47 protein-coding genes, 3 tRNA genes and 1 pseudogene (2 of these 51 only partly in view) are annotated in these 57671 nt (G+C 59.9%); 28 read left to right on the forward strand and 23 right to left on the reverse strand.

Going from position 1 to position 57671, the window contains the following annotated elements:
• The 14 genes from folC to H663_RS21555 form a co-directional block, all read left to right on the forward strand.
• Window positions 1–1049, forward strand: the 3' portion of a protein-coding gene (gene folC / locus H663_RS21485) for a bifunctional tetrahydrofolate synthase/dihydrofolate synthase (protein ID WP_053174815.1). Its footprint begins 241 nt before the window's first position; only the last 1049 of its 1290 coding nucleotides appear in the window; the start codon falls outside the window, past its left edge; the stop codon is at window positions 1047–1049.
• 10 nt (window positions 1050–1059) lie between these two features.
• Window positions 1060–1884, forward strand: a complete 825-nt coding sequence (locus H663_RS21490) for an SPOR domain-containing protein (protein WP_053174817.1) — start codon at window positions 1060–1062, stop codon at window positions 1882–1884.
• 8 nt (window positions 1885–1892) lie between these two features.
• On the forward strand, window positions 1893–2381 hold the full coding sequence (locus H663_RS21495) for a CvpA family protein (RefSeq protein WP_053176826.1): 489 nt from the start codon (window positions 1893–1895) through the stop codon (window positions 2379–2381).
• A gap of 38 nt (window positions 2382–2419) precedes the next feature.
• Window positions 2420–3934, forward strand: a complete 1515-nt coding sequence (gene purF / locus H663_RS21500) for an amidophosphoribosyltransferase (RefSeq protein ID WP_053174820.1) — start codon at window positions 2420–2422, stop codon at window positions 3932–3934.
• Window positions 3935–3942: 8 nt separating this feature from the next.
• Window positions 3943–5154, forward strand: coding sequence for an O-succinylhomoserine sulfhydrylase (locus H663_RS21505; protein ID WP_053174822.1), 1212 nt, complete (start codon window positions 3943–3945; stop codon window positions 5152–5154).
• A 45-nt stretch (window positions 5155–5199) separates the two neighbouring features.
• Complete coding sequence (gltX, locus tag H663_RS21510) at window positions 5200–6585, forward strand: glutamate--tRNA ligase (protein WP_053174825.1); 1386 nt, start codon at window positions 5200–5202, stop codon at window positions 6583–6585.
• 76 nt (window positions 6586–6661) lie between these two features.
• Window positions 6662–6737, forward strand: a tRNA-Ala gene (locus tag H663_RS21515).
• A 38-nt stretch (window positions 6738–6775) separates the two neighbouring features.
• Window positions 6776–6851 (forward strand) — tRNA-Glu (locus H663_RS21520).
• A gap of 49 nt (window positions 6852–6900) precedes the next feature.
• A tRNA-Asp gene (locus tag H663_RS21525) sits at window positions 6901–6977 on the forward strand.
• Between the two features lie 255 nt (window positions 6978–7232).
• The gene (locus H663_RS42015; protein ID WP_205872660.1) at window positions 7233–7382 is read left to right on the forward strand and encodes a hypothetical protein; all 150 of its coding nucleotides are present in this window, start codon (window positions 7233–7235) and stop codon (window positions 7380–7382) included.
• Between the two features lie 42 nt (window positions 7383–7424).
• The gene (locus H663_RS42020) at window positions 7425–7721 is read left to right on the forward strand and encodes a tyrosine-type recombinase/integrase (RefSeq protein ID WP_053174831.1); all 297 of its coding nucleotides are present in this window, start codon (window positions 7425–7427) and stop codon (window positions 7719–7721) included.
• 229 nt (window positions 7722–7950) lie between these two features.
• Complete coding sequence (locus H663_RS21535) at window positions 7951–8358, forward strand: PaaI family thioesterase (RefSeq protein WP_053174834.1); 408 nt, start codon at window positions 7951–7953, stop codon at window positions 8356–8358.
• A gap of 518 nt (window positions 8359–8876) precedes the next feature.
• Window positions 8877–9383: a transposase gene (locus H663_RS41215; protein WP_133239937.1), complete on the forward strand. Its 507-nt coding sequence runs from the start codon at window positions 8877–8879 to the stop codon at window positions 9381–9383.
• On the forward strand, window positions 9380–10456 hold the full coding sequence (locus H663_RS21555) for an IS3 family transposase (RefSeq protein WP_116695774.1): 1077 nt from the start codon (window positions 9380–9382) through the stop codon (window positions 10454–10456). The genes H663_RS41215 and H663_RS21555 overlap by 4 nt, the downstream gene beginning before the upstream one ends.
• 445 nt (window positions 10457–10901) lie before the next feature.
• On the opposite strand, the gene aptA is transcribed toward H663_RS21555, so the two are convergent.
• Together aptA and H663_RS21565 are read right to left on the reverse strand one after the other, a co-directional pair.
• Window positions 10902–12236: an omega-aminotransferase AptA gene (gene aptA, locus H663_RS21560; RefSeq protein WP_053172660.1), complete on the reverse strand. Its 1335-nt coding sequence runs from the start codon at window positions 12234–12236 to the stop codon at window positions 10902–10904.
• 325 nt (window positions 12237–12561) lie between these two features.
• On the reverse strand, window positions 12562–13533 hold the full coding sequence (locus H663_RS21565) for an S-layer family protein (protein WP_133239938.1): 972 nt from the start codon (window positions 13531–13533) through the stop codon (window positions 12562–12564).
• Window positions 13534–14316: 783 nt separating this feature from the next.
• Between H663_RS21565 and purU the strand changes: the two genes are divergently transcribed.
• The 3 genes from purU to H663_RS21580 all read left to right on the forward strand — a co-directional run bounded on the left by purU (window position 14317) and on the right by H663_RS21580 (window position 17966).
• Complete coding sequence (gene purU / locus H663_RS21570; protein ID WP_053172664.1) at window positions 14317–15165, forward strand: formyltetrahydrofolate deformylase; 849 nt, start codon at window positions 14317–14319, stop codon at window positions 15163–15165.
• A gap of 48 nt (window positions 15166–15213) precedes the next feature.
• Window positions 15214–16089 carry a LysR substrate-binding domain-containing protein gene (locus H663_RS21575; RefSeq protein ID WP_053172665.1) on the forward strand — a complete coding sequence of 292 codons (876 nt, stop codon included), beginning with the start codon at window positions 15214–15216 and terminating at the stop codon, window positions 16087–16089.
• Between the two features lie 368 nt (window positions 16090–16457).
• Window positions 16458–17966, forward strand: a complete 1509-nt coding sequence (locus H663_RS21580) for an FAD-linked oxidase C-terminal domain-containing protein (protein WP_053172666.1) — start codon at window positions 16458–16460, stop codon at window positions 17964–17966.
• Between the two features lie 201 nt (window positions 17967–18167).
• On the opposite strand, the gene H663_RS21585 is transcribed toward H663_RS21580, so the two are convergent.
• Entirely contained in the window at window positions 18168–18668 is a 501-nt protein-coding gene (locus H663_RS21585; protein WP_053172667.1) for an REP-associated tyrosine transposase, read from the reverse strand.
• Between the two features lie 241 nt (window positions 18669–18909).
• Between H663_RS21585 and H663_RS21590 the strand changes: the two genes are divergently transcribed.
• The 8 genes from H663_RS21590 (at window position 18910) to H663_RS21625 (ending at window position 36363) form a co-directional block, all read left to right on the forward strand.
• Window positions 18910–19482, forward strand: a complete 573-nt coding sequence (locus tag H663_RS21590; RefSeq protein ID WP_083451223.1) for a MarR family winged helix-turn-helix transcriptional regulator — start codon at window positions 18910–18912, stop codon at window positions 19480–19482.
• Between the two features lie 19 nt (window positions 19483–19501).
• Window positions 19502–21196 (forward strand): FAD-dependent monooxygenase, encoded by a 1695-nt coding sequence (locus tag H663_RS21595; protein ID WP_053173581.1) that lies wholly within the window; start codon window positions 19502–19504, stop codon window positions 21194–21196.
• Between the two features lie 354 nt (window positions 21197–21550).
• Window positions 21551–21739 carry a hypothetical protein gene (locus tag H663_RS21600; RefSeq protein WP_053172668.1) on the forward strand — a complete coding sequence of 63 codons (189 nt, stop codon included), beginning with the start codon at window positions 21551–21553 and terminating at the stop codon, window positions 21737–21739.
• 29 nt (window positions 21740–21768) lie between these two features.
• Entirely contained in the window at window positions 21769–22305 is a 537-nt protein-coding gene (locus H663_RS21605) for a VOC family protein (RefSeq protein WP_053172670.1), read from the forward strand.
• A 66-nt stretch (window positions 22306–22371) separates the two neighbouring features.
• Entirely contained in the window at window positions 22372–23697 is a 1326-nt protein-coding gene (fahA, locus tag H663_RS21610) for a fumarylacetoacetase (protein WP_053172672.1), read from the forward strand.
• Between the two features lie 458 nt (window positions 23698–24155).
• Window positions 24156–24635: a hypothetical protein gene (locus tag H663_RS21615; RefSeq protein ID WP_133239940.1), complete on the forward strand. Its 480-nt coding sequence runs from the start codon at window positions 24156–24158 to the stop codon at window positions 24633–24635.
• A gap of 280 nt (window positions 24636–24915) precedes the next feature.
• Complete coding sequence (locus H663_RS21620; RefSeq protein ID WP_053172675.1) at window positions 24916–25914, forward strand: OmpA family protein; 999 nt, start codon at window positions 24916–24918, stop codon at window positions 25912–25914.
• 120 nt (window positions 25915–26034) lie between these two features.
• Window positions 26035–36363: an Ig-like domain-containing protein gene (locus tag H663_RS21625; protein ID WP_053172677.1), complete on the forward strand. Its 10329-nt coding sequence runs from the start codon at window positions 26035–26037 to the stop codon at window positions 36361–36363.
• A gap of 296 nt (window positions 36364–36659) precedes the next feature.
• On the opposite strand, the gene H663_RS21630 is transcribed toward H663_RS21625, so the two are convergent.
• Both H663_RS21630 and H663_RS21635 read right to left on the reverse strand, forming a co-directional pair.
• Window positions 36660–37640 carry an IS110 family RNA-guided transposase gene (locus tag H663_RS21630; protein ID WP_116695777.1) on the reverse strand — a complete coding sequence of 327 codons (981 nt, stop codon included), beginning with the start codon at window positions 37638–37640 and terminating at the stop codon, window positions 36660–36662.
• 992 nt (window positions 37641–38632) lie between these two features.
• Window positions 38633–40453, reverse strand: a pseudogene (locus H663_RS21635) (carboxyl transferase domain-containing protein); the annotation flags it as partial.
• A 73-nt stretch (window positions 40454–40526) separates the two neighbouring features.
• Between H663_RS21635 and H663_RS21640 the strand changes: the two are divergent.
• Window positions 40527–41534: an asparaginase gene (locus H663_RS21640; protein WP_053172681.1), complete on the forward strand. Its 1008-nt coding sequence runs from the start codon at window positions 40527–40529 to the stop codon at window positions 41532–41534.
• 527 nt (window positions 41535–42061) lie between these two features.
• Here H663_RS21640 and H663_RS21650 read toward each other — a convergent pair.
• Window positions 42062–42967, reverse strand: a complete 906-nt coding sequence (locus H663_RS21650) for an NAD(P)-dependent oxidoreductase (protein WP_053172684.1) — start codon at window positions 42965–42967, stop codon at window positions 42062–42064.
• A 144-nt stretch (window positions 42968–43111) separates the two neighbouring features.
• Here H663_RS21650 and H663_RS21655 point away from each other — a divergent pair, with 144 nt between their 5' ends.
• Window positions 43112–43795: a YggS family pyridoxal phosphate-dependent enzyme gene (locus tag H663_RS21655; protein ID WP_053172686.1), complete on the forward strand. Its 684-nt coding sequence runs from the start codon at window positions 43112–43114 to the stop codon at window positions 43793–43795.
• 375 nt (window positions 43796–44170) lie between these two features.
• On the opposite strand, the gene H663_RS21660 is transcribed toward H663_RS21655, so the two are convergent.
• The 3 genes from H663_RS21660 to H663_RS21670 all read right to left on the reverse strand — a co-directional run bounded on the left by H663_RS21660 (window position 44171) and on the right by H663_RS21670 (window position 46294).
• Entirely contained in the window at window positions 44171–44797 is a 627-nt protein-coding gene (locus tag H663_RS21660) for a BON domain-containing protein (protein WP_053172688.1), read from the reverse strand.
• On the reverse strand, window positions 44798–45382 hold the full coding sequence (locus tag H663_RS21665) for an SIS domain-containing protein (RefSeq protein WP_053172690.1): 585 nt from the start codon (window positions 45380–45382) through the stop codon (window positions 44798–44800). It lies immediately after the preceding gene.
• Window positions 45383–45904: 522 nt separating this feature from the next.
• Window positions 45905–46294 carry a YraN family protein gene (locus H663_RS21670; RefSeq protein ID WP_053172692.1) on the reverse strand — a complete coding sequence of 130 codons (390 nt, stop codon included), beginning with the start codon at window positions 46292–46294 and terminating at the stop codon, window positions 45905–45907.
• A 14-nt stretch (window positions 46295–46308) separates the two neighbouring features.
• Here H663_RS21670 and rsmI point away from each other — a divergent pair, with 14 nt between their 5' ends.
• Entirely contained in the window at window positions 46309–47208 is a 900-nt protein-coding gene (rsmI, locus tag H663_RS21675) for a 16S rRNA (cytidine(1402)-2'-O)-methyltransferase (RefSeq protein WP_053172694.1), read from the forward strand.
• Window positions 47209–47212: 4 nt separating this feature from the next.
• On the opposite strand, the gene H663_RS21680 is transcribed toward rsmI, so the two are convergent.
• From H663_RS21680 to hpaR, 14 genes are all read right to left on the reverse strand, one after another.
• Window positions 47213–48136, reverse strand: coding sequence for a DMT family transporter (locus H663_RS21680; RefSeq protein ID WP_053172696.1), 924 nt, complete (start codon window positions 48134–48136; stop codon window positions 47213–47215).
• A gap of 64 nt (window positions 48137–48200) precedes the next feature.
• Window positions 48201–48362 carry a hypothetical protein gene (locus tag H663_RS41500; protein WP_165803839.1) on the reverse strand — a complete coding sequence of 54 codons (162 nt, stop codon included), beginning with the start codon at window positions 48360–48362 and terminating at the stop codon, window positions 48201–48203.
• A gap of 123 nt (window positions 48363–48485) precedes the next feature.
• Window positions 48486–49481, reverse strand: coding sequence for a 2-dehydropantoate 2-reductase (locus tag H663_RS21690; protein WP_053172699.1), 996 nt, complete (start codon window positions 49479–49481; stop codon window positions 48486–48488).
• Between the two features lie 17 nt (window positions 49482–49498).
• On the reverse strand, window positions 49499–50287 hold the full coding sequence (locus H663_RS21695) for a class II aldolase/adducin family protein (RefSeq protein WP_053172701.1): 789 nt from the start codon (window positions 50285–50287) through the stop codon (window positions 49499–49501).
• Window positions 50288–50389: 102 nt separating this feature from the next.
• Entirely contained in the window at window positions 50390–51205 is an 816-nt protein-coding gene (locus H663_RS21700; protein WP_053172703.1) for an aldolase/citrate lyase family protein, read from the reverse strand.
• An 11-nt stretch (window positions 51206–51216) separates the two neighbouring features.
• The gene (gene hpaH, locus H663_RS21705; RefSeq protein WP_053172705.1) at window positions 51217–52032 is read right to left on the reverse strand and encodes a 2-oxo-hept-4-ene-1,7-dioate hydratase; all 816 of its coding nucleotides are present in this window, start codon (window positions 52030–52032) and stop codon (window positions 51217–51219) included.
• Window positions 52033–52185: 153 nt separating this feature from the next.
• Window positions 52186–52638, reverse strand: coding sequence for a 5-carboxymethyl-2-hydroxymuconate Delta-isomerase (locus H663_RS21710; RefSeq protein ID WP_053173583.1), 453 nt, complete (start codon window positions 52636–52638; stop codon window positions 52186–52188).
• Window positions 52639–52732: 94 nt separating this feature from the next.
• Entirely contained in the window at window positions 52733–53659 is a 927-nt protein-coding gene (gene hpaD, locus H663_RS21715; RefSeq protein WP_053172708.1) for a 3,4-dihydroxyphenylacetate 2,3-dioxygenase, read from the reverse strand.
• Window positions 53660–53696: 37 nt separating this feature from the next.
• Window positions 53697–54092 carry a type II toxin-antitoxin system VapC family toxin gene (locus H663_RS21720; protein WP_053172709.1) on the reverse strand — a complete coding sequence of 132 codons (396 nt, stop codon included), beginning with the start codon at window positions 54090–54092 and terminating at the stop codon, window positions 53697–53699.
• On the reverse strand, window positions 54089–54364 hold the full coding sequence (locus tag H663_RS21725) for a ribbon-helix-helix domain-containing protein (protein WP_053172711.1): 276 nt from the start codon (window positions 54362–54364) through the stop codon (window positions 54089–54091). The genes H663_RS21720 and H663_RS21725 overlap by 4 nt, the downstream gene beginning before the upstream one ends.
• Window positions 54365–54433: 69 nt before the next feature.
• Entirely contained in the window at window positions 54434–55903 is a 1470-nt protein-coding gene (gene hpaE, locus H663_RS21730; protein ID WP_053172713.1) for a 5-carboxymethyl-2-hydroxymuconate semialdehyde dehydrogenase, read from the reverse strand.
• A 109-nt stretch (window positions 55904–56012) separates the two neighbouring features.
• Complete coding sequence (locus tag H663_RS21735) at window positions 56013–56777, reverse strand: fumarylacetoacetate hydrolase family protein (protein WP_053172715.1); 765 nt, start codon at window positions 56775–56777, stop codon at window positions 56013–56015.
• Window positions 56774–57427: a fumarylacetoacetate hydrolase family protein gene (locus H663_RS21740; protein WP_053172717.1), complete on the reverse strand. Its 654-nt coding sequence runs from the start codon at window positions 57425–57427 to the stop codon at window positions 56774–56776. Before H663_RS21740 ends, H663_RS21735 begins: the two co-directional genes overlap by 4 nt.
• Window positions 57428–57437: 10 nt before the next feature.
• Window positions 57438–57671, reverse strand: partial view of a homoprotocatechuate degradation operon regulator HpaR gene (gene hpaR / locus H663_RS21745; protein ID WP_053172719.1) — the final stretch only. The gene runs 252 nt beyond the window's last position; 234 of the gene's 486 nt are visible here — the last part of the coding sequence; its start codon lies beyond the right edge, outside the window — the gene reads right to left on this strand; its stop codon occupies window positions 57438–57440.

Genomic DNA, 57671 nt, shown 5'->3' on the forward strand with positions numbered 1-57671 from the left:
AGCGATGCCGTTTGCACGGCGAGTCCGCGTCTGCCCAGGCGCTGGCTGAGGCATTTGCGGCGGTCGATGCAGTGCGTGGCGATGTCAGCCTGACTTATTTCGAGTTCAGCACCCTGGCCATCTTGCATCTCATGGCCCGCTCCCATCTGGATGTGGCCATTTTGGAAGTGGGTCTGGGTGGGCGCCTGGATGCGGTCAACATCATCGACGCCAATTGCGCGGTGATCACCAGCATCGACATTGACCACACCGCCATTTTGGGCAAAGACCGCGAAAGCATTGGTTTTGAGAAGGCGGGCATCATGCGCGCCGGGCACCCTGTGGTGGTCAGCGATCCGGTGCCGCCGCAAAGCGTGCTGGACCATGCTGCGGCCATTGGTGCTGACCTGTGGCGTTTTGGGCAGGATTTCAATTTCTCGGGGGACAAGTTGCAATGGGCCTGGGCAGGACGTGGGCGTCGTTACAGCGGCATGGCTTATCCGGCCTTGCGCGGGGCGAACCAGTTGGTCAATGCCTCAGGCGTGCTGGCGGCTCTGGACGCGCTGCGTCCGCGCATTCCCGTCACCGCTCAGGCTGTGCGCAACGGTCTGGCCATGGTCGAGTTGCCTGGGCGCTTTCAGATCGTGCCTGGTGAGCCGGTGCTGGTCCTGGATGTGGCGCACAACCCCCATTCGGTGGCGGCGCTGGCCGTCAATCTGGACGCCATGGGTTTTTATCCCACGACCCATGCGGTGGTGGGGGCCATGGCTGACAAGGACTTGCAGTCGATGTTGCAGCGGGTCAACCCCATGATTGACCGTTGGTATTTCACCGACTTGCCCTTGCCCAGGGCGGCCAAGGCGGTCGATTTGCAGCGGATCTGGGGGGCGCAAAACCAGCGTGCGGATGCCTCGTCCAGCGTTCATCCGGACCCCATGACGGCGCTGCAGGCAGCCATGGAGGCGGCCAACCCGGCTGATAGAATCATCGTCTTTGGCTCCTTTTACACCGTGGGCGGTGTTTTGCAAGAGGGAATTCCCCGCCTTCAAGCCAAACACCTCAGCCCCTGAGCACACAGCCATGGCCTTTTTCAAGTTCCGTTTGCCCGGTCAAGCCGCTTCGGTCGAGGCGGTTCCCTCCGGGCCTAGCCAAAACATCGACATCGTTCGCAGGCGGGCACGGCATCGCCTGATGGGTGCTGTGGTGCTGGTGTTGGTGGCGGTGGTGGGCTTTCCCTTGTTGTTTGATACCCAGCCCCGGCCGGTGGCAGTGGACACGCCCATCGTGATTCCTGATCGCCAGACGGCCTCGCCTTTGACCAGCCCTCAAGCGGTGCCCTCTGCTCAAGCCCCGGCCAAACCTCTGTTGCCCGCATCTGATTCTGTGCCTGCTCATGCCAGCTTGGATGCGCGTGAGGAAGTCGTCTTGCCGGTGCCTGAGCCTGCTGCCGTGATGGCGCAAGCGGGCAAGCCTGCAGCCCCTAAAGCACAGACCACGGTGCCCGCCACCGAAGCACCTGCCGACAAACCCAAAGACACAGCCCCAAAACCTGAGGTCAAACCGACTTCCCCCGCAAAACCCGACAAACCTGCCCCGGCAACTGTGGTCAAGCCTCCGGATGACGGCAGCAAGGCGCAAGCCTTGCTGGAGGGTAAACCCGTCAAACCAGCGGTTGAGCGCGTGGTCATTCAAGTCGGGGCCTTCACCGATGCTGACAAAGTACAAGATGCGCGCCGCAAACTGGAGCAGTCCGGCTTCAAGACTTACACCCAGGTGGTCGATGGCAAAGAGGGCAAAAAAACCACCCGCGTGCGCGTGGGGCCCTTTGACAACCGTGATGATGCAGAGAAGGCGGCTGCCCGCATTCGCAAACTTGACTTTGCGCCTTCGATTCTGAAGATTTGACGATGGAGATGGTGCTCACCGACTGGATGCTGCTGGGCGTGCTGGCCCTGTCCATGGTGCTCGGGTTTTGGCGCGGATTCGTGTTTGAGGTTTTGTCCCTGGCAGGCTGGGTGGCGGCTTTTGTGGGTGCGCAGTGGCTGGCCGTTGATGTGATTGACTGGTTGCCTTTTGTCAAAGGCGCGTCCGCTGCGGTGCAATACGCTGTGGCCTTTGTGGTGGTTTTTGTGCTCATTTTGCTGGCTGTGGGCGTGCTGACCTGGCTGATCAAAAAACTGGTGGAAAGCGTGGGTTTGCGCCCTGTGGACCGCGTCTTGGGGGCCGGTTTTGGTTTGGCCCGAGGGGTGGTGTTGTTGCTGGCGTTGACCGTGGTGGTGCAATTGACCGGGCTGTCGGGGGGGGATTGGTGGCAATCTGCCCGGGGTCCGGCCTTTCTGGACATCACGCTTGAGGGTTTGAAGCCTTTGTTGCCCGCAGCCTTTGTGAAATATTTGCCCTGAGTGTTTCGGGGTGGTTCGATTTTTGAACGGAAGTAAGTATGTGTGGAATTGTTGGCGTTGTGAGCAGCGCACCGGTCAATCAGCTGATTTATGACGCTTTGCTGCTCTTGCAGCATCGCGGTCAGGATGCGGCAGGCATCGTCACCCAGCTGGACCGCAAATTTTTCATGCACAAGGCCAAAGGCATGGTGCGTGATGTGTTTCGCACGCGCAACATGCGGGCGCTGCCTGGCAACTGCGGTCTGGGTCAGGTGCGCTACCCCACCGCGGGCAATGCCTTCAGCGAAGAAGAGGCCCAGCCTTTTTATGTGAATGCCCCGTTTGGCTTGGTGTTGGTGCACAACGGCAACTTGACCAATGCACATGCGCTCAAGGCCGAGTTGTTTTCCAATGACCATCGCCACATCAACACCGAGAGCGATTCCGAGGTGCTGCTCAACGTGTTGGCTCACGAACTGGAAAAGACCACCCGCGGCTTGCCCCTGAAGCCCGGCGATGTGTTTGAAGCGGTGCGCGGTGTGAACCGCCGCGTCAAAGGCTCTTATGCCGTGATCGCCCTGATCGCGGGCCATGGCCTGCTGGCTTTCAGAGACCCGCACGGCATCCGCCCACTGTGCCTGGGTCGTGGTGCCGACGGCAGCATCATGCTGGCCAGCGAGTCGGTGGCGCTGGACGGCACCACGCACCAATTTGAGCGCGATGTGGCCCCGGGCGAAGCGATTTTTGTGGACCTGCAAGGCCAGTTGCACAGCCAAGCCTGCTCGGACAAGGCGCAGTTGAGCCCCTGTATTTTTGAATACGTGTACCTGGCCCGCCCTGACTCGACCATGGACGGCATTTCGGTGTACCAAGCCCGTTTGAATTTGGGTGAGACGCTGGCCAAGCGTGTGATCTCCACTGTGCCGCCCAATGACATTGATGTGGTGATCCCGATCCCCGAGTCGAGTCGCCCCAGTGCCATGCAACTGGCACACCTGCTGGGCATCCCTTACCGTGAAGGCTTTGTGAAAAACCGTTACGTGGGCCGCACCTTCATCATGCCGGGCCAGTCTGTGCGCAAGAAGTCTGTACGCCAAAAGCTCAACACCATCGTCAGCGAGTTCAAGGGTCGCAATGTGTTGTTGGTGGATGACTCCATCGTGCGCGGCACCACCAGCCGCGAAATCGTGCAAATGGCGCGTGACGCCGGTGCACGCAAGGTCTACATGGCCAGCGCTGCGCCACCCGTGCGTTACCCCAATGTGTACGGCATCGACATGCCCACCAAGGAAGAGCTGGTGGCGCATGGCCGCAGCATCGAAGAAATCCGTCAAATCATTGGCTGCGACGCCCTGATTTATCAGGACGTGGACGCCATGAAGTCGGCCGTGGCCCAGGCCCGTGTCTCGGGTGCCGGTGCTTTGTCGGCATTTGACGCCTCATGTTTTGACGGTGTCTATGTGACCGGCGACATCTCGGCGGACGACATCAGCCGTCTGAACGAGTCGCGCCCTCAGACCGAAGAGGGCGCCGAAGACAATTCGCGTTTGGCTTTGCCCAACGCCAGCGAGTGAGGACCCGCATGACCGCAAAAACACGATTGGACGATCTGCACATCGAGACCCTGGCTGTGCGAGCCGCAGTGGAGCGCAGCCAATACGGCGAAAACTCCGAAGCCCTGTACCTGACCAGCGGCTACGTGCAACCCACGGCCGCTGCCGCCGCTGCCCGCTTTGCGGGCGATGAAGAGGGCTACACCTACGGCCGCTACGGCAACCCCACCGTGAGCAGCATGGAAATGCGCCTGGCCGCACTAGAAGGCACTGAAGCCGCCATGGGCACGGCATCCGGTATGGCTGCCATCCTGATGATGTGCATGGGCCTCTTGAAGGCGGGCGACCATGTGGTGTGCTCGCGCTCCATGTTCGGCTCGACCATCAAACTCATTGGTTCAGACCTTGCCAAGTTCGGGGTGGAGTCCAGTTTTGTCTCGCAAACCGACTTGAACGAATGGCAAGCGGCGGTCCGCCCAAATACCCGATTGCTGTTTGCCGAGACGCCCACCAACCCGCTGACCGAAGTGTGCGATATCCAGGCCCTGGCCGACATTGCCCACAATGCAGGCGCTTTGTTTGCCGTGGACAACTGCTTTGCCACGCCCGCCTTGCAACGCCCTGTGGCCATGGGGGCCGACATCATCATGCACTCGGGCACCAAATACCTGGACGGGCAGGGCAGGGTGATGGCAGGGGCGCTGTGCGCATCCCAGGAAATGATCACCGAGAAGTTTTTGCCTGTGCTCAAAAGCGGCGGCATGACGCTCGCGCCTTTCAATGCGTGGGTGGTACTCAAGGGGATGGAGACCCTTGACTTGCGCATGCGTGCCCAAACGGCCCGTGCGCAAATTTTGGCCGAATGGCTGGAAAAGCACCCCGCCGTGGCGCGTGTGCACTACCCTGGCTTGGCCAGCCACCCTCAGCACGACTTGGCCATGCGCCAGATGTCGGGCCTGGGCGGCGCGGTCTTGTCCTTTGATGTGAAAGCCGAGGGCCCCGAGCAATCGCGCCAACGTGCTTTCCATGTGATGGACCAAATGCAAATGCTGTCTCTGGCCACCAACCTGGGTGACACCAAAACCATGGTGGCGCACCCGGCCAGCACCTCGCACGGCCGACTGACGGAGGCGCAGCGCCAAGCCGCTGGCATTGGGCAAGGCCTGATCCGAGTAGCCGTGGGTCTGGAGTACCCGCAAGACGTCCAGGCCGATCTGACCCGTGGCCTCGACACTTTTTGATATCCCAATAAGGGGCCGTTGGCGGCCCCTTCCTGAGCTGAAACCATGACCAAAATCCGCACCCGCATCGCCCCGTCTCCCACGGGGTTTCTGCATTTGGGCACCGCCCGCACCGCTTTGTATTCCTGGGCCTACGCTCGCCACTACGGCGGCGAGTTCGTGCTGCGCATCGAAGACACCGACGTGGCCCGCTCCACGCAAGACTCGGTCGACCAGATCCTGCAATCCATGCACTGGCTGGGCCTGAACTACGACGAAGGCCCGATCTACCAAATGCAGCGCTTGGAGCGCTACCAGGCTGTGATTGATCAGATGCTGGCCGCAGGCACGGCTTACAGCTGCTATTGCACGCCCGAAAACCTGGAGGCCATGAAAGCCGCCCAGGAAGCGCGTGGCGAAAAGCGTTTGTACGACCGCACTTGGCGTCCGGCACCGGGCAAGGTGCTGCCGCCTGTGCCTGCTGGCGTGAAGCCGGTGATTCGTTTTGCCAATCCGGTCGACGGCGTGGTGAGCTGGGACGATCTGGTCAAAGGCCCGATCAGCATCAGCAACACCGAAATCGACGACCTGATCATCCAAAGAGCCGATGGTGTGCCCACCTACAACTTCGCGGTGGTGGTGGACGATTGGGACATGGCCATCAGCCATGTGTTCCGAGGTGACGAGCACATCAACAACACGCCTTGGCAAATCAATATGTACCGAGCCCTGGGCGCTGCTCTGCCGCAGTTCGGTCACCTGCCCGTCATCTTGGGTGACGATGGCCAGAAACTGTCCAAGCGCCGAGGCGCCGTAGCCGTGTCCAACTACGACGAAGCGGGCTACCTGCCCGAAGCCATGAACAACTACCTGGCCCGTCTGGGTTGGAGCCATGGCGATGACGAACTGTTCAGCCTCGATCAAATGGTGCAGTGGTTCGATGGCACCCATCTGTCCAAGAGCCCTGCGCAATGGGATGCGGCCAAGCTGGCCTGGGTCAACGCCCAGCACCTCAAGGCCATGGATGACGCCGTGCTGGCCTCCAGGGTTCAACCCTTCCTGGTCAAGCTCGGTGTGACGGCCGACGAGCGCCTGACGGCCATCTGTGGCTTGTTCAAAGACCGCTGCGAGACGCTGGTGGTGCTGGCCAAATGGGTCAGCGCTTTCTACATCGAGGTGGTGCCCAATGCCGAAGAAAAAGCGCAACATGTGACTGATGCGGTCAAGCCTGCGCTGGCGCTGCTGGCCGACAAATTGGCCGTGTGTGATTGGGACAAGGCATCCATCTCTGCTGCAATCAAAGAAGTGCTGGCGGCTACCGGACTCAAAATGCCGCACTTGGCCATGCCTGTGCGCGTGTTGGTCATGGGCACCGCCCAGACCCCATCGCTTGATGCGGTACTTCTTTTAAATAAAAGAGAAAAAATTCTGGCCTGTTTGCAAAACGCTTAAAAACCTGTCTATAATTCAAGTCTCGACACCAACGAGGCATAACGGTAAAGCAGAAATGCAAAACGTTGTACCAAAGGGGGGTATAGCTCAGCTGGGAGAGCGCTTGCATGGCATGCAAGAGGTCAGCGGTTCGATCCCGCTTACCTCCACCAAAGTGTCGAAAAGATTCGAAAGAATCAGTCCAGGTTATGACCCTATCGTCTAGAGGCCTAGGACATCACCCTTTCACGGTGAGTACCGGGGTTCGAATCCCCGTAGGGTCGCCAAGTTTGTAGCACTTGGCTTTAACGCAAGTTAGAGCAAAGCTATCTACCAGGAGTGGTAGTTCAGTTGGTTAGAATACCGGCCTGTCACGCCGGGGGTCGCGGGTTCGAGTCCCGTCCACTCCGCCATTTTCCATAATGGTTCCCTTGAAAATGCCCACTAACATAGTGGGCATTTTTTATTCCAAATTGGAATACGTTGATACATGACGCTCAAGCTTTGCTTCAGGCGGATCACAGTAACCCCCTTGCCCCTTGTCCGAAATGCGCCTGAACCAGCGCACCCAAGCTGCAGCTTCACTCGCTTGAGCATCTTCGTTGGACGAAGCCGCTACGCGGAGCGGGCTTGCCGCAACAGCTCTGACCCACTTTTTCAGCGACCTGATGGCCTCCCATTCCTCGAGCGCCGTCAAACTCGATCTTTACGGCTTCAAGTTCTTTAACTTGTACTTGCTGGGCAAACGCTGGAGCAGCCCGAACTTCATCAAATCCCCCAAGGTTCAGCATTTGCTTGACATCGTCACCGTGGAATAAGCGCAAACGCAGTTTGCCGCCACTCGGGTGTTGAGTTGCCGAGTGTTTTTCTTCACGCTCTACAGCATGGGATTGCGTCTGAGCGAAGGCTTGGCGTTGAAGGTCGCCGACATTGATGCGGTCCGCAAGCGCGAACATGTTCGAGACTCCAAAGGTAACCGTGATCGGCGGGTTCCCTTGCCCGCAGCCACGCTTTCGGTGCAGCGCCGCTTTTGGACCACGCACCGAAACCCCGAGCTGATGTTTCCCAATCGCCTGGGTGGATTGAAGGGCGAGCATGCGGCACGTACACCGCTCGACTGGGGCGGCTTGCAAAAGACACTGCAGAGCGGTGGATGACGATTGGCTTTTTCAAAGCGTCACTTATTTCTGAGCAGGGGTCTTGCAGATCGAGCCCCTCCGATATTGCAAATCGAAAGACTTGCGTGCTGATCTCTCGCATGCGATGGGCAGTATCTGCTATGTGTGTTGGCCTTCATTAGAAAACTGTAAGCTTTATTCTTGGCAGGCTTAAAACCCAAAGAGATTACACAGACGGCATCAAAACCCATGACCAAGGAGTCAGGTGATGGACGATATCCAAGCATTCGCTCGGCAGGTCTTTGCAAGTCAACCCTTCAGTCAATTCATCGGTGCTGAACTGACGCAGTCGAGTGAAGACAGCGCCGAGCTGACGCTCTCCATTCGGGACCACCACAAGCAGCAGCATGGTTTTGTTCATGGTGGTGTGATCAGCTATCTTGCAGACAATGCCATCACCTTCGCTGGTGGTTTGGCTCTAGGTGGAAATGCGCTGACTTCGGAATTCAAAATCAACTATGTCCGTCCTGCCGTTGGCTTGTATTTGGTTGCACGGGCGCAAGCGCGCAGCGTAGGCAAGCGGATGGCCATTTGCCAGTGCGAGATTTATGCAGTCGATGATGACTCGGAAAAACTGTGCGCCCTCGCACAGGGAACTGTTGTTCTGGCTGTTTGAGTCCTTTACTCATCACCAAGGAGATAGCAAACTGGGCTAGTCATAAGCCCTCTTCTATCTCATTAAGGAGATCATCATTCTTCATCGTACCCGTCAAACAGATGGCCGAAGAGGGGCAATAGTTGGCTGGTGGTTTGAAGTCAGCAAACAGGTCGGACTTAAGTGACTCGCAAATAGTGGAATTGATGCTTACGTCAACTTCAAAAGTAAACCATCTTTTGGCGGGCTGGTAGGGCATTTAGCTCGCTCTCTACTTCGTGTCTTTGACCTGAATTTGGTCTAAGTTTGAACTTGTATGGCCAAAGTATCACCCCTACGATTCACCACAACCCTGAGTCATACGACAGGTGTTCACATAAAAAAAGGAGACGAACAGTGGGACATTGGGACAAATTGTCAACCGACGAGACCGCGTTGCTCCAGGCCATTTTTTGGTCAAATGGCAGTTCCCCCCTGTGTCAGACTAGTTGTCGTCTCTCTTCTTTTTCCAAGCGGACTCTCCGCTGAGGCGATAAATAATGAAACATGCTCCGTATCCCACTGAATTTATTGAACAATCATTGCGTAAGGCTCGCGAGCGCGGCGATCAAACTCTGGTCAGCGTTGCAGTTGAACTGAATGTTCCTCTGACAACCTTGAAGGGTTGGCGCCGAGATGCCGCCAAAGCTGCAAGGGGGGGGCCCCATGTAGCCCACCCTTTGCACGGCGAACTTTCTGCCCAAGCTTGGGCCCCCCGCGAACGCCTTCAAGCGCTTAACGAAAGCCATCTGCTCGTGGGTGATGATCTGCATGCTTGGTGCCGCCACAAGGGGCTGTACGCACACCAGCTGCAGACTTGGCGTGATGCCTTTTGTGCAATGAGCGAGCCCAGCGCCAAGCAAAATCTGGGTGCCATGCGAGAGCTGCAGGGCAAACACGATCAGCTGGAGCGGCAATTGCGTCGCAAGGACAAAGCTTTAGCGGAGGCTGCAGCACTGCTGATATTGCAAAAAAAATTCCAGGCGCTGTGGGCGGACGAGGCATGATGAACTCCACCCTACAGCGCCAAATCCTTTTGCCATTGATCGAGCAGGCTATCGCTGATGGTGCCCGCGCTCAACAGGCCTGCGCCCAAATTGGCATGAGCGTTCGCACCTTGCAGCGCTGGGTACACCCTAGTGGGCACGAAGGAGACCGGCGTGTCAGCAAGCTACGTGCGCACAGCGTGCCGCCAAACCAGCTCAGTCAAGCTGAGCGAGAGGCCGCGATGAGCGTGCTTAACAGCGAGGAGTTCAAAGATTTGCCACCCAGCCAAATCGTGCCTCGCTTGGCCGACCAGGGCAAGTACGTGTGCAGTGAATCGACGATGTACCGACTGCTCCATTGCGCCCAGCAGATGGGCCATCGCCGCCTGGAGCGTGTGCCGCGCAAGGTGAGCAAGCCGCGCGCATTGGTCGCTACCGAGCCCGATCAAGTCTATTGTTGGGACATTACCTATTTGCCCACTCAGGTGCGAGGAATGCATTTCTACCTCTACCTTTTTGTGGATATCTTCAGCCGAAAAATTGTCGGCTGGCAGGTATTTGATTGTGAGAGCGCACAGCTGGCCGCCGATTTGCTTCGTGATATCTGCGAGCGCCAATGCATTCCCGAAGGGCAGCTCACGGTGCATTCAGACAATGGCTCGCCGATGAAGGGTGAGACCATGCTGGCGACAATGTGGCGCTTGGGTATCACGCCTTCGCGCAGTCGGCCCTCAGTCAGCAATGACAACCCCTACTCGGAATCGCTGTTCCGAACTCTCAAGTTCCGCCCGCAGCTACCTCTGGGGCCCTTTACCGACATCTTGCATGCGCGCCGCTGGGTGACAGATTTGGTCCATTGGTACAACACCGAGCACAGGCACAGCGCCATTCGTTTTGTAACCCCAACTCAGCGCCACGCAGGGCTTGACGGGCCAATGCTTGCAAAGCGCGAGGATGTTTACGCTGCTGCACGACAGGCCAATCCGAACCGATGGTCCGCAACTGCACGCAATTGGCACCCGGTCAACGAAGTCCACCTCAATCCCCATACCCCTAAACCCACGGAGAACAAAAACTTACGAAAACCAGCCTGAACCACCAAAATAAATGCGACAACTAGCTTGAAAACGGCCGCAACTGTGTGATCGAACGACAAAGCCCACATCGGCCACATGTGCAGGACAAGCCAACGTCGGACTCTGCGAGTACCGACCTACGAAAACTTACAGTGAGCCGCTCCCTGTAGGTCGGCGGTCGAAGACCTCGACAACTGTGTGATCGAACGACAAAGCCTGCATCGATCGCATGCGTCTGGCTGCCAACGTCGGACTCTGCGAGTACCGATGAAGACCTGCAGTGATCCGCCCCCGTAGGTCGGCGGTCGAAGACCCCGACAACTGTGTGATGGACCGGCAAGGCCCACATCGGCCGCATGTGCAGGACAAGCCAACGTCGGACTCTGCGAGTACCGACCTACGGGGCAGTGGCTGGAATTGCAGGGCAGCGTTAGCGCGGTCCCTGCGAGCTGCTGAATCCTACTCAGGCATGCCGACGAATGCTGTCGGCCACCGTCTGCACGATCTGGTCGATGTGCGCGTCTTCCACGATGTAGGGCGGGCAAATGACGATGTTCTCGCCAGCAGGGCGCACCCAAACACCTTTGTGGAAACAATCCATGAAGATGTCATAGGCCCGTTTGCCAGGCGTGCCCGGGATGCTGGCCAGCTCCACCGCCCCGGCCAAGCCCAGCGTGCGGATGCTGATGACATTGGGCAGCCCCTTGAAGGCGCTGTGCATGGCGTCGCCCAGCACCCGGCCCTGTTGCCCCGCACGGGCAAACAGGTTTTCTTCCTTCATCAAATCGAGCGTGGCAATCGCGGCTGCGCAAGCCACCGGATGGCCGGAATAGGTGTAGCCGTGGAAGAACTCGATGGCATGCTGCGGCGAATTGGCATTCATCATCGCGTCGTAGATGAAGTCACGGCAGATCACGCCGCCCAGCGGGATCACGCCGTTCGTCACCGCCTTGGCAAAGTTCAACATGTCGGGCACCACGCCATAGTAGTCGGACGCAAAGTTCACGCCCAGACGGCCAAAGCCGGTGATGACCTCGTCAAAAATCAGCAAGATTCCATGCTTGTCGCAAATCTCGCGCAGGCGCTTCACATAGCCTTGGGGCGGGATGTACCAACCCGCACTGCCCGCGATTGGCTCGACGATCACGGCGGCGATGTTGCTGGGGTCATGCAGCACCAGGATGCGGTTTTCCAACTCCAGCAGCGGGTCTTCGGCCCACACCGGTTCCTCGTGGTGGATGTAGGCGTGGTTCACCGGGTCGTGGATGAAACGCATGTGGTCAACCCGGGGCAGCAGTTGCGCACCGAATGCCTTGCGGTTGGCCGGCAGGCCGCCCACGCTCATGCCGCCAAAGTTGACGCCGTGGTAACCCTTTTCGCGGCCAATGAACACCGTGCGGTGGCCTTCGCCCCGGGCGCGGTGGTAGGCCAGGGCCACTTTCAAAGCGGTGTCGGCCGCTTCTGACCCCGAGTTGCAAAACAGCACCTTGTTCAAGTCACCCGGTGCCATGTCGGCAATCATCTGCGCCGCCTTGAAAGCCTTGTCGTTACTGGCCTGAAAGGCCGTGGCGTAGTCCAGCGTGTCCAGCTGATTTTTGATGGCTTCGTTGATCGGGCGGCGGTTGTGGCCCGCGCCCACACACCACAGGCTCGAGATGCCGTCGATCACTTTCTTGCCATCGTGCGTGGTGAAGTGCATGCCCTCTGCGCCCACGAACACGCGGGGGTCCTGGCGGAAAGTGCGGTTGGGGGTAAAGGGCAACCACTGGTTGTCCATGTTCAGGTCGGTGTGGGCCATGGCAAAACTCCTTCAAATCAGTTCAGCCAAGCAGTTTAAATGGCGCACCGTCAGTGAGCAGCGCTTAAGCGACATGATTGATTCGAGCCTGTGAAGTGTTCAATGCTCAAAGATGTTGTAGGTCGGCGGTCGAAGACCCCGACTTGGGCCTGTGCCCAAACCCATCATGTCGGACTCTGTAAGTACCGACCTACGAGATGAAAATCTCACACCGTACATCTGTGGCTTCAGCACCGACATGCGCCATGCGCCGAAGCCCGCAAAGTCTGGGCTAAAGCCACCGACCTACAAGCACTTTGACCAATGAATACTTCTGGGAGCCGGTTCAATAGCCATTGATCAGCCTGATGCTCGCCTGTGCGGCCAAGCTGGCAAAGGCTGCATTGGTCAATGCGCTGGTCGTTGCACCCGTGGTGCCCAGCAAGTTGGCGCCCATGCCTCCTGTGGCCCATGCCACAGCCACGCTGAGCAAAGCCGCCCCCGCAGGCGTCAAGCCCTCTTGCTTGTAGTCCCACTTGTCATGCGCCAGCTTCACCGGCTGCCAGTTCACGTCGCTGCGCGCTGCCAGCTCGTTCAAGTAAGCCATGCCCGGCTGGGCGCTAAGCGTGGCGATCTGACTCCTGAAGTCGCCTTCTGGAATCTGCACGGTGATGCCGCCGGGGGCTTTGAAGGGCGTGTTCACGGTGCCGGTGAAGCTGGGCAGGGTCAGCGTTTCGGTGTGGCTGCCTTGGTTGATCTGCTTTTGCCAGACGACGTAGTTGGACTCTTTGGTGCGCTGGTGGAAGACGCTGGTTTTGACGCCTTCCAAAATGATGCGGGCGTCGGCGCGGGCTTTTTCTCCGACACCGGCTTGGATGTCGCGGCTGTAGTAGTTGGCAATGGTGCCTTGATACAGCTGGTCACCACCAGACCAGCTGGTCAGGTTGCCGTTTCTGGCATACAAGTTGGTCACCATGGGCGTGCTGATGCGCGTGGTGTTGTGCTCGGTGGATTTGTTTAAGCGGATGCCGATCCAGCTGCTTTTCTTGAACGTGGTGTCATTGTGGTCGGTTTCGTTCTTGACGGCGTAGTACAGGGCCTGGTCACCGGCTTCGATCTTGAGGTTGTTGCTGGCATTGAGCCTGCTGGCGTAGGTCTCAACGTTATTGCCCGCTTTGATCTCGATGTTGCGGGCATTGACGCTCACGGGGTTGACGTTGCGCCAGGCACGGTCGTGGTAAGTGGTCCAAGTGGTTGTTTTGCCCCACCAGGTCCTATTCCAGCCAGTGGATGTGGCCGCGTGCACCCTGTCGGACATCACCGCCTCCAGACGCACATGGCCCAAGGCTTGCAGTGAGGCGGTGGCCTTGAGGACAGGTTTGGGAGAATGCCACGCGATGGGGTGATTGGTACCCCAATATGCCTGTCAATAGGACAAAGCCTACTTCTGCTCAAGCACCGCAGTTGAACTTAAATCCGAACAGTTCATAAGGTTGAGGACCGTTGAATGAAGTGCCCTGCAAAACGTCCGTTCGCGTGTAGCCTTGACCATCCAGAATAAACAATTTTGTACCTGAACAAGCCAGCGTGCGCACCGGCGTCGTGGCCAATGTGCAACCTGTCGATGGCACACGCGCAATGTCATTATAGAAAAGGCACGACAGAGTGATCGCTTCGCCTGGGGCGGCGGGACATCCGCTCAAGCATTGACACTGCGAACAATCCCCTGCTTTGCAGAGGTTGGCTGCGACTTCGGATTTACACACATGGCTTGTTGATCCCACGCTGATGTTTGCGGTGTAAGAGTCACTGCTTCCACCCCCGCCACAGGCTGTCATCAAGAAAAAAGTACCGAGGGTGATTAAAAGTTGGGCTATGCGTTTCATGACAAAAAAATGATCTAAAAGTATACATATTATTAACAAAAATAATTTCAGAAACACGCTTTAGCGAGTCACACCATCAACTTTTCTTCCGCCTGCCGTCTGGCGCTTGAAACCACTGCATGCTCTGGTCCCTACAATAAGTACAAGCTGCAGAGCCAACCATTGCTACGGAATGACCTGTCACCTGCTCAAGCCTTGTAAGTACCTTTCCATCCATGACCACCACCTACATCCTGACCCTCTCCTGCCCAGACCGCACCGGCATCGTGCATGCCGTGTCGGGTTTTTTGCTGGAGCGCGGGGGCAATATCGAAGAAGCGGCCCAGTACAACGACCATGACACGGGACTGTTTTTCATGCGGGTGCAATTCGCCTGTGTTCAGGCAGACGGCGCGGCGCTGAATGCGCAGTGGGGTGAGTTTGCCCAAACCTTCGCCATGAAGTGGGACCTGCACGCCACCGCCCAGCCCATGCGCACCGTGATCATGGTCAGCAAGGAAGGTCACTGCCTGAACGACCTGCTGTTCCGCTGGAAGAGTGGCCTGTTGCCATTGGACATTCGCGCCATCGTGAGCAACCACCGCGAGTTCTACCAACTGGCGGCCAGCTACAACGTGCCCTTTCACCACATCCCGGTGACCGCCGCCACCAAACAACAGGCTGAAGCCAAGCAGTACGAGATCATCCAGGCAGAGGGCGCCGAGTTGGTCGTGCTGGCGCGCTACATGCAAATCCTCTCGGACGACCTGTGCCGCAAACTGGCCGGTCGTGCCATCAACATTCACCACTCGTTTTTGCCCAGCTTCAAGGGGGCCAAGCCTTACTACCAGGCGCACGAGCGGGGCGTGAAATTGATCGGGGCGACTGCCCACTACGTGACAGCCGATCTGGACGAAGGCCCGATCATCGAACAAGATGTGGCCCGCGTGGACCACAGCAAAACGGTGGAAGACCTCACGGCCCAAGGACGTGACACCGAAAGCCAGGTGCTGGCACGCGCCGTCAAATGGCACAGCGAACACCGCGTGCTGCTGAACGGCCATAAAACCGTGATTTTCAAATAAACAATCTTGCGCGACAGATCTTCAGCGCTGTCCCCAACGGATCACGTCATGAGCAACGCATCGCGCATCCCCCCCATCCAGTGCCTGCTGACCTTTGAGGCGCTTGCACGTTTGCGCAGCGTGACGCAGGCGGCTGAAGAGCTGTGCGTGACGCCCAGCGCGGTGAGCCACCGGGTCAAGCAGTTGGAACAAATCATCGGCACCAAGTTGTTTGGCCGTGCCGATTTTTCACTCACCACCGAAGGCAACGAATACCTGGCCCATGTGCGCGAGGGCCTGGTGTCGCTGCAGCGCTTTCCCAGCGCCAGCAACACGCCCGGCCGGCGCAAACTGCGGCTGGCGGTCACGCCCACCTTTGCGCGCTCGGTGCTGATGCCGCGGCTCAAACACTTTTTAGATGCTTATCCCGAGATCGACATCACGCTGCAAGTGAGCATTCCCCTGCTCGACGTGGTGGCCGAAGACGCCGATTTGACGGTGCGTTTTGGCACTGGACGCTATTCAGATGTAGAGCATGTGTGTCTGGCCAAGGACGACGTGACGCCCCTGGCCTCGCCTGCCTGGCTGCGGGAAAACGGTCCGTTCAGCAGCGCAGAAGATCTGCAAGGTCAGCCCCTTTTGCGCAGCCCCTTGGAGCCTTGGCGTACCTGGTTCGCGGCACATGACCTCGACTGGCCGGAGCCCGTCGACGGCTCGTCTTTCAACGACATCGGCCTGATGTGCGACGCCGCCGCCCAAGGCCTGGGCGTGGGCCTGATCCGCACCAAACTGGGTGCCCCTTGGCTTGAAAGCGGGCAACTCGTGCGGCTGTTTGACCGCAGCGTGCCCAGTCCGCACGCCCACTACCTGTGCTGGCGCACCGGCACCATGGAACGCTGGGAATGCGCCACCTTCGCCGATTGGCTCAAAAGCGTGCTGGCTTGAGCGCCCCAACCTTGCTGGCTCCGGCGCAGGCCCCATGTCGGGGTCTTCGACCGCCGACCTACAAATCACCGCCATCTCTCGGCACTCGCAGAGTCCGACGTTATGGGTTTCGGCACACGCCCGCGTCGGGATCTTTGACCGCCGACCTACAAGTCACCGCCGTCTCGTAGGTCGGTACTCGCAGAGTCCGACATGATGGGTTTCGGCAGAGGCCCCTGTCGGGGTCTTCGACCGCCGACTTGCAGAGCCATCCCCTTGTTCACGAAGTTTTCGGCAGGGCTAAATTCACAAGCCCATCAAAGATTCTTCATCCCTGCAGTTCAGCCTTGCGCTTACAGTTAAGCCTTACTTTCAATGTTTTGAATGTCATGAGTGCCAATACCCCCGCCGAAACCCGCGAACTGACCGCCACCGAACGTGCCGAGCGCCAACGCGCTGTGGTGCAGGCCTTGGGCCGGGTGCTGCCAACCGACGCCATCCTTTTCACCCCCGAAGACACCACGCCCTACGAGTGCGACGGCCTGACCGCTTACCGCGAGCGGCCTTTGGTCGTCTGCCTGCCTGAGACCGAATCGCAGGTGCAGGCCGTGCTCAAAGCCTGCCACGCCTTGGCGGTGCCGGTGGTGGCACGCGGCGCGGGCACGGGCCTGTCGGGCGGTGCCATGCCGCACCGCATGGGCGTGACGCTGTCGATGGCCCGGTTCAACCAGATCAAAACCGTCGACCCTGTGAGCCGCACCGCCGTGGTGCAGTGCGGCGTGCGCAACCTGGCCATCAGCGAGGCGGCCGCGCCCTACGGCCTGTATTACGCGCCCGACCCGTCGAGCCAAATCGCCTGCACCATTGGCGGCAACGTTGCCGAAAACTCGGGCGGGGTGCACTGCCTCAAATACGGCCTCACGGTGCACAACGTGCTCAAAGTGCGTGGCTTCACCATCGAGGGTGACCCCATTGAATTTGGCAGCGACGCGCTCGACACATCGGGCTACGACCTGCTGGCCGTGCTGGTGGGCAGCGAAGGCATGCTGGCCGTGACGACTGAAGTCACCGTCAAGCTGGTGCCCAAGCCACAACTGGCCCGCTGCATCATGGCCAGCTTTGACGACGTGCGCAAAGCGGGCGATGCCGTGGCAGCCGTGATTGCGGCGGGCATCATCCCGGCGGGGCTCGAGATGATGGACGGCCCCATGACGATTGCGGTGGAAGACTTTGTGCACGCAGGCTACGACCTGAGCGCAGCGGCCATTTTGCTGTGCGAGAGCGACGGCACGCCCGAAGAGGTCGAAGAAGAAATCGGCCGCATGAGCGATGTGCTACGCGGCTGCGGCGCGACCGCCATCACTGTGAGCCGCGACGAAGCCCAGCGCATGAAATTCTGGAGCGGCCGTAAAAACGCATTCCCCGCATCAGGCCGCATCAGCCCCGACTACATGTGCATGGACTCGACCATACCGCGCAAGCGCCTGGCCGACATCCTGCAAGCCATTTCAGACATGGAAACCAAGTACGCGCTGCGCTGCCTGAACGTGTTCCATGCAGGCGACGGCAACCTGCACCCGCTGATCCTGTTCGACGCGAACGACGCCGACCAGCTGCGCCGCTGCGAGCTGTTTGGCGCTGACATCCTGGAAACCAGCGTGGCCATGGGCGGCACCGTCACGGGCGAGCACGGCGTGGGCATCGAGAAAGTGAACAGCATGTGCGTGCAGTTCAGTCCGGAAGAAAACGAGCAGATGTTCGCCGTCAAACGCGCCTTTGACCCGCAAGGCCTGCTCAACCCCGGCAAGGTCATCCCGACCCTGAACCGCTGCGCCGAATACGGCCGCATGCTGGTGCGGGCGGGTGCTATCAAGCACCCGGAGCTGGAACGGTTTTAACTGCTCGGTTGTGCAGGTCGGCGGCTGTAGCCCCGGCTTACTGCCTTGGCAAATCCCGCACGTCAACGCCGCCGATGGCCTCGTCGGACTCTGCGAGTGCCGACCTGCGGGGCGTGGGGCTCACGTAGGTCGGTGGCTTCAGCCCCGACAAAGTGGACCACACACGTTTGTCGGGGCTGAAGCCGCTGAACTACCCAATCGTCACTCTCTGACACCAGACAACACCCCCGGTGCGGTGCCCCAATCAGCGGGATAAACCCCGTTTTTCACATACCGATGAAAGGTGCTGTGCGGCCAGTCGACCGCCTGTTGCACCAGGCCGTGTTTGACGGGGTTGAAGTGGATGTAATGCGCGTGCTGCTCCACATCGTGGTCATCGCGCAAGGCGTGTTCCCAAAACCTGGATTGCCACAAAGTCGCAACGCCCGTGCGTCCACGCAGACGGTGCACCACGCCTTGTTTGATAAGCATCCAGCGGGTGGAAAAATCAGCGTCTTCTGATGGCAAGCGCCAGATGGCATGCAGGTGGTCCGGCATAACAACCATCGCCAAAGTTTCAAAGGGCCTTTGTGTGCGGACATGCCGCATCACGTCACCTAATACTTTGATGCACAAGGGTTCATGGAGCCAAGGCCGACGATCGTGGGTCACCACGGTGAAAAAGTACGCCCCACCCGGCATGTCTGATCGACGGTATTGCATGGCTGCCCCCTCCCTGATTTTTTGGAGTCATTGAGCCACGGATTCAGCGTGTAAACAAGTTTATTTTCGATCAAGTCTCGGGTTTTGTAGGTCGGTGTCTTCAGCCCCGACACGGTGGACCACAAGCACTTGTCGGGGCTGAAGCCACCGACCTACAAAGGGAAATTTGGTTGCATGCACAACCATCGGTGTTTCTACTTAGTTGCGAACGCAACCAGTTTCACCTAAAATTCGGGCACATATATCACCGCCCCCACGCATGTCCACACCTCTCGATCGCACGCTGACCTACCGTCTGCACCAACTGCACAAGCTGACCGATGCGGACAGCCAGGCGGTCTATCCTGAGCGCACCGGTTTGTCGATGAGCGACGGGCGCTGCCTGACAACCATTGGCACCTTCGAGCCTTTATCGGTCAAGGAACTGGCCGAAAAAGCCAACCTGAACAAAGGCCAGGCCAGCCGAGGAGCGCAAGCGCTGGTGGACCAAGGCCTGGTGCTCAAAGAAGATCACCCGGGTGATGGCCGGGGCGTGGTGCTGACCCTGACACCTGCCGGAAGCCAGGTGTTCAAGAGCGCCATGGACATGGTGCACCAGCGCAACGAACAAATTTTTGGCTGCCTGAGCACCAAAGAACAAGCCACCTTGAGCGCCATGTTGGACCGGCTGATTGCCCACGCCCGCCCGGGCGTTGCGACGGACTCCCGTCCGGGCGTTGCGACGGACTCACGTCCGGGCGTCTTGACGGACTCCCGTCCGGGCGTTGCGAATGACAACAGCCCAGGCTCTGCTTCGAACGCCCGCCCCCGCTGACCGCTACACCACAAAAAACATGCACACCCCCAGCACCGAAGCCCGCCCTTCGCTCTATTACAACTACCAGGTCTTCAAGCCCTGGTTGCCCTCGGCACACCCCGCACAAGACCGCCAAAAGGTCGTGATCGTCGGCGCAGGCCCCGCCGGCATGGTCACTGCGCTGGAGCTGGCCCGTCACGGCGTGCCCAGCGTGGTGTTGTCAGCCGAGTTGCAGCTCTCGCAAGGCAGCCGGGCGATTTGCTTCACCCGCCGCTCGATGGAAATCCTGCAGCAAGTCGGCGTGGCCGACCGCATGACGGCGGGCGGCCTGCCTTGGCGCTTTGGCAACTCTTATTACCGGGGCCAGCGCGTGTTCCGCATGGAAGCGCCGCACGACCCCGATGACCGGTTTTTCCCGATCATCAATGTGCAGCAGCAGTTCATGGAGGAGTACCTGCACGATGCTTGCCAAGCGAATCCGCTGATCGACTTCCGTTGGGGCAACAAGCTGGAAAAAATTGACCAGATGGACGGCTTTGCCGTGCTGGAAGTCGACACCCCCGAAGGCCCCTACACACTGGAGAGCGACTGGGTGGTGGCCGCCGACGGGGGCCGCTCAGGTCTGCGCAGCGCCATGAACCTGCAGATGGAAGGCGCGTCTTACGAAGGCTTTTTCGTGATCGCCGACATCCAAATCGACCTGCCTTACCCCACCGAGCGCCTGGCCTTTTTTGACCCCGAGTGGAACCCCGGCAACACCATCTTGATGCACCGCGAACCCCATGGCATCTGGCGCGTGGACTACCAGCTGCCCCCGGGCGAAACGCCCGAAGAAGCACTGCGCCCCGAATCGCTCAAGGCCCGCATCGACGCGCAACTGGCGATGATCGGCCACGCAGGGCTCAATTGGGAGATGGACTGGTCTTCGGTCTATTCGGCGCGCACGCTCACCTTGCCTGACTTTGTGCACGGCAGCGTGATCTTCACGGGCGATGCGGCGCACCTGCTGCCCATCTTTGGTGTGCGCGGAGCCAACACCGCTTTCCAGGATGCGCAGTCGCTGGGCTGGCATCTGGCCTTTGTCGTCAAGGGCCTGGCAAGCACAAAGCTGCTGGCCAACCACAGCGCCGAGCGCGTGGGCGCAGCCCGCGAGATCATCACCGAAGCGGGCAAAAGCACCCGCTTCATGGCCCCACCCAGCCCCGGTTTCAGGTTGCTGCGCGACGCGGTCTTGTCGCTCTCGCTCACGCAAGCGTTCGTGAGACCGCTTTACCACTGGCGCACCTCGCGGCCCCACGAGTACACCCACTCCCAGCTCAACAGCATGGGTGACGACAACGGCCTGTTCAAGAGCGGCCCGGCGCACGGCGCACCGCCGCAAAACGTGCGTTTGGCTGCGAACGACTTTCTGCTCGACCACCTGGGCGGCGGCTTCGACCTGCTGTATTTCACCGATACCGCATTGCCCGAGGCACTGCAACAAGTGATCAGCGCAGCGCGTGCAACAGGCATACCCCTCACGGTGACCGCCGTGGGTGCGGCCCAAGCTGTGGCCGGGGCCGACCAGTACTTGCCCGACGCCGATGGCCACCTGCGCCAGCGCTACGGTGTGCCTGCCAACGGCGGCGCGTATTTGCTGCGCCCCGACCAGCACGTTTGTGCGCGCTGGATCACCCTCGACGCCACACGCCTGCAAGCCGCACTGACCACCGCCTTGCCGCGAGGTCAATAAGGACAAACAATGTTCACACTGGATGAAGCAAAGAAATTCATGAGGTCTGAGCCTGTAGGAGCTTGCCCTGCAAGCGATGACTCGCGGTCCGCGCGCGTCCATCGCCAGCAGGGCTGGCTCCTACAATGAATATGCATTCACACCCATCGCAGACCTCAGCAGAATAAAACCCCAACGATGCTGAAGCATTTTGCTGCACGGGGATGCATTGGAGCTGATGTTGCAGGTGCTTGCCCTGCTAGCGAAAAGCCAGCGGCCCACAAGCGCACATCGCCAGCAGGGCTGGCTCCTACAAAGAATTTCCCTTCATGCCCATGACAGCCTTCAGCAGGCCTGAACAATAAGGACAAACACATGACTAACTCAGCACTCACCATCGGCGGCCTCGAAACCGTCTACGACGCACTGGCCACGGCCATTGACCAAGCGGGCGCTGACAAGGCGCAGTTGTTCCTCGTCAAACTCGCGCTGCTCAACGCCAACGCCCTGGCCGACGAAACCCTGTTCCAGCAGCAGATCACTGCTGCCCTGCAAGACCTCTGATCCACCATCCCATTCACCAGGAGAAACCCATGCTCGTTCAATCCGTTCACCACGTCGCCTACCGCTGCAAAGACGCAAAAGAAACCGTCGAGTGGTACCAAAAGCACCTCGACATGAAATTCGTTTTGGCCATCGCCGAAAACGAAGTGCCTTCTACCAAAGCGCCCGACCCCTACATGCACGTCTTTCTGGATGCGGGCCACGGCAATGTGCTGGCATTCTTTGAGCTGCCCAGCCAACCGCCGATGGACCGCGACCAAAACACCCCCGCCTGGGTGCAGCACTTGGCGCTGAAAGTCGATTCCATGGAAACACTGCTGGCGGCCAAAGACAAGCTGGTAGCTGGGGGTGTCGATGTGCTCGGCCCGGTTGACCACACCATCTTCAAGAGCATCTATTTCTTTGACCCGAGCGGCCACCGCCTGGAGCTGGCCGCCGACTGCGGCACGCCCGAGATGATGAAAAAGCTCGACGAGGTGAAGTGGGACATGCTCGAAGAGTGGAGCCAAACCAAGCGCGCGCCCCAACACGCCGCCTGGATGCATGATGGCAGCATGGCCTCTTGAAGACTTTCACGCGCCCGATTCCGATCACGCCTGAACACACACGACTTGCGCAACTCAACAACTGCCATGACCTTCCTGAACGAAACCCACGACCCCAAACACCAGAGCTGGGTGGCCTCGGCCAACGCTGCAGGTACCGACTTCCCGATCCAGAACCTGCCATTTGCGGTGTTCCGCCGCAAGGGCTCTGGGGAAACATTCCGGGGCGGCGTGGCCATTGGCGACCAGATCCTGGACCTGGCGGCTCTCGCCCAATCAGGCGTGCTGACAGGCGAAGCTGCTGCTGCCGCGCAAGCGGGCGCACAAGACAAGCTCAACGCGCTCATGGCACTGGGCACATCGGCATGGAGCGCCCTGCGCCTGGCCCTGTCACGCGCCCTGCGTGAAGGATCAGCTGACCAGGCCACCCTGCAAAGCTGCCTCGTGCCCCAAGCCGAAGCCGAATACGACGTGCCCGCCCGCATTGGCGACTACACCGACTTCTACACCTCGGTCTACCACGCGACCAACATCGGCAAGCAATTCCGCCCCGACAACCCGCTGCTGCCCAACTACAAATGGGTGCCTATTGGATACCACGGCCGCGCGTCCAGCATCGGCGTGTCGGGCCAGCAGTTCCGCCGCCCGGTGGGCCAGACCATGCCACCCGGTGCCACCGAACCGGCGTTCGGCCCCTGCAAGCGACTGGACATTGAACTGGAGTTGGGCATCTTCATCGGCAGCGGCAACGCGCTGGGCGATGCAGTGGACATAAACGAAGCCGAAGACCATGTGTTCGGCATCTGTCTGCTCAACGACTGGTCGGCGCGTGACATTCAAGGCTGGGAATACCAGCCACTCGGCCCCTTCCTGGCCAAGAACTTTGCCTCCACCGTGTCGCCCTGGGTCGTCACACTCGAAGCACTGGCCCCTTACCGCGTGGCCTTCACCCGGCCCGAGGGCGACCCGCAGCCCATGGCCTACCTGGACTCCCCCGCCAACCGAGCAGAAGGCGCGTTCGACATCCAGCTGCAGGTGGGCCTGCAAACGCCCAAGATGCGTGCAGACGGCCAGGCCGACGCCAACATCTGCCGCACCAGCTACCGCCACGCCTACTGGACGGTGGCGCAAATGCTCACGCACCACACAGTGAACGGCTGCAACCTCCAGCCAGGCGACCTGCTGGGCAGCGGCACCCTCTCTGGCCCCACGCTTGACCAAGCAGGTGCCCTGATTGAGCTGACCACGGGCGGCAAGAACCCGATCGCCCTGCCCAATGGCGAGCAGCGCACCTGGCTGGAAGACGGCGACAGCGTGGTGCTGCGCGGCTGGTGCGAAAAAGCGGGCGCTGCACGGATTGGCTTTGGCGAGTGTGTGGGCACGGTGCTGCCAGCGCGGGCGCTCAAGGGCTGAACGGGGAAGCCTTTCAAGCTTCGCTTGACCTATCGATCGGGCACGCCAAAGTCTGAAACGTCGGGGCTGAAGCCGCCGACCTACAACAGCCTTTGCATTGATCTCGCAGGTCGGTACTCGCAGACTCCGACATGATGGGTTACGGCACAGGCCCCATGTCGGGGTCTTTGACCGCCGACCTACAACATCTTTGAACACTTCGCAGGTCGGTACTCGCAGAGTCCGACATGCTGGCTTTGTGCACAAGCCCCTGTCGGGGTCTTCGACCGCCGACCTGCAACATCTTTTGCATTGATCTCGTAGGTCGGTACTCGAAGAGTCCGACATGATGGGTTGCGGCACATACCCATGTCGGGGTCTTTGACCGCCGCCCTGCAACATCTTTTGCATTGATCTCGTAGGTCGGTACTCGCAGAGTCCCACATGATGGATTGCGGCACAGGCCCCTGTCAGGGTCTTTGACCGCCGCCCTGCAACAGCTTTGCGCATTGAAAACGTCAAAGGGCAGAACCAATAAGCTGATCGGGCCCCTCATCCGCAATCAGCCGCTCAATGGCTGCACCCCTGGCCTGGATCAACGCTTTTCCATCGCCACGGATGTGTCCGCAAAAGTCCGGGCATATCGCCACCCAGCCACCGACCTCCAAGAGGTCCAGCACACCGTACACGGCCAGATCAACGAGCCCATTGCTGCCAAGACCTGCATCTCATGGATGCTCTTTTTTGTGCTGCCGCATGACTTGCTTGTGCCTCTCTTATTCCTGCGCCCGTGCCAGTTAGCTCACGGCTTTTCACCTGATGGTGGCTGTCCATCCAGAGCACTTTGTCTTGACCTGACGGAATCTGTTTCGCCTTTGCAGTTGCCATCCGCACGGCTGTTGATTGCCATGAAAAGAAGAAATTTTTACTCCAAATTGCATCACTTCCTCCAATTTTAGTAATTTCATTTCTTTTTAATCGCATTTGATCACATCTTGTAATTAAAAGTAACTTTAGATTTAAAAATAGCAATGCAAGAATAGAATTACGACAATAATGACTTAAAAATTACTAATTCGACATTGTTGAGTTAGAAAATTATTTTTAGGCACAAAAACATTTAAATCACCGAGATATCGCTCGAATTTTCCAGAGAAATGACGAATGAACAATAAAGATTTATTAAAAACACCAAAAAAATCGACAATATTTTCGGTGCTGCATCTTGCTTTAGCCCCTTTGTTCGTCATTCATGGTGTGCTGATGGTGTCTTGGGCGCATGCGCAAATGTCACCTGCGACCAGCATCAGCCGAGCCGACAGCAAAACCCATCCCTTGGAATTGGGGAACCCGTTTGAAATGCCTGGCCCTGTGGACAAGCAGAAAACCCGTTTGATTTTTTACAGGTCAGCGACTTCCCATTTCAAAGGCGGCAGCACCGTTTACTTCAACGGCATGTACCACGCGACACTGTCACGCAACGCCTACACCAGCTTGTGCGTCAGCCCTGGCGTTGGGACGATTGGGATCAAAGCCGTCATGGTGGGCGCACCGAGCAAAACCAGCCTGGACAGCAACACTGCAGTCGAGATGCAAGGTGGGTACAACCAATACATCCGAGTCATCGAGGACCAAAACATCCAGGTGATTGAGACAGTCAAAGAGCAAGAGGCCCTGGCAGAGCTGATCACAAGTCGAGCGCAAATCCATACCCTCTCTCGCGTCGTGCCCGTGCAAATGTGCAACAGCACGGCAGATCAAGCAGCGGTCACCAATGAAGTTGCACCAACACCCAAGTCAACACCAACACCAGCCCCAGTTGCCCCAAAGGCTCTTGCCAACGTTTCGGTGCAAAACATCACATTGGGTACTGACGCTTTGTTTGCGTTTGCAGGTGCTGACCGCAAAGCGCTGGGGGCACAGGGGCACATCGCGTTGGACAACTTGATTGCCAACGTCAAGGCCAACTACAGCAGCATTGAACGCATTCATGTGCTCGGCTATGCAGACCCGATTGGGGAAGCACAAGTCAATGATCGCTTGGCCAGTGTGAGGGCACAAACCGTGCGCGAATACCTCAAAGAAAACGGGCTTCAATCGACCCTCATCACGTCGGAGGGCCGCGGCTCCAACGCCCTGGTTGTTGCCACTTGCGGGCGTCTGGCGCAAGCCGAAGACATTGCCTGTAACGCCCCCAACCGGCGTGTCAAGGTCGTGATCAGTGGGGTCATGCGCTAAAGCCTTGACGCCTGCACAGACCTGAAAACCACACGTTCATCCATCAGTGACAAGGCATGCGCGGGCGAATAACGCCAGCGCACGGGTCAAGTCATGAAGCCCCCTCAAAGAGATCCCCAAATGACTCACAAATTCAAAGTTCTGATCAAAACCGCAAGAGCAGACGGCAACCCAGTACTGGAAGTTGAACAAGGTGCAGCCAGCAAGGGTCAAGTGCTTCGCATCAAAGCCATAGCGGGTGACAAATACCAGCTGCAAGAAGAGGGCAAAGGACAGGGATTGGCACCTGAAAGCATCCAGGTCAAGCGGGTTGGCAAGCACCTGCACATCCTGTTCACAGGCAGTCTCGAAGCAGACTTGATCATTGAGGACTATTACGAAGTCAATTCCGAGGGATATAACGGCATCATTGGCCAGGCAGAAAATGGCAATTTCTACGAATACCTGACGCAAGACCCGAACGAAGAAGGTCTCATCGGGCGCTTGGAGGATGGCAGCGAGGCCGTCGAGCAAGCCTTGGGCGGCATGGAAGTCAGTGGCACGGGGGCTTTTATGGGTGTGGCGCTGACTGCATTCAACCCTTTGCTGGCAGGCTTTGGTCTGGTCACGACAGGCGCGGTTATCGCTGATGCTGCAAACGGCACCACCGCAAAAACCAACATGGCCCCGTCAGCGCCCATCGCACGGCTTGACCCCAGCAGCGACAGCGGCACCCAGGGTGACAAAACCACCAAGGACACCACGCCCACCCTGAGCGGCAGCGGCACGCCTGGCGATGTCATCACCATCAAGGATGCCAAAGGCAATGTCATCGGCACCGCCGTCGTGGCTGCCAACGGCAGCTGGGCCATCACGCCCACCACACCGCTGCCCGAAGGCCTGAACAACCTGGCTGTGACTGCCACCGACCCCACAGGCAACACCAGCGCACCCACCGCACTGCCCATCACCATCGACACCACGCCCCCAGCAACCACCGGCGCAAGTGCCCTGTCTGCCGTGCTCGACCGCAGCAGCGACAGCGGCACCCTGGGTGACACAACCACCAACGACACCACGCCTACTTTGAGCGGCACAGGCACGCCCGGCGACACCGTCACCATCAAAGACGCTGCAGGCAGCCTGATCGGTACCGCCACTGTGCTGGCCAACGGCACCTGGTCCATCACGCCCACCACAGCACTGACCGCTGGCATCAAGCCACTGGTCGTCACCGCCACCGACCCGGCAGGCAACACCACCGCCAGCACACCGCTGGTGCTCGTCATCTCGGTCGACACCGCTGGCCCTGCCGCCCCCCTGGCCAACTTGGCCCCCGAAAGCGACAGCGGCACCAAGGGTGACAAAACCACCAACGACAACACCCCCACCATCGACGGCACCGGCACGCCCGGTGACACCATCACCCTCAAGGCACCCGACGGCACCGTGCTCGGCACCGCCGTGGTCACCGCCAACGGCACCTGGTCCGTCACGCCCACCACACCGCTGCCCAACGGCCTGAACAACCTGGCCGTCACCGCCACCGACCCCACAGGCAACACCAGCACACCCACCACACTGCCTATCACCATCGACACCACACCACCCGCAGCGCCAGCGGCCGTGCTCGACCCGACCAGTGACAGCGGCAAAAAGCTCGACAGCACCACCAGCGACAACACGCCCACACTCAGTGGCACTGGCACGCCCGGTGACACCATCACCATCAAAGACCCCCAAAACAACGTCATCGGCACTGCCGTGGTCGCTGCCAATGGCACTTGGTCCGTCACGCCCACCACCGCTCTGCCCGAAGGCCTGAACAACCTGGCAGTCACTGCCACCGACCCCACAGGCAACACCAGCGCAGCCACAGCGCTGCCCATCACCATCGACACCACACCGCCCGCAGCACCGGCTGCCGTGCTCGACCCCACCAGTGACAGCGGCAAAAAGCTCGACAGCACCACCAACAACAACACGCCCACCCTCAGTGGTAACGGTGCCACGCCCGGTGACACCATCACCATCAAAGACCCCCAAGGCGGACTCATCGGAACCGCCGTGGTCGCCGCCAACGGCAGCTGGGCCATCACGCCCACCACCGCTCTGCCCGAAGGCCTGAACAACCTGGCCGTCACCGCCACCGACCCGGCTGGCAACACCAGCGCCCCCACTGCGCTGCCCATCACCATCGACACCACACCACCCGCAGCGCCAGCGGCCGTGCTCGACCCCACCAGCGACAGCGGCAAAAAGCTCGACAGCACCACCAACGACAACACGCCCACACTCAGCGGCACTGGCACGCCTGGCGATCTCATCACCATCAAAGACCCTCAAGGCGGACTCATCGGCACCGCCGTGGTCGCACCCGACGGCACCTGGGCTATCACACCCACCACCGCCTTGCCCGAAGGCCTGAACAACCTGGCCGTCACCGCCACCGACCCGGCTGGCAACACCAGCGCCCCCACTGCGCTGCCCATCACCATCGACACCACAGGCCCTGCGTCCGTGGTCTTGCCTGAAGACCCGCTCAACCCACCCGCCGGCAAGACCAGCCTGAGCGTGGATGCCGTCACCGCAGACAACATCCTCAACAGCACCGAGGCCAGTGGCAGCGTCACCATCACCGGCACGGCCCGTGGCGAGTTCACCGCAGGTGATCTGGTCACCCTCGTCATCAAAGGCGTGAGCTTCACCGGCACCGTCAACGCCAGTGGCACCTACAGCATTGACGTCTCAGGTTCAGACCTGAGCGGCGACACCGACACCACCATCGCCGCCACCTTGGTCGCGCACGACAAGTCCGGCAACCCCGGCACGATCACTGCCACAAAGGCTTACACGATCGAAGGCGCTGTCTCCCCCACCGTCACCACCACCGTGAGCATCACGGCGATCAGCAACGACTCAGGCATTGCGGGTGACTTCATCACCAACGACAACAACGGCCTGACCGTCAGCGGCTCACTGAGCACCGCACTGACCGCTGGTCAAAAGCTGTGGTACTCGGGCGACAACGGCGTGACCTGGACAGACATCACCTCCAGCGTCAGCAACACCGCCATCAGCTACGCAGACTCAGCGCTCACCAGTACGAACACCGTGCAAATGCGGGTGCAAGGCGCAAGCAGCACTTACGGCGCTGCTGCCTCGAAGCTCGTGACCATCGACACCACACCACCGGATGCACCGGCTGCCGTGCTCGACCCCACCAGCGACAGCGGCAAAAAGCTCGACAGCACCACCAATGACAACACGCCCACACTCAGTGGCACTGGTACGCCCGGTGACACCATCACCATTAAAGACCCTCAAGGCGGACTCATCGGCACCGCCGTGGTCGCACCCGACGGCACCTGGGCTATCACACCCACCACCGCCTTGCCCGAAGGCCTGAACAACCTGGCCGTCACCGCCACCGACCCGGCTGGCAACACCAGCGCCCCCACTGCGCTGCCCATCACCATCGACACCACACCACCTGCGTCCGTGGTCTTGCCTGAAGACCCGCTCAACCCACCCGCCGGCAAGACCAGCCTGAGCGTGGATGCCGTCACCGCAGACAACATCCTCAACAGCACCGAGGCCAGTGGCAGCGTCACCATCACCGGCACGGCCCGTGGTGATTTCACCACCGGTGATGTGGTCACCCTCGTCATCAAAGGCGAGAACTACAGCGGCACCGTCAACGCCAGTGGCGCTTACAGCATTGCTGTCTCGGGTGCAGACCTGAGCGGCGACTCCGACACCACCATCGCCGCCACATTGCTCGCGTACGACAAGTCCGGCAACCTCGGCACGATCACCGCCAGCAAGGCCTACACACTCGAAGGCGCCGTCTCCACCACCGTGAGCATCACGGCGATCAGCAACGACTCAGGCATTGCGGGTGACTTCATCACCAACGACAACAACGGCCTGACCGTCAGCGGCTCACTGAGCACCGCACTGACCGCTGGTCAAAAGTTGTGGTACTCGGGCGACAACGGCGTGACCTGGACAGACATCACCTCCAGCGTCAGCAACACCGCCATCAGCTACGCAGACTCAGCGCTCACCAGCACAAACACAGTACAAATGCGGGTGCAAAGCCCAGGCAGCACTTACGGCGCTACTGCATCACAGCTGGTCACCATCGACAGCAGCGCACCCACGCAAACCGTGGTCATCACCGACATCCTGGACAACGAAGGTGCGGTGATGGGCACCGTTGCATCAGGCGGTGTCACCGACGACACCAGCTTGAACCTCAAAGGCACGGTCAGCGCCGGATTGGACAGCGGTGAAGTGTTGCAGGTTTATGACGGCAGTAACTACCTGGGCAACGCCACCGTGAGCGGCACCAACTGGACCTTTGCAGACACCCGCACATTGGTCAACACGCAACAAGTGAGCTACACCGCCAAAGTGGGGGACACAGCAACCAACGCCGGGCCGGTTTCTTCACCCTACACCGCGACGATCAGCACCAGCGCTCCCTCCATCACCATAGACAGCATTTCTGGCGATGGCGTGACTGACCTCACAGGTGGCTTAAACGGCACCTACGATGGCAGCGAGCGCGGAAGCAACACCAACACAGTGACTACCAAGCCCGTCATCAGCGGCACCAGCACCAATCTGGAGGGTCAAACCATCACCGTCACCATCAACGGCACCAATCACCTGGCTACCGTTGCTGCAAGCGGAGCCTGGAGCGTCACGCTCAGCGTTACCGACGCCATCGCCCTCAACCACGGCAACACCTACCAAGTGATTGCTGCGGCCACAAGCACGGGCGGCAAAGTGGCCACAGACATGAACAACGGCATGGTGGTGAATACGGCAACGCCCGACATCCCCACCGTGTTGAACAACTACTCAGGCACCCTGACACCTACGTTGACCGGCTTTGCACAAAAATCTGTACCCGGCTCGCCCGTTACCTATGTGGCCTTGGAAACTGGCGACACACTCACCGTCACCGTTGGCGGTGCCACCTACAGCGGCGCCATTGGCAGCTTGCCTGCAGGCATCACCTACGACGCCATCACAAAGCAGTGGTCACTCATCACTGGCGGCACAGGCGCGGCTGTGCCCACCAGCGGCACCCTCACCCTCGCCAGTGGCAACACCTACGACGTTGGCGTCAGCGTCAGCGCTGGCGGTGTCACCAAGACGGACATCAGCAACGCTGAACTGGTCATCAACACGGCAAACCCCACCATCACGCTGAATGAAATCAGCACCGATGGTTACCTCAACGCGGCAGAAGCGGGCCAATCTCTCACCATCACGGGTGTGACCAATGCGCAAGTAGGCTCCACCGTCACCTTGGACGGTTTGGGTGTGTCACCTGCACCCACGGCAACTGTGTTGGCAGGCGTTGGTGGCAACAACACCTTCTCGGTCACCCTCACGGCAGCGCAAGTCAGCGCTTATGCCATCGCAGCCAACGCAGGCAGCCAAGATGTCACCGCCACGGTGGTCAACCAGTTTGGCTTAAGTGGCAGTGATGTTGAAAACGTCGTCATTGACATCAGCGCCCCCACCTTTGCAAGCACAGGCACCGACGTGGCCACTGCGCAAAACGAAAACATCGCCACCTCAGTGATTGTTTACGACGCCAACGCCACCGACACCGGCAGTGCCGTCAGCTACAGCCTGTCCGGTACGGACGCGAGCGCCTTCAACATCAACGCCAGCACCGGCGAAGTGACATTGAAAGCCTCACCCAACTACGAGGCCAAAACCAGCTACAGCTTCTCTGTGGTGGCTACCGATCTTGCAGGGAACACCACGACCAAACCAGTCACTCTGGCTGTCACCAACGTCGACGAAGTGGCCCCCAGCATCACCTCTGCTGCTACAGCCACCGTGGCAGAAAACACGGCAGCCACCTCTGTGGTCTACACCGCCACGGCCACGGACACCGACTACAACCCACAAGGCGCACTCAGCATCAGCTACAGCCTCACGGGCACAGATGCCAGCCTGCTCACCATCGACAGCAGCACCGGTCAAGTCAAACTCAACGCAGCAGCCAACTACGAAACCAAAACAAGCTACAGCTTCAACGTGCTTGCCACCGATGCCAAGGGCAACGCGGGCAGCAAAGCCGTGAGCTTGAATGTCACCAACGTCGACGAGGTGGCCCCCAGCATCACCTCTGGTGCCACCGCCACCGTGGCAGAAAACACGGCAGCCACCACCGTGGTCTACACCGCCACGGCCTCGGACACCGACTACAACCCACAAGGCGCACTCAGCATCAGCTACAGCTTGACGGGCACAGATGCCAGCCTGCTCACCATGGACAGCATCACCGGTCAAGTCAAACTCAATGCGGCGTCCAACTACGAAACCAAAACAAGCTACAGCTTCAACGTGCTTGCCACCGATGCCAAGGGCAACGCGGGCAGCAAAGCCGTGAGCTTGAATGTCACCAACGTCGACGAAGTGGCCCCCGCCATCACTTCAGCGGCCACAGCCACAGCAGTCAACGAAAACATCGCAGCCAACACTGTGGTGTACACCGCAGCAGCGACAGACACTGACTTCAACAGCCCTGCCATGGCCACCAGCGTCACCTACAGCCTCAAAGCTGCGACAGGCGACGTGGCCAAGTTCAGCATCAACAGCAGCACGGGCGCTGTCACGTTGACCGAGTCACCTGACTTTGAACTCAAGCCTGACTACGCCTTCACCGTGGTTGCCACAGATGCCGTTGGAAATTTCAGCGAGAAGGCTGTGACTTTGGCTGTCAACAACCTCAACGAAGCGGTCGCCGGCGTTAGCGACACCGCCAGCATCCAGGAAGCCGGCGGCACAGCCAACGCCACCGCAGGCGCAGTCCTCGCAGCCACCACCAGCGGCTTCAGCGCTCTGAACGTGCTGGCCAACGACACCGATGTGGACAGTGGCGACACGAAATCTGTCAGCGCCATCCTCAAAGGCACCACAGGCACCGCCAGCGCAGTGAGTGCAGGCACCACCAGCGCCACGGGTCAAAGCATCGTGGGCGACTACGGCACCTTGGTCATCGGCGCAGACGGCAGTTACACCTACACCGTCACCCAAAGCAGTGCAACGGTGCAAGCCTTGAACACCAGCAGCACCGCGCTGAACGACGTGTTCACCTACACCGTCAAAGACGCAGCCGGCCTGTCCAGCACCGCCACCCTCACTGTGGCCGTGAACGGTGCCAACGACGCGCCCATCGTGGCCAACGCCATTGCCAACACCACAGGCTACGTAGGTTTGGCCTTGAGTTACACCGTGCCCGCAGCCAGCTTCAGCGACGTGGACAGCAGCAGCCTCACCTACACCGCGGTCGTGGTCGATGCCAATGGCAATGAACTCACGACACAACCCGGCTGGCTCAGCTTCAATTCCAGCTCACTCACTTTGAGCGGCACACCCCCTGTGGGCACCAACACATTGCGGGTCAAAGTGACTGCCAGCGATGGTGCCTTGAGTGTCAGCGACGTGTTTGACATTGTCATCAACACGGCCTCCGTCACGGGCCAAGCGTTTAACGATAAGCTGGGTCAGTCCCTGTCGTTTGCAGGGGATGTGAACGGTGATGGCTTTGACGATGTGATCGTGGGCGCGCCTTTTGCGGATGCCTACGCAACGGATGCAGGCCGCGCTTATGTCTTGTTTGGTTCTTCAACCGGTCTGCCTACCCAGGTCAATATGACTGCATTGGTTGCAGGCACATCTACCCAAGGTTTCCTGATCAATGGCCCATCTTTCAACGACCAGGCAGGCTATGGCGTGTCCGCTGCTGGCGATGTGAACGGTGACGGCTTGTCAGATTTGCTGGTGGGTGCCCCTGGTTCTGACCCCAACGGTGTGACAGACAGCGGCAGCATGTATGTGGTGTATGGCAAGACCACCAACAGCGCGGTGAATTTGTCTGCGTTGACTTCGGGCACCAGCACGCAGGGTTATGTCATTCAGGGTTTGTGCTCTGTCTTCTATGCAGGCACCAATGTCAGCGATTTGGGTGATGTGAATGGCGATGGCATTGCTGACGTGCTGATTGCTGACATGGCAAGCGCCTATGTGGTGTATGGCAAAACCAACAGCAACACCGTCTACTTGTCATCGATGGCGGGTGCAACGGGCTCGGGCGGCTTTGTCTTCAACTCGGGGGCGTATGACCTTGTGGACAGCGCCAACACCCTTTCTGCAGCCGGTGACGTCAATGGCGACGGCCTGGCCGACCTCATCGTGGGTTCTGCAGTTTCTGGCCGTGCCTATGTCATCTATGGGCAGTCGGGCACCGCCCGTGTGGATGCAACGGCCATGACGGCGGGCACATCAACTGCGGGCTTTGTCATCAATGGTCAAAACGCCGAGAACTTTGCTTATTCGGTGTCGACCGCTGGCGACGTGAACGGTGACGGTTTGGCTGATGTTGTGGTGGGTGCCAACGCGGCAACCACTGCGGCCGGTGCCGATGCGGGTAAATCGTATGTGGTGTTCGGTAAAACGGGAACGGCCGCTGTGAACACCACTGCCATTGCAGCGGGCAATGGTGGTTTTGTGATCAACGGCCAATGTGCGTCTGACAGCAGCGGTGCGAGTGTTTCTTATGCAGGCGACATCAACGGCGATGGTTTGGCCGATTTGCTGGTGAGTGCGCCCAACGGCGATCTTTCATCGGCTTCAAATGTCGGTCGTACTTATGTGGTTTACGGCAAAACCACGGGCACAGCGGTCGAATTGAGCGCCATTGCAGCAGGCTCTGGCGGCTTTGTGATGAATGGTCCAGTGGCAGGTGGGATCATTGGATTCCATGTGACCCATGCGGGTGACCTGAATGGTGACGGTTTCGATGATCTGGCTGTCAGTTCCAGGAGTGCGAGCGGCACAGGTCAGGCTTACATTGTTTATGGTGCGTCGAACTATGTGAGCAGCACCTTGGCACTGGGCACGGGCTCGTCGGCAAGCGAGTATGTGATGGGCACGATCGGCAACGACACCCTGGTGGGCGGTGGCGGCGTGGACCGTTTCAGCGCAGGTGCAGGCAACGACACCATCGTGCTGACCGCCTCAGACATCAGCAATCTGGCGAACAACACTGCGGCCTCTGTCAAAGCCCGTGTGGACGGAGGCGGTGGCTTTGACACGCTGCGCTTGAGTGGTGGCACCAATCTGGACATGACGGCCATCAGCAACGTGGCCGCCATGGCCAACGATGGCACCAGCCGCATCCACAGCATCGAGCGCATCGACATGGCCACCGACACAGCAGCCAACACGCTGAGCATCGCAGCCAGAGACGTCAAGGACATGGCGGGCTTGAACAGCATCTACACCGGCACCGCCAGCGACGACGGAAAGACATGGACCAATGTGTCGGGCGGTACTGCCTTGAGCGCCACCACCAAGTTCCACCAGGTGGTGGTGGACGGCACCAGCAGTGACACCGTGAACCTCAAAGGCAGTGGCTGGACCAATGCGGGCACGGTGAATGATGGTTCAAGCAACTATCTGGTTTATCAAAATACGGCCACTGCTTCACAAGTGATTGTGAAGACAGGTGTGGTGGTTAACCAGAACGTGGCCCCTGTGGTGATCGACCTCAACCGTGACGGCATGTTGAGCTACGGCCAAGTGGCCATGGACGTGAACGGCGATGGCCATCTCGACCGCACCGCATGGGCCGGCGCACAAGACGGTGTGCTGGTGTGGGACAAGTTGGCCGATGGTCTGGTCCACAACAACAGCCAGTACGCCTTTGCTCAATATGCCACCACCTACCGCTTCGATGCCTTGGGAAATGCCCGCGCTGCCACCGATCTGGAAGGTTTGGCCGATACCTTCGACACCAACCACGACGGCCTGTTCAACGCTGCCGACGCCAAGTTTGCCGAGTTCAAAGTGTGGCAAGACGCCAACCAAAACGGCGTGTCAGACGCAGGCGAGGTGCACAGCTTGAACGACTTGGGGCTTGCGTCGATTCACCTCATCAGCGATGGCGTGGTGCGCACACCCTTTGCGGGCGTGACCGAAGCGGGCCAAACCACAGCCACCGCCACAGATGGCTCATCGGTGCTGGTGTCTGACGCAGGCTTTGCCTACAGTGCCTTGGCTTACTCTGCCGAGACCGTGTCTGGCTTGGGTGCCCACATCGATTTGCTGGGCACCAATATGCAGCTCGACTTGTCGAGCTTCGTGGCCATGCACACCCCAGTGGCAGCGGTTGATTTGTCGGGCACAGGTGCCAACACCTTGAAGCTCACACTCCACGATGTGATGGCAATCGCCCCAAGCAACGGCGTGCACACCCTGAAGTTGACTGGCGATGCCGACGATGCCGTGCACCTCGTGGCCCATGAGTGGCGCAACACGGGCACCACGGTGACCGAAGATCACCACACCTACACGGTCTACAGCGCCCACAATAACGGCTCTGCCCAATTGCTGATCGATCAAGCCATGCTCCATTGGGCTCACTTGAATTGAAGTCTCATGACATGCTTCGTTTATTGATCCGGCACGCTGAAGTTTGAAATGTGTGAGACATGTCATCTCGCAGGTCGGCACTCGCAGAGTCCGACGCTGCTTGGCTTGGGGCACGCGGGCGATGCTGGCGTTGTGGGCGTTGTGGGCGTTGTGGGCGTTGTGGGCGTTGTGGGCGTTGTGGGTGAGCAAGCAATTGTCGGGGTCTTCGACCGCCGACCTACAAAGTCCAACGCGCCTGAGCTTGGGTCGGGATTCGAAGAGTCCAAGGAGCCCCACCGTAGATACTGTGATGCTTGTCAAGCGCAGTGGAGTGCTGAATTGAACGGTTTGTTCGATTTAAGCACCCCAACGGCCACATGAATGAGCTTGCGCATCATGGCGCCGATGATCAGTTTGGGCGGTTTACCCGCACTGGCCAAACGGTCCCTGAAACACTTGCCCCAATCCGTTTTGTACAACGCTGCCATCGCTGGCATGTACAAGGCTTTGCGCACAAAAGCATGACCTACTTTGGACATTCGAGGTTTGCCTTTGACGCTGGAGCCAGACTCGTGCTGTCTGGGATCAAGCCCCACAAACGCCACTGCCTTGCGCGCATTGTCAAATTGCTCCGTTGAGCCGAAGTAGGCCAGCATGATGGCAAGGGTGCGCTCGCCAATGCCAGGAATGCTCTGGAGCAAGTCTCGCTTTTGGCGCAAATCCGGGTGCTTGTCTATGTGGTCTTTGATCAGCTTGGCCACAGCCTTGATTTCGGCGTTGAGCCAGTCAATATGGTTTTGAATTTGCGGCTGAACGGCTGCGTTAGCCACTTGCAGGCGATTGCTCTCTTGTGTGAGCATGTTTTGCAAGGCTTCAAGGCGAAGCACCAGGCTGCGCAGGACACGTTCATGAGGGGCGGGAGCCTTCCAGGGCTGGGGCAAGCGCTCTTTGCAAAAGTGAGCGATCAAGTTCGCATCGATCTTGTCTGTCTTGGACCGCATCAGGCGAGAGGCCCCATAAGACTTGATCTGAGCGGGATTGATGACGCTGACAGCGATGCCCTGATCGCAGAGGAACTCGGCCAAGGCCTCCCAATAGATGCCTGTGGCTTCCATGCAAACGTGCAGCTGGCTGAGCTGACAGGAGCTGACGCCATGGGCATCAAGCCAGGTGAGTAATTGGGCAAAGCCCTGAGCGTTGTTGGATAAAACTTTGTTGCGAACTTTGCCGTCGGGGCGAACCAACGCGCAGTCGAACTTGGATTTGGCGATGTCGATGCCAAGAAAATGTGTGTGCATAAGAAACTCGAAAGATCAACCTTGTGAATGCGGGCTCACACCAGAGGTGGGCCAAAGATACTGTCCGATCGTGGAACGAGGGTGAGTGCTTGGTGCAAAAAATCTACGTCACGGGCGGTAAAGCCCAAGGTCGGCAACGGCATCCAAGCACTCAGACCGAGGTGCCCCTCGGCCATGTCTTGAACATGTTTTAAAAGAAAAACACATTCAAAGGCATTGAGATAAAGCATACAAGGTCGGCACTCGAAGAGTCCGACGCTGCTTGGCTTGGCGCACGCGGCCGGTGCGGGCGTTGTGGGTGAGCTGGCACTTGTCGGGGTCTTCGACCACCGACCTACAAAGTCCAACGCGCCTCATCCTGGACCGGGATTCGAAGAGTCCAAGGCGCCACAGCTTGAGTCGGGATTCGAAGAGTCCAAGGAGCCTCACCGTAGGTCGGCACTCGAAGAGTCCGACGCTGCTTGGCTTGGCGCAAACGGGCGATGATGGCCTTGTGGGTGAGCAGGCACTTGTCGGGGTCTTCGACCGCCGACCTACAAAGTCCAACGCACCTCATCCTGGACCGGGATTCGAAGAGTCCAACGCGCCACAGCTTGGTTCGGGATTCGAAGAGTCCAACGCGCCCCACCGTAGGTCGGCACTCGAAGAGTCCGACGCTGCTTGGCTTGGGGCACGCGGGCGATGCTGGCGTTGTGGGTGAGCTGGCACTTGTCGGGGTCTTCGACCACCGACCTACAAAGTCCAACGCACCTCATCCTGGACCGGGATTCGAAGTGTCCAACGCGCCACAGCTTGGGTCGGGATTCGAAGAGTCCAACGCGCATCACCGTAGGTCGGCACTCGAAGAGTCCGACGCTGCTTGGCTTGGGGCACGCGGCAAATGCTGGCGTTGTGGGTGAGCAGGCGCTTGTCGGGGTCTTTGACCACCGACCTACAGATACGCCCACAGGGTAGTGGCCTCACCCCAACAACTTCAGAGACTGCGCCCTCCTTCACCAGGTGTCAACGGGCAATGCGCCATCGGCAGGCCTCACACGCCCCGCCTCCAGCCCCGCCACCAACCAATCGCGTGTGTCGGCCGGGTCGATCACCGCGTCGATCTCCAACGTGGCGGCCATGTTGATGGCGCTGCCGTTGTCGTATTGCTGCGCCAGCAGCTGCTCGAACAATGCTTCGCGCTCAGGGCCTTCGGGCACGGCCTCCAGCTCTTTGCGGTAACCCAGGCGCACCGCGCCTTCGAGGCCCATGCCGCCAAATTCGCCGGTGGGCCAGGCCACGGTGGCCAGGGTTTCGTGAAAGCCCCCGCCTGTCATGGCCATCGCGCCCAGGCCATAGCCTTTGCGCAGCACCACACTGAGCAGCGGCACCCGCAGATGCGCAGCCGCCACAAACAGGCGCGAGACATGGCGCACCTGGGCTGTGGCTTCGGTATCAGGTCCGACCATGAAGCCGGGCGTGTCCACCAGGCTCACGATGGGCAGTGCGTGCGCGTTGCACAGCTGCATGAAACGCGCGGCTTTGTCGGCGGCATCGGCGTCAATCGCACCACCCAAGTGCAGCGGGTTGTTGGCCATCAGACCTACTGGGCGACCTGCAATGCGGGCAAGGGCCGTGTGGATGCCCACGCCAAAGCCGGTGCGCAAATGCAGCAAGCTGCCTGCGTCGGCCATGCCCTGCATGGCGGCGCGGGTGTCATACACACGCAGGCGGTTTTCGGGCACCACATGGCGCAGGGCCTCGGCGGGCGGTGCCTGCCATGGCGTCACAGCCCCTTGGAAAAACGACAGGTATTGCCGCGCCGCTGCCACGGCCTGGGCTTCGTCATCGACCAGCACATCGATCACGCCGTTGCCATGCTGCACCTCACTCGGACCAATTTGTTCGGGCTTGAACACGCCCAAGCCGCCGCCTTCGACCATGGCCGGGCCGCCCATGCCGATGTTGCTGCCGCGTGTAGCGATGATCACGTCAGCGCAGCCCAGCAACGCCGCATTGCCCGCAAAGCAGCGCCCGGCCACCACGCCCACCACCGGCACGCGGCCATTCAGGCGCGCAAACGAGGCGAAGGTGGCCAGGTTCAGGCCCGCCACGATTGCCACATCCACATCGCCCGGCCTGCCGCCACCGCCTTCGGCAAACAGCACCACGGGCAAGTTGTTTTGCAGGGCCACGCCCAACATGCGGTCGGTCTTTTGGTGATTGCGCATGCCTTGCGTGCCCGCCAGCACCGTGAAGTCATAAGACATGACCACCACGCGCTGGCCGTTGACGCACCCGATGCCCGTCACCATGCCGTCGGCGGGAGTGTTGCGCATCAAATCGTCAGCGCTGCGGCGGCGGCTTTGGGCGGCCACGGCCAGGGTGCCATATTCGACAAATGAGCCTTCATCACAAAGATCAGCGATGTTTTCTCGGGCGGTCCTCATGCCTTGGGCGTGACGCTTGGCCACGGCTTCGGGACGTGCCGCGTCATGCGTGAAAGCCAGGCGCTCTTGCAGTTTTTGCAGGTCGGCGCGGTCCTCAGACTGAGCTGAAGCCCGTACGCTGGCGGCATCAAGCACTGGCTGCGAAGCCACATCGGCCACGGGCATGAGCGCGCACAAGACCTCGCCTTCAGCCACCGTTTCACCCACTTGGTAATACTGCTCACCTACACAGCCCGCCTGAGACGCACGGATTTCGTGCTCCATCTTCATGGCTTCCAGAATGACCAGCACATCGTCTGGGCGCACGTTCGCACCGGGGGCGACCAGCCACTGCACCACCTGCGCTTGAAGGGGAGATTGAATGTTTTGCATCGGCTCATTGTGCGCGGCTGCACTGGGGACAGAGGGTCAAGTCCGGGACAATTTAGACTGGCCTTTTTGAACACCCCAGACCCTTGCCATGAACTTTGAACCCCTGATCGAGCTGACCCGCAACGGCATCCAAGAATGCGTGCACCTGGGCGCACTGGCTGTGACCGACACCGAAGGCCGCGTTCTGGCCCAGGTGGGCAACCCGCATTGGCTGTGCTTCACCCGCTCCACCCTCAAGGCCATGCAGGCCTTGCCGCTGATCCAGTCGGGCGGGGTGGCGTATTTTGGCTTCACGCCAACAGAGTTGGCCCTGATGTGTGCCAGCCACAACGGCGAAGACATGCACGTTGAGCAGGTTACGTCCATCCTGCGCAAAAGCGGCAGCAGCACGCGTCAGATGCGATGCGGCTGCCATGTGCCTTACCGCTTTACGTTTTTTGACCACCTCATGCCCGAAGGCTTTGCCTACGACGAACGGCATCACAACTGCAGCGGCAAACACAGCGGTTTTTTGGCGTATTGCGTGCAGCACGGCCTGCCCACCGACAGCTACACCGAGGTGGACCACCCGCTGCAACAAAAAATTCGCCAGGCCGTGGCGCACTTGGCGGGCCTCGGCGAGCAGGAGCTGGCGCTGGGCATCGACGGCTGCTCGGCCCCCAACTACGCCATGCCCTTGTCACGCTTGGCCCGCAGCTATGCGCGTTTGGCCCAACCTGAGTCGGACGGCCTGTATGGCGAGAGCCTGAAACAACTCGGCGAGGCCATGAGCGCCTACCCCGAACTGGTGTCCGGCACAGGCCGCAACGACGCCGCTTTCATGCGGATTGGCCGAGGTGATTGGGTGACCAAGGTGGGCGCGGACGGTGTGCAGGTGGTGGGCAGTCGCTCAAGAGGGCAAGCCCTGGCCATCAAGATCATGGACGGCAACATGGCCGCCTTGTTTGCCGCCACCGCCTGTGCGCTGGACCAGCTGGGTTGGCTTGACGATGCACAGCGTCTGGAAATGGCTCCTTGGCGTGCGCAGGTCCTGCTGAATGTGGCTGGGGTGGCGGTGGGTGAGCGGCGCAGTGTGTTTCAGCTGCGGCACTCATAGGTGCCCGCCCCTTATGGATTTGGCACGCTGAAGTTTGAAATGTGTGAGCCATGTCATCTCGCAGGTCGCCACTCGAAGAGTCCGACGCTGCTTGGCTTGGCGCACGCGGCCGATGCTGGCGTTGTGGCTGAGCAGGCACTTGTCGGGGTCTTCGACCACCGACCTACAAAGTCCAACGCGCCTCAGCTTGGGTCGGGATTCGAAGTGTCCAACGCGCCTCAGCCGGGGTCGGGATTCGAAGAGTCCAAGGAGCCCCACCGTAGGTCGGCACTCGAAGAGTCCGACGCTGCTTGACTTGGCGCACGCGACCGATGATGGCGTTGTGGCTGAGCAAGCACATGTCGGGGTCTTCGACCACCGACCTACGAAATCCAACGCGCCTCAGCTTGGGGTGGGATTCGAAGAGTCCAAGGAGCCTCAGCCGGGGTCGGGATTCAAAAGTCCAACGCCCCACAGCTTGTCTCGGGATTCGAAAAGTCCAAGGAGCCTCACCGTAGGTCGGCACTCGAAGAGTCCGAAGTATCGTTTCAGCGCAAACGGCGGATCAGGCTTGAAGTGTCCCAGCGGCCACCGCCCATTTTTTGCACATCGGCGTAAAACTGGTCCACCAGGGCCGTGACGGGCAGGCGGGCGCCGTTGCGCTTGGCTTCGTCGAGCACCAGGCCCAGGTCTTTGCGCATCCAGTCCACGGCAAAGCCAAATTCGAACTTGTCGTCGGCCATGGTCTTGCCCCGGTTGTCCATTTGCCAGCTTTGCGCTGCACCCTTGCCGATCACGTCCAACACCTGGTGCATGTCCAGCCCGGCTTGCTGGCCGAACGCAATGGCTTCGGACAGGCCTTGCACCAGCCCTGCAATGCAGATCTGGTTGACCATCTTGGCCAATTGACCTGCGCCCGATGCACCCAGCAAGGTGAAGGCCCGAGAAAATGCCATGGCGGCGGGCTTCACATCGTCAAAAGCCGCCGCATCGCCACCACACATCACCGTCAGCATGCCGTTTTGTGCACCAGCTTGGCCGCCCGATACGGGCGCATCCACAAAGTGCAGGCCCAACTTTTGGGCTTCGGCATACAGCTCGCGGGCCACTTCAGCAGATGCCGTGGTGTGGTCCACAAAAATCGCGCCGGGTTTCATGCCGGCAAACGCGCCATCGGCACCGAGCACCACGCTGCGCAAATCGGCGTCGTTGCCCACGCAGGCAAACACGATGTCGGCACCCGCAGCAGCTTCGCGCGGGGTGGGCGCGCTGGCGTTGCCCGGGCACTCGGCGGCCCAGGCGGCGGCCTTGGCGGCGCTGCGGTTGTACACGGTGACGTGGTGACCGGCGCGGGCCAGGTGCCCGGCCATGGGGTAGCCCATGACGCCCAGGCCTATAAAGGCCACTTGACGGGCGGGGGTGGATTCGTAGGTTTTGGCTGCAATCTGGCTCATGCTTGTCTCGCTGGAGGTCGTTGAAAGGGGCTAATTTAGCAGTCTGGCAGTGCACAGGTTCGTGCCGGGTGCTTTTGCCTGCCGGGTTAGCGACAGTCGGGCACGGGCGAAGAAGGCCTGTTCGGGGTTTGGTACGCTCAGGCCATGAACACCTCTATTGCCGAAAACCTGTCGCGTGTCCGGGCGCAAATTGAAGCGGCTTGCCAAGCCGCTGGACGCTCGCCTCACAGCGTGTCTTTGTTGGCGGTGTCCAAAACCTGGGGGCCAGAGGCGGTGCGCGACGCCCATGAGGCAGGCCAGACCGCTTTTGGCGAAAACTACATCCAGGAGGCTGTGGACAAGATCGGGGCCTTGCGCGACTTGCCCCTGCAATGGCACTGCATTGGCCCCATTCAGAGCAACAAAACCCGTTTGGTGGCCGAGCACTTTGACTGGGTGCACAGTGTGGACCGCCTCAAAATTGCCCAGCGCCTGAGTGAGCAGCGCCCGGCCGAGCTGCCGCCCTTGCAGGTGTGCATTCAGGTCAATGTGGACGGCGGCGAAACCAAATCGGGCATCAGCCCGCAGGAACTGCCCGCGCTGGCCCAGGCCGTGGCCGCTTTGCCGCGCTTGCAACTGCGAGGCCTGATGACCATTCCTGAGCGCGCCGAGACCGACGCCCAGATGCGGGCAGTGCACGCCCAAGCCAAAGCCTTGTTCGATAACTTGCGCTCGCAGGGCTTGCCGCTGGACACCTTGTCCATGGGCATGAGCGCCGACATGGCGGCCGCCATTGCCGAAGGCAGCACGATGGTGCGGGTGGGTACGGCGATTTTTGGCAGACGCTGAATAAAGCAGATGATTCCTCGCAGACCACCGTTCAACGCGCTGTTGATTCGGGCCTGTGAAGCTTTCAATGCGCAAAGAAGTTGTAGGTCTGTGGTCGAAGACCCCGACAAATGCCTGCTCACCCACAACGCCAGCATGGGCCGCCTGCGTCAAGCCAAGCAGCGTCGGACTCTTCGAGTGCCGACCTACGGTGTGGCTCCTTCGAGGCTTCGAAACCCGACCCAAGCTGAGGCGCTTTGGACGTTGCAGGTCGGTGGTCGAAGACTCCGACAAATGCCCGCTCACCCACATCGCCAGCCTCGCACTCCTAAGCCCAGTAAACCAGCGTCGGGCTCTGCGAGTGCCGACCTACGGTGAGACCGCGGGTCGGTGGGTTTATTTGTTCATGGGCGGCTGGCTCAGTCGCTGCAGCTCTTCTTCTGAAATTTCTTCAAACACGCGCACCACCTTGGTCACACCTCCGATGGTGCGGACAATGTCGCTGGCACGTTTGGCTTCACGGGGGGTGACACGGCCCATCAGATAGACAATGCCGCGCTCGGTGAGGACTTTGAAGGCATTGACCTGCAGGTCTTTGGCGTCCACAAATGCGGCCTTGATCTGGCTGGTGGTGACGGTGTCCTTAGAGCGCTGGCTGAAACTGCTGGCCGGGCCCACGGCCAAATCGTTGATCACCGACTGTACGTTTTCCTGACTTTGGGCCAATTTTTCAGCCCGTTCTTTGTCTGCTGCCGAGCGGACTTCGCCCGTGAGCAAGACCCGGCGGTTGAAACTGGTGACATTCAAATGCACGGCATCACCCAGGTCCTTGCGCACGGCGCTGCCCACTTTGAGTTCAATGCCTTCGTCTTCCACCTGGGCACCGGCTGTGCGGCGGTCAGTGGCAACAAGGCCCGTCATCACCGCCCCACCGACCACCAGGGGCACACAGCCGCTCAGGCTGGACAAGGTGGCCGCCAGCACAGCGCCCGACAACACCAGCGAATTAAATTTGCGTTTCATTTACAAAGACTCCTGTTCACCCAACAACTGGGTGTCAATGCCATCACACAGACAGTGCAGCACCAAGTGCTGGACTTCACGAATTCGGGCTACACGCTCATGGGGCACACACACATGCACATCGGTCTCGCGCAGTTGCCGCGCCAAGGCGCCACCGTGTTGGCCCGTCACACCCAGCACGACCATTTCGCGCTCGTGCGCCGCTTGCACGGCTTCAATCAAAACGGGCTCCGACCCATCGGCGCTGATCAGGACCAACACATCGCCGGTATGCCCCAAAGCACGCACTTGTCTGGCGAGGGCCTGGCCGTCTGGCCAGCTGGTGGCCGTGAGTGCATCGGATGACAAGGCCATGGCGGCCAGCCCCGGTCGCTCGCGCTCAAAGCCTCCGACCAGCAAACTGGCCAGATATTGGGCCAGTGCTGCTGATGGCCCTTGACCTCCGGTCAGCACCTTGCCTCCGCCGGTGACACAAGCCAACACCGCTTGAACAGCGGCTTCCACAGGCTTGGCCAGGCCTTCGGCCACTTGGTAGTGCAAGTCTGCACTGTCGATGAAATGCTGTTGAATGCGCAGGTCTAACATAAGGCTTTGGATGATAACCGCGCGCAGTGGCTGCCCTTGGCGCAGATACCTGATTTCCGTATCGGAACGTGTTCTATTGATGCCGCCAGCAGAAGTCAGGCATATTTGCCCCAAACCACCCTTTTGGTGACAACAAAGCCGAGATGACAGCCCACAGCGCAAGCCCATGCGCACCTGAAGGCGCGCACTACGGGACAACTATCTGCGCAACGCGCAGCTTTAACCCAGACATGGGGCCTGTGCCTATTGATTCGGCCCTGTGAAGTTTTCAACGCTCAAAGATGTTGTAGGTCGGCGGTCGAAGACCCCGACTTGGACCTGTGCACAGACCCATCATGTCGGACTCTGCGAGTACCGACCTACGAGATGACACTTCTTGCACATTTTTCACACATTTCAAACTTCAGCGTGCCGGATCAATAGGCCATTACATGTCGGAGTTGAAGATATGACCTACAAGACCCTAGACGATTGATGACTACACCGGACCCCATCAGCCATGGGATTCCACCTGAGCGCACTTCAAGCGGCATCAAAAGCCGCCTGCAACCAATGCGGGCCGCTGGCCTCGATGGTCACCACATCAAAGCGGGTGGGTGGCAAGCGTCGCCATTTGAGCAAATAGTGTTGCGCCGCCAACACAATGCGCCGCTGCTTGTGAAACCCGATGCTGGCGGCCGCCCCGCCGTGGTCGCTGCGGCTTCGTTTTCGCACCTCCACAAACACCACCGTGCCGTCGGGCGTTTGCATGACAAGATCGATTTCGCCGCCTCCGCGCCCGGGCGTCCGATAATTGCGCTGCAGCAAGCGCAATCCACGCTCTTGCAAATAGGCCAAGGCCTCGTCTTCGCCCGCGTCTCCCCGGGCTTTGGTGCTGGCCTGGCCTGTTGTGTCTTTTTTGAGGAATTGCATTGACTCCGTCTCCCTTGTCCGCGTCGTTTGCCCGAGCACTTGAGGCCGCGCATGACGCCGCCGGATCACAAAACCACCCGACCAGCACACTGTATGTCGTGGCCACCCCGATTGGCAACCTGGCAGACATCAGCTTGCGCGCCCTGCACGTCTTGCAAAAGGTCGATGCCGTGGCTTGCGAAGACACGCGCCACACCCAGCAATTGCTGCGCGCTTATGGCCTGGACCGCCCGAATGGGCAATTGTTGGCAGTGCACCAGCACAACGAAGCCGAAGCCTCTGAAGCCGTCATCACCCGCCTGGCCCAGGGCGAACGCGTGGCGTATGTGAGTGATGCAGGCACACCCGCCATCAGCGATCCCGGTGCCCGGCTGGTGGCCGCCGTGCGCCGGGCAGGCTACCGTGTGCTGCCCTTGCCTGGGGCCAGCAGCGTGACCACCGCACTGAGCGCTTCGGGCATGACGGGCGAAGACGGCTTTGTGTTCAAGGGGTTTTTGCCCAGCAAATCGGGTGAACGCCAGCAAGCGGTGCAAGCCCTGTCACAGGAAAGCCGCGCCGTGGTGCTGCTCGAAGCACCACACCGCATAGAGGCGCTGGCCACCGCGCTGGCCGTGCTGGGCGATCGGCAGATCACAGTCGGGCGCGAATTGACCAAGCAATTTGAACAGATTGAAACCCTGAGCGCACACGCGCTGCCCGCTTGGCTGGCCGAAAAACCCGAGCGTTTGCGTGGCGAGTTTGCGCTGGTGCTGCACGATGCGCCTGTGGCCGCCTCCATGGGCGAGGGCCTGCGCGTGTTGCAGCTGCTGCTGCCCGAGCTACCCCTGAAAACCGCCGTCAAGCTGGCGGCCGACATCACCGGGGAATCCAAAAACGCACTGTACGAGCAGGCGCTGGCCCTCAAGAACGCTTAATACTTCAACGTTTGCGCAGTCCCAGCCACATCACGGTGGCCACCACCAGCAAAGCGCCCGCCAGCTGCATCATGGCAATCGACTGGCCCAGCAGTGCCCAGGCCAGCACCAAGGCAAACACCGGCTCCACATTCATGATGGCCGAATTGCCCACGACGCCCAGCTTGGGCAGCACGGTGAACATGATGGTGAAGGCCGTGCCATACAGGAACGTCAACAGCCCCAAGCCCCACCAGCCTGCGCTGGCTGTGGGCAGATGCAGGCCCGTTTGGGTCAGGACCACCACCAGGGCCAGCACCGCCACCGTGCCCATGGTGGTGAAGGTGCGCAAGCGGCCATCCACATCCGCCGCTTCATGCTGGGTCAGCACCAGGGCCAGGCCAAAGGTGGCGGACGCCGCCAGCGCAAAGGCCACACCCACCCCGATTTGCCCCCATTGCTGCGCTGCACCCAAGCCTGATGCCGCGCCCAGCACGTCCAGCGCCAAAGCCAAACCCAGGAACAACACAGGCATGGCCAGCAAGACGGCGCGCTCAGGGCGGTGACCGTACAAAAGCCGCGCCCACAGGGCCGTGGCCAGCGGGTAGGTGTTAAACGCCAGCAAAGCCAGCGCCACCGGCAAACGCGCCACTGACGAATACAGACAGACGCTTTGCACAGCAATCAGGCCGCCGATGAGCAGCAGGAATTTTCTTTGCCGTGAATTGACCTGGAGCACCACTTTTTGCTGCCAGAGGATGAGCGCAACGACCAGGGCGGTGACGGTGCTGCGAAAGGTGACGGCAGTGACCACATCCACGCCATGGTTGAAGGCGGTACGGGCTGCCACATGGTTGGCCCCCATCATGAAGGCAATCAACAACAGTGTCAGAAAACCCGTCAGGGTCAAGGAAGGAAGGGGGAGAGAGGGGGAGGGTTGCGACGACATGGGGGCAATTTACCGCCCCATTCGCCGCCTGGATGACATGAAAGCGACTTGGACCTGAAAAACTTCAGGCACCGACCAGATCCTTGTGGCTGCGCTTGTTTTTCAGGCGCTGCGCGCGGTCCATCGCATCCTTGAGCTCATCACGTTTGATGTCATTGAGGGTTTTGAAATACAAAACACCCAGCACCAAGGAAACCACCAACGCGACAATCAACGAAAACAACATTTCAATCTCCTGCAATACCAAAGACTTCATAAAAAAGCCATGGGTGAATTATCAGAGAAATCAAATTGAATGCTTCTTAAATAATATTTGTCAGTTATTAAATACTATTAAAGATTCCTCTCCTCAATTTCTTGCGGGGTAGAGACCCAAGCCACGCGCATGCAGCCGGCTGATGCCCAGTAAAGCGTCTGTAAATGGTGTGGGCAAGTCGGTCAGCTGACCCAATTCACGAACAGCCCCCACCAAAGCATCCAGCTCGACCGGTTTGCCTGCTTTGACATCTTGCAGCATCGACGTGCGAAACGCCCCCAGCTTGCGCGTAACCACATGGCGGTCTTCGGGTTGCTGCTCGATCGGGATGCCGATGTTCGCCCCAATGGCCTTGGCTTCGAGCATGACACTGGAGATGAAGGCGCGCACCAGAGGATCGTCCATGATCAGGTCGGTCGTGGCCCCGGTTATGGCACTGACCGGGTTGACGGTCATATTGCCCCAGAGCTTGTACCAGATGTCTTTTTGAATCTGTGGCGACAGCGTGGCCTTGAATCCGGCCTGTTGCAACAAGGCCGTCAAGGCCTGCGCCCTGGGCGTCACTTGGCCCGATGGTTCGCCCACGATCAGGCCGTCGCCAAAGTGGTGGCGAATCACGCCGGGTGCATCGACCGAGCAGCTGGCATGCACCACGCAGCCGATGATGTGTTGATCTGGCAAGGCTCGGGCAATGATGCCTTCGGGGTCCACGCTGTTCAGAGATCGGCCCGCCACCGGGCCGCCAAAGCCTTGTAAAAACCACCAGGGCACACCATTCATGGCCGTCAGGACCACCGTGTTCGGGCCTATCAGCGGGCCCACCTGCTCGGCCACTGAGGCCAATGCAGGGGCCTTGACGGAGATGACCACGAGGTCCTGCACACCCATTGCTGCGGCGTCGTTGGACGCCTTCACGGGCACAGTGTGCAGCGTGCCCCCCTGGTGCAGTTGCAGACCGTTCTTTTGCAGCGCACTCAAGGTCTCGCCCCGCGCCAGGACGCTCAATTGCGCACCCGCTTGCGCCAGGTGCACCCCCATCCAGCCACCAATGGCACCTGCGCCCACGATGGCGATCTTTTGGTATGTCATGTCGTTCTTGATTGAATTCATACGCGCCACCCTGTGTCGATGCGGTCCACCTGACGCACCAAGGCGTCAAACACGTCTTGCCCTGCCCCGTGGTTGGGGTTGAACTGCAGCGCATCGCGCGTGCATTTGGCTGCAATGGCTTCGGACACGGCAATGGGCTGGCCCATGCTCAGCGTGGCCATCTGGATTTCGCAGGCACGCTGCAAGGTCCACAAAATGGCGAATGTCTGCGCCAGCGTTTGTCCCCAGGTCAGCAGTCCATGATTACGCAGGATCACGGCAGGCTTATTGCCGATGCTCTGCAGCACTCGGGGCCCCTCTTCGGCATGGATGGTGATGCCTTCAAAGTCGTGATAAGCCACCATGTCGTGCAACTGGGCCGAGTAGAAGTTGCTTGGCGATAAGCCGTCCTTCAAGCACGCGACCGCCACGCCTGCCGTGGTGTGTGTGTGCATCACGCAGTGCGCGCCCTCGATGCCTAAGTGCAGCGTGGCGTGCACCACGAAACCGGCCGGGTTCACCTTGTGAGGCGAGCCGTCCAGCACCTCGCCTTGCATGTTGATCTTGACCAGGTTGCTGGCTGTGACCTCGCTGTAGTGCAGGCCAAAGGGGTTGATCAAGAATTGCTTGTCGCCACCCGTCACGCTGTCGGGCAGGCGCAGCGTGATGTGGTTGTAGATCATCTCGGTCCAGCCGAGCATGGCGAACACGCGGTAGCAGCTGGCCAGCTGGAGCCGTGCCTGCCATTCGTCCGGGTGTACCCCCGCTTGCAGCGAAGGCACCACGGCTTGGGAGGATGGAAACATCGTGATCTCCTGAATGGGGGCCAAAACCCCTTTGTTGATTGAGTCGCGTGGCAGAAATTAGCCGGACAATTAATTGGGATCTGACCCCCATTAAATGTGCATTCAGTAGCTTGCACCTTTCACTGAGACGGCTGCGGTGATTTCGGTTTTGAAGTGTGCGGCCAAATCGCTGGTGTGGCGCATCAGGATTTGGGTGTCCAGACCCACAGCGACGAACACCGCTCCCAGCTGCAGGTACTGCGCGGCCAGCTGCCTGTCGGGCGAGAGGATGCCCGGGGCTTTGCCTGCTTTCAGAATGCGGGCAATCGCATCGGCTATTGCGGCCTGCACATCGGGGTGAGCCGCATTGCCCACATGGCCCATCGAGGCCGAGAGGTCCGCCGGGCCGATGAACACGCCGTCCACACCGGGGGTGGCGGCAATGGCGTCCAGGTTTTTCAGGGCTTCGCGCGATTCGACCTGCACGAGCAAGCAGACCTCGTCGTTGGCACGCTTGAAGTAATCCGGGTAATGGCCCCAGCGCGATGCACGCGCCCCGGCCATGCCGCGCACTCCACCCTGGCCATCGTCCTGTGGATAGCGCATGGCCTGCACCAGTTGCGCCGCCTGCTCGGGTGTGTCGACCATGGGCACCAGGATGTTTTGTGCCCCAAGGTCCAGGTATTGCTTGATGAGCGCAGTGTCCCCCACCGGCACGCGGGCCACCGCGTGACTGGCGGGGTAGGCGGCAAGGGTTTGCAGCTGAGCCTGGATGCTGCGCAGATCGTTGGGCGCATGTTCGCCGTCAATGACCAACCAGTCGAATCCGGCCAACGCGCAGATTTCCGCGGTGTAGGCATTGGCCAAGCCCATCCACAACCCGATCTGGGAACGGCGCTCGCGCAGGGCTTGTTTGAAGGTATTCACAGGGGTATGCATGGGTGCACCTTTCAGACGAATCGGAATTGAAGTTTGCCCAGCGGTCCGTAGTCCGCATCGAACACATCGCCCACTTTGGCTGGAGCAGGTTTGGTGAACGAACCCGCAAGCACGATTTCACCAGCCTGCAGGTGTTCCCCCCAAGGTGCCAGCTTGTTGGCCAGCCAAGCGATGCCCACGGCCGGGTGACCTTGCACGCCCGCAGCCAGACCCGTTTCTTCGACCACGCCGTTTTGGCGCAGCACCGCACCGCACCAGGGCAGATCGGTGGTCAAGGGATCGACCCGATTGGCCCCCAGCACGATGCCCGCGTTGGCGGCGTTGTCGCTGATGGTGTCGAACACCTTGCGCATCACCTGGGTGTGGCGGTCAAACTGCTCGATGCGCGAATCGATGATCTCAATCGCAGGCGTCACGTACTCGGTGGCTTCGAGCACTTGCTCCACGGTCACGTTGGGGCCGCGCAGTTCTTTTTTGAGGACGAAGGCCAGCTCCACCTCGACACGCGGGGCGATGAAGTTTTTGTGCGGGATGTCCAGCACTTGGCCGGGCGTGCAGGTGTAGCGCATGTTGTCGAGCAGCGTTCCGTAATCAGGCTCATCGATCTGGCTGGACACCTGCATGGCGCGGCTGGTCAGGCCAATCTTGTGGCCAATCATGGTGCGCCCCTCGGCAAACTTGATGGCCATCCATGCGCGGTTGATGCGGTAACCGTCTTCGATGGTCATGCCCGGATAGCGCTTGGAAAAGTGCTCGATCTGCACCCGGGATTTTTCGGACTGGTTCAGCTCGTGGGCGAGCTGCTGGATCAAAGTGTTGTCAAACATGGTGTTGAAATTCCTTTTGAGATGGATTGCCCCGCTCCGCCACGTCGCTGCGCACCTCGCGGCTAAAGGCTGCTCCTTGCCATGACGCAGTCCTTAGCCACGTCATCGCGAGAGAAGCGCGGCGATCCAGTGTGGAACGAGGCACGGTGCAGTTCATTTCTGAAACAGCGGATGGATGTTGCTGTGCTTGGCGTCGAACACCTCGGGCCCGACGTCGATCTGCAGCGTGATGCCGATATGGCGCTGAACCATCACGGGCGCAAAGAAGGCCTTGGCCACTTCCACCAGGGTTTGCCCGGCGCGTTGCTGTGTGGCCTCGCTGCGGCCACGCCCCATGCGCACATTCAGGTAAACAAAGGCGTAGTCGCCCGAACCCCCATGGGGGTTTTGCTCATGCAACCCTGCCGCTTTGCCTGCCGCGCCGCCATCGGCCACGGCGTAATGCGGCGCTGGGTAAGCCAGCACACGCGTGCCACCGGTCGGAAAGACCTGCTTGCCTGCTTCGTCCTGCACGGTGAGCATGGCGTCCGCCATCTGGCGGCACAGGGTCGTCATGTTGACTTCAGCGTCCAACTGGCCGGTGTAGAGGATCACAAGGTGGGGCATGGTCTTGTCTTGGTAGGTCGGACCTTCAGGTCCGACATTGGTGGTTTGGCAAAGGTCCATGTCGGGGCTGAAGCCGCCGACCTACAGGGAAGGTTCATAACCTCGTGCTCACAGCCGTGTATCCCTGCGCGCTGCTGGCCTGCGCTGCCGGGATGTGCTCGCCTTTTTGGGGTGTCACTTCAAAAATCGCGTTGAGCTGGCCCGTGCCGCTGGCCCCGAAATACGGGGTCACCATGTCCACCGCGCCGTCGTAATCTGTCCAACCCAGGGCCCCCATCAGCATGGCGGTGTCGTGCATGAAACCTTCGCCATGGCCCTTGCTGGCATATTCGGGCAGCATCTCGCAAAAGGCCTTCCACTCGCGCTGGTCCCACATGCGCAGCACCTGCTCGTCGAGTTTTTCAAGGAAGGGGCTCCAGATCTTGTGGGCAAACTCCGGCGCGAGGCCGTTTTGTGCAAAGCGGTGGCTCAGACTGCCACTGGCCAAAAACGCCACCTTGCCGTCATAGTGTTTTTCGACCGCCTCACGCATGGCCCAACCTAGACGGGCGCTGTCGCTCAGGTAATGCGAAGTGCACAAAGCCGAGACCGAGATCACCTTGAAGTGCTGGTCAGCGTTCATGTAGCGCAGTGGCACCAGCGTGCCGTATTCGGGCTGCAAAGTGGTGGCGTCGTGCGCCAGGGTTTCCACGCCGTAGTCGTTGGCCACTTGGGCCAGCAAGTGCCCCAGCGCCGGGTTGCCCGGCGACTCAAAGGTCATGTTGCTGATGAAGTGCGGCAACTCGTTGCTGGTGTACACACCCTTGAAGTGCTGCCCACAGTTGATGTGGTAGCCGGCATTGACCAGCCAGTGCGTGTCAAACACCACCAAGGTGTCGACCCCCATGGTGCGGCAGCGGCGGCTGATTTCCTGATGGCCATCGATGGCGCTTTGGCGCGTGCCAAAACGCGGCCCGGGAATTTCGCTCAGGTACATGCTGGGCACGTGGGTGATTTTGGCGGCGAGGGCGAGTTGTCCCATGGGGTGTCCTGGTGATGCGTGTGCGGGTGGGGGAGGGTCAGGGACTGATCAGGTCAATGTCCGGGAAGTATCTGCGGTAGCGGCCTGCATCGCGGGTCAGCAAGCGATAGCCCTCGGCTTGGGCATGCGCACCAATGAAAAAATCGGGCAGGACGCCGTTTTTGGTGCCGCCGCGTTGGCGGTAGGACCTGAACGCCTGGGCCGCCAATTGCGCAGTTGTCCGCGTCAAGTCAAGAACTTGCACGCCCAGCTTTTGCAAAAAAGCATCGATGTGCGGGCCTGCTGTGTTATGTGTGTGCAGTTCGGCGTAGACCACAAAGTTGGTCACGATTTGCTGGTTTTGGGCTTTGATCAGCTCTCGCAGCGACCAGTCCAGCCAAATCGGATCTTCATGGATGACGTCCACAAAAACATTGGTATCCACCAGGATCATGGCTGATTCCAATCATCGCCACGCGTCATGCGCATCAGTTCTTCCGTGCTCATGCCGTCTTTGGCGATGCCAATGAACTGCCGAATCGGGTCGTCTGGCGCGAGGAATGACAAGTCAGGCTCGGGCACCGCACGCGCAGGGGTCGTCGATTTGGCCGCCACCAAATACTCGGCGAGGGCTTCTTGCACGACGTGAGACTTGCTCAGCTTGCGCGCAGCGCAATACTGGGTCAGTTCACGTTCAACGGTTTCAGGCAGGCGGACAGACAACATGGCTCACTCCTTGTCATACACATTCAAAATGAATGTATGACATCAAGTATGACAGATGGAGGGAATTTGTCATACACCCCAATGCGGGATGTGGTGAGCGCCCAAGGACACCGCCACGTTTTTGGGCTCGCAAAACACTTCATAGCTCCAGGTGCCGCCTTCGCGGCCGGTGCCGCTGGCCTTGGTGCCGCCAAAGGGCTGGCGCAGGTCGCGCACGTTCTGGCTGTTGACAAAGCACATGCCCGCCTCGACGGCAGCGGCAACGCGGTGGGCTTTGCCCAAGTTCTCGGTCCAGACGTAGCTGGACAGGCCGTATTCGATGTCGTTGGCTTTTTCAATGGCGTCCGCTTCGTCCTTGAAGGGAATCAGGCAGGCCACGGGTCCGAAGATTTCTTCTTGGGCGATGCGCATGCGGTTGTCGACATCGGCAAACACGGTGGGCCAGACGAAGTTGCCGTTTTTCACATGCGAGGGCAGATCGGCAGCGTAGCCGGGTTGTTGAAGGCCGCCGCACAGCATGGTCGCGCCCTCTTTGGGGCCGAGTTCGATGTAGCTGCGCACCTTGGCCAGATGGGCTTTGGAGATCATCGGGCCGACGATGGTTTTCTCATCGAGTGGGTCGCCCACGGTGATGCGTTTGGCGCGCTCGGCAAATTTGGCGGCAAAGTCAGCGTAGATGCTTTGCTGCACCAGGATGCGACTGCCTGCGGTGCAGCGCTCGCCGTTGTTGGAAAAGATCATGAAGATGGCCGCATCGAGTGCGCGGTCCAAGTCGGCGTCTTCAAAGATCACAAAGGGGCTCTTGCCGCCAAGCTCCATGCTGAACTTCTTGAGGCCTGCGCTTTGCACGATGCGGTTGCCCGTGACAGTGGAGCCTGTGAACGAAATGGCGCGCACATCGCGGTGCGACACCAAGGGCTCGCCCGCTTCCTTGCCGTAACCGTGCACGATGTTCAGCACGCCTGCAGGCACGCCCGCTTCGAGTGCCAGATCGCCCAAACGCGCAGCGGTCATGGGCGAGAGTTCGCTCATCTTGAGCACAGCGGTGTTGCCAAAAGCCAGGCACGGCGCAACCTTCCAGGTGGCGGTCATGAAGGGCACGTTCCAGGGGCTGATGAGGGCGCACACGCCCACCGGGTGGAACAGCGTGTAGTTCAGGTGCGTGGGTGTGGGGTAGGTGTGGCCGTCCACGCGGGTGCACATTTCGGCAAAGTAGTGAAAGTTGTCGGCCGCGCGCGGCACCAGTTGCTTGCCGGTCTGGCTGATGGTCTGGCCACAGTCCTGGCTTTCTGTTTCCGCAATTTCTGGCACATGCTTGGTGATCAGGTCGCCCAGCTTGCGCATGATCTTGGCGCGCTCTGTTGCAGGGGTTGCAGCCCACTTGGGGAAAGCAGCTTTGGCGGCGGCCACGGCGGCATTCACTTGCGCTTCGCCGCCCGAGGCGACTTCGGCCAGCACTTCTTGGGTGGCGGGGTTGACGGTCTCAAAATAGTCGCTGCCCGCGACGCTTTTGCCGTTGATGAGGTGGTCGATTTTCATGGTGCTTATTTCTCGGTTTTTTTTGACAGTGTCGCCCTCGTTGCGATCAGTGAAACACGCATTGGCAAGTGTTCATTCACCACGGGGTCATCTCGCTCACAGGTTCAGGTCATGATGAAACGATGGTGTTGTGGAGCGCCCCAATGCCCTCGATCTCGGTGACGATCACGTCACCGGGTTGGCAGTCCACAATGCCGTCGGGTGTACCGGTCAGGATCAAGTCTCCGGGCTTGAGTGTCATGAAGCTGCTGAAGTATTCGATCAGCGTGGGCACGTCAAAGATCATGTCGGCGGTGGTGCCGCTTTGCGTCACCTTGCCATTGACGGTGGTCTGCAATTTCAACGCCATCGGGTTGGGCACATCTGCCGCATCTACCAACCAGGGCCCAATGGGCGTGCAGGTGTCGCGGTTTTTCACTCGCAGGTTGGGGCGGTACCAGTTTTCCAGATAGTCGCGGATGGCGTAGTCATTGGCCACGGTGTAACCCGCAATGAAGTCATAGGCATTGGCTTTCTTCACATGCCGGGCCATGCGGCCTATCACCACGGCCAGCTCGCATTCGTAATGCATGTACTTCACATCCGCCGGGCGCTTCGTGAAGGCCTTGTGGCCAATCAGCGAGGCTTCACCCTTCATGAAGGCCAGCGGTTCTTCGGGTGCCTTGAAGGCGAGTTCCTTGGCGTGGTCGGCGTAGTTCAGGCCCAACGCGATCACGGTGCGCGCCTGCGACACGGGTGTAAGCGGGGGCAACCAGACGACGTCGTCAAATCCCACAAGGTGGCCCTTGTGCGGGCCTTGGGTGATGAGCAATTGACCGTCAGACTCGACCGCTTGCTGGATAGCGCCTGACCAGGCGATGCGTGCGTGTTTCATGCGGCACCTCCGACTTTCACAGACACGGACGAAAAGCCTGGCGCGGAAATTTCCACCCAATCCCCCGCTTTGGCGCGAGGACGCGTGCCGTCTGCCAGGCAATCGGTGCCCACCATCAGGACGTCACCTGCTTGCAGGGTCATGAATTCGCCCACATCCGCCAGCAATGTGGGTATACCGCGCATCAATTCACTGAGCTGAACGGTCTGGACCACATCACCATTGAGGCGCACCGTGATCTGCAGCATGGCCCAATCAGCCACCTGCGCAGCGGTCGCCTGCTGCGGCAAGGCCAAAAAGCGATCGCGGCAGCGGAACTTGACCGGGGGACGGTAATAGCTCGTGTGCGGCACTGACCAGTCGTTCATCAGCACGGCAGCAGCCACTTGACCGTCGTCGCCCATGATCAGGCCCAGCGTGGCGCCGATATCGACTTCTGTCACACCGTCTTGCAACAACAGGTCCTGGTCGGCGGGGCTGAAGGTGTTGGCTGTTTTCACATAGAGGACGGGCGCATTGGGCGCGGCTTTGTGAGGGTCTTGCGTCATACGCGGACCCCAAAGGTCCCACTCTCGGCGGAAATTGAGCAAGATGCCGTACACCGTGCCCTGCGGTTGCCAGGGGTGGTGTGGCGTTCGTGTTGTCTGCATTTACTATTCCTCAGAGATCTGGTGCTGTTACAACTGCCTCGGTCACTTCTGGCACTTCCAGCGCAATGACCTTGTCCAGTAATTCGTACAAGGCTGTCAGCCGCGCCTTGCCCAGTTGCTGCTCCATCCACACGTAATGCGCTTCGATGGTTTGCGACAAGGCCTGCACTTTGGCCAGGCCCGCTGCGGTGGCCCGCACCACGGTGCGCCGGGCGTCTTGCGGACAGCGCTGGCGTTCGATCAA

The sequence above is a fragment of the Limnohabitans planktonicus II-D5 genome (genome assembly GCF_001270065.2).
In the GTDB taxonomy this organism is placed as follows: Bacteria; Pseudomonadota; Gammaproteobacteria; order Burkholderiales; family Burkholderiaceae_C; genus Limnohabitans_A; species Limnohabitans_A planktonicus.

Excerpts from the sequence above, each read along its gene's own strand:
- H663_RS21490 (WP_053174817.1), top strand. The coding sequence starts at position 1,060 with ATGGCCTTTTTCAAGTTCCGTTTGCCCGGTCAAGCCGCTTCGGTCGAG.
- H663_RS21495 (WP_053176826.1), top strand. The coding sequence starts at position 1,893 with ATGGTGCTCACCGACTGGATGCTGCTGGGCGTGCTGGCCCTGTCCATG.
- purF (WP_053174820.1), top strand. The coding sequence starts at position 2,420 with ATGTGTGGAATTGTTGGCGTTGTGAGCAGCGCACCGGTCAATCAGCTG.
- H663_RS21505 (WP_053174822.1), top strand. The coding sequence starts at position 3,943 with ATGACCGCAAAAACACGATTGGACGATCTGCACATCGAGACCCTGGCT.
- gltX (WP_053174825.1), top strand. The coding sequence starts at position 5,200 with ATGACCAAAATCCGCACCCGCATCGCCCCGTCTCCCACGGGGTTTCTG.
- H663_RS42015 (WP_205872660.1), top strand. The coding sequence starts at position 7,233 with ATGGCCTCCCATTCCTCGAGCGCCGTCAAACTCGATCTTTACGGCTTC.
- H663_RS21535 (WP_053174834.1), top strand. The coding sequence starts at position 7,951 with ATGGACGATATCCAAGCATTCGCTCGGCAGGTCTTTGCAAGTCAACCC.
- H663_RS41215 (WP_133239937.1), top strand. The coding sequence starts at position 8,877 with ATGAAACATGCTCCGTATCCCACTGAATTTATTGAACAATCATTGCGT.
- H663_RS21555 (WP_116695774.1), top strand. The coding sequence starts at position 9,380 with ATGATGAACTCCACCCTACAGCGCCAAATCCTTTTGCCATTGATCGAG.
- aptA (WP_053172660.1), bottom strand. The coding sequence starts at position 12,236 with ATGGCCCACACCGACCTGAACATGGACAACCAGTGGTTGCCCTTTACC.
- H663_RS21565 (WP_133239938.1), bottom strand. The coding sequence starts at position 13,533 with ATGTCCGACAGGGTGCACGCGGCCACATCCACTGGCTGGAATAGGACC.
- purU (WP_053172664.1), top strand. The coding sequence starts at position 14,317 with ATGACCACCACCTACATCCTGACCCTCTCCTGCCCAGACCGCACCGGC.
- H663_RS21575 (WP_053172665.1), top strand. The coding sequence starts at position 15,214 with ATGAGCAACGCATCGCGCATCCCCCCCATCCAGTGCCTGCTGACCTTT.
- H663_RS21580 (WP_053172666.1), top strand. The coding sequence starts at position 16,458 with ATGAGTGCCAATACCCCCGCCGAAACCCGCGAACTGACCGCCACCGAA.
- H663_RS21585 (WP_053172667.1), bottom strand. The coding sequence starts at position 18,668 with ATGCAATACCGTCGATCAGACATGCCGGGTGGGGCGTACTTTTTCACC.
- H663_RS21595 (WP_053173581.1), top strand. The coding sequence starts at position 19,502 with ATGCACACCCCCAGCACCGAAGCCCGCCCTTCGCTCTATTACAACTAC.
- H663_RS21600 (WP_053172668.1), top strand. The coding sequence starts at position 21,551 with ATGACTAACTCAGCACTCACCATCGGCGGCCTCGAAACCGTCTACGAC.
- H663_RS21605 (WP_053172670.1), top strand. The coding sequence starts at position 21,769 with ATGCTCGTTCAATCCGTTCACCACGTCGCCTACCGCTGCAAAGACGCA.
- fahA (WP_053172672.1), top strand. The coding sequence starts at position 22,372 with ATGACCTTCCTGAACGAAACCCACGACCCCAAACACCAGAGCTGGGTG.
- H663_RS21625 (WP_053172677.1), top strand. The coding sequence starts at position 26,035 with ATGACTCACAAATTCAAAGTTCTGATCAAAACCGCAAGAGCAGACGGC.
- H663_RS21630 (WP_116695777.1), bottom strand. The coding sequence starts at position 37,640 with ATGCACACACATTTTCTTGGCATCGACATCGCCAAATCCAAGTTCGAC.
- H663_RS21640 (WP_053172681.1), top strand. The coding sequence starts at position 40,527 with ATGAACTTTGAACCCCTGATCGAGCTGACCCGCAACGGCATCCAAGAA.
- H663_RS21650 (WP_053172684.1), bottom strand. The coding sequence starts at position 42,967 with ATGAGCCAGATTGCAGCCAAAACCTACGAATCCACCCCCGCCCGTCAA.
- H663_RS21655 (WP_053172686.1), top strand. The coding sequence starts at position 43,112 with ATGAACACCTCTATTGCCGAAAACCTGTCGCGTGTCCGGGCGCAAATT.
- H663_RS21660 (WP_053172688.1), bottom strand. The coding sequence starts at position 44,797 with ATGAAACGCAAATTTAATTCGCTGGTGTTGTCGGGCGCTGTGCTGGCG.
- H663_RS21665 (WP_053172690.1), bottom strand. The coding sequence starts at position 45,382 with ATGTTAGACCTGCGCATTCAACAGCATTTCATCGACAGTGCAGACTTG.
- H663_RS21670 (WP_053172692.1), bottom strand. The coding sequence starts at position 46,294 with ATGCAATTCCTCAAAAAAGACACAACAGGCCAGGCCAGCACCAAAGCC.
- H663_RS21680 (WP_053172696.1), bottom strand. The coding sequence starts at position 48,136 with ATGTCGTCGCAACCCTCCCCCTCTCTCCCCCTTCCTTCCTTGACCCTG.
- H663_RS41500 (WP_165803839.1), bottom strand. The coding sequence starts at position 48,362 with ATGTTGTTTTCGTTGATTGTCGCGTTGGTGGTTTCCTTGGTGCTGGGT.
- H663_RS21690 (WP_053172699.1), bottom strand. The coding sequence starts at position 49,481 with ATGACATACCAAAAGATCGCCATCGTGGGCGCAGGTGCCATTGGTGGC.
- H663_RS21695 (WP_053172701.1), bottom strand. The coding sequence starts at position 50,287 with ATGTTTCCATCCTCCCAAGCCGTGGTGCCTTCGCTGCAAGCGGGGGTA.
- H663_RS21700 (WP_053172703.1), bottom strand. The coding sequence starts at position 51,205 with ATGCATACCCCTGTGAATACCTTCAAACAAGCCCTGCGCGAGCGCCGT.
- hpaH (WP_053172705.1), bottom strand. The coding sequence starts at position 52,032 with ATGTTTGACAACACTTTGATCCAGCAGCTCGCCCACGAGCTGAACCAG.
- H663_RS21710 (WP_053173583.1), bottom strand. The coding sequence starts at position 52,638 with ATGCCCCACCTTGTGATCCTCTACACCGGCCAGTTGGACGCTGAAGTC.
- hpaD (WP_053172708.1), bottom strand. The coding sequence starts at position 53,659 with ATGGGACAACTCGCCCTCGCCGCCAAAATCACCCACGTGCCCAGCATG.
- H663_RS21720 (WP_053172709.1), bottom strand. The coding sequence starts at position 54,092 with ATGATCCTGGTGGATACCAATGTTTTTGTGGACGTCATCCATGAAGAT.
- H663_RS21725 (WP_053172711.1), bottom strand. The coding sequence starts at position 54,364 with ATGTTGTCTGTCCGCCTGCCTGAAACCGTTGAACGTGAACTGACCCAG.
- hpaE (WP_053172713.1), bottom strand. The coding sequence starts at position 55,903 with ATGAAAATCGACCACCTCATCAACGGCAAAAGCGTCGCGGGCAGCGAC.
- H663_RS21735 (WP_053172715.1), bottom strand. The coding sequence starts at position 56,777 with ATGAAACACGCACGCATCGCCTGGTCAGGCGCTATCCAGCAAGCGGTC.
- H663_RS21740 (WP_053172717.1), bottom strand. The coding sequence starts at position 57,427 with ATGCAGACAACACGAACGCCACACCACCCCTGGCAACCGCAGGGCACG.